Genomic DNA, 57,671 nt, shown 5'->3' with positions numbered 1-57,671 from the left:
GCATATTACAGCATGGGCGTTAGGATTAATTTTATTCTTCGTGGCGTATTCTCTTTATTCGGCAGGAAGAAAAGGTAAAGGTGTACATATGGGGCTTCGCCTAATGTATATTATCATTATCGTGACAGGTTTCATGTTGTATCAAGGTATTATGAAGACAGCAACAGGTAACATGCACATGTGGTATGGCTTAAAAATGTTGGCTGGTATTTTAGTAATCGGTGGAATGGAAATGGTTCTTGTGAAAATGAGCAAAAACAAGAAAACAGGGGCAGTTTGGGGACTATTTATTATCGCGCTTGTAGCGGTATTTTACCTTGGACTGAAATTACCGATTGGCTGGAAAGTATTTTAATAAAAAAAATGAAACCACCTTATACCCTCAAATATTTGAGATTATAAGGTGGTTTTTATTATATTTATATAGATTCTATATGTAATTCCTCGCCATTCGTTTTTATAAATTTAAATATATTTTTATTGCAAGTTGAAAAACGAACGTAATGATGGTGCAACGAGCAAACCATTTCTTCGTTATCAAATAATAGAAGGTTTACACCTTCACAGGGCTGTTCTTTCGGCTGAAATGATAAGAAATTATGACAATAGATACAGTCATATAAAGAGTAATTGAACGACTGCAATGTTTCGGCAAATAATGAAAAAGCTGAATCAGGTAGTTCTTCTAACCACTCATGATAGCTAAGTAGCAATTTTTTGCGGATCCGTATCATTTCGCCATTTTGAAGTGGATGATGTTCATTGGCAATTTGTAACACATTTTGTTCGTAAAATCTTGCTGGTAACCAATTATTGTTATATAAAACTTCAAATCCATCTTCAATAATATCATCAAGTAAAAATGCTTCATCATTTTCATCATCAAAAAATATCCATTCATTGTTTATATATTCCACATTCCCAATTGTATGAGCACGTGGTTGATTATACAAAATATGTTTGCGTTGTTTCATTTGTGATTTCTCCTTTTATCAAAGTACTTATTCTTGTTATGGACAGTTCAGTCGTTCTTTATAACTATGGAACCCATAAAGAAAGTTGGGCATAGAATAAGAACATGCTTCATACAGTGAATTTTTTGATCTGGGCAGAGGAAGACTGTCTAGATTATGAGCCTTCAGCAATTAGGCTTTTATGTATCGTAGTTTTCGTTCAGCCTTTTAGTTCTATTTAGGTTTGGAACGGAGTAAAGTTATACGGATATAGGATAGGAAGGATGATTTACATGTGCGGGATTACAGGATGGATTGATTACAAGCGGTCGTTAGAAGGTGAAAGAGAGACGGTTACGAAGATGGCAGAAACACTTGCGAAGAGGGGACCAGATGATACGAATGTCTGGGTGAGAAGGCATGTTGCTTTTGGGCATAAACGCTTAATTGTAGTTGATCCAGAGGGCGGAAAACAGCCGATGACATGTACATGTATGAAAGAAAAAGAGAATTACACCATTTGTTACAATGGAGAGCTTTATAATACAGAAGATATTCGTAAAGAATTACTGCGCAGAGGCTATACGTTTAAAGGGCATTCTGATACAGAGGTGTTATTAGCATCTTATATAGAGTGGAAAGAAGAATGTGTCGATCATTTAAACGGGATATATGCATTTGCAGTTTGGGATGAGAAAAACGAACGAGTATTTATTGCGCGAGATCGACTAGGTGTAAAACCATTATTTTACAAATATGATAATGGAAGATTATTGTTTGGCTCAGAATTAAAAGCGATTTTAGCTCATCCGAGTGTAAAGGCAGAGGTGACGACAGAAGGACTATCAGAAGTGTTTGGATTAGGACCGTCTCGAACGCCTGGGCATGGCATTTATGCGGGGATGCAAGAACTTCGCCCTGGGCATGCTCTTACATTTTCAAAAGATGGTTTATGTATATGGAGATATTGGAATGTTGAGAGTAAAAAACACGAGCATTCCTTTGAGGAAACTGTGGAACAAGTACAGTTTTTGCTGAAGGACGCCATTACAAGACAATTAGTTTCAGATGTGCCGCTATGTACATTTTTGTCGGGCGGAGTAGATTCAAGTGCTATTACCGCATTTGCAGCAAAAGCATATGAAAGAGAAGGAAAAGGGAAGTTACACACATATTCGATTGATTATGAAGATAATGAGAAATATTTTAAAGCAAATGCATTTCAGCCAAACTCAGATGCGCCCTTTATCGATTTAATGACAGAAACATTTGGTACAATTCATCATCGTTGTGTCATTTCCAATGAACAGTTAGCGGAATATTTAACAGAAGCAGTACTTGTACGTGATTTACCTGGTATGGCAGATATCGATTCTTCATTATTATGGTTTTGCCGAGAAATTAAACAAGATTTCGTCGTTGGTTTGTCGGGCGAATGTGCTGATGAAATCTTTGGTGGTTATCCGTGGTTTTACAGGGAAGATGATTTACAATCAAGCGCATTTCCATGGATGCGCTCAACCGAGGCGCGCGAGCAACTTCTGAAAAAAGAGTGGCGTAATAAATTAAACTTAAGAGAATATGTACAGCAGCGCTACGAAGAGTCGATACAAGAAGTACCGATTTTAGAAGGAGAAAGTGCAATTGAAGCGAAAAGGAGAGAATTATTTTATCTGAACATGGTTTGGTTTATGACAACATTATTAGACAGAAAAGATCGGATGAGTATGGGAGCGAGCTTAGAAGTACGTGTTCCGTTTGCAGATCATCGTCTTGTCGAATATGCGTGGAATATTCCTTGGGAAATGAAAATGTATAAAAATCGCGAAAAAGGTCTATTGCGTAAGGCGCTAGAAGGGGTCTTACCAAACGATATATTGTATAGAAAGAAAAGTCCGTACCCGAAAACACATAATCCGCATTATACAAAAGCGGTCACTGTGTGGTTGGAGGGGTTACTAACGGATAAAAACTCCATTTTGCATGAGTTATTTGATAGAGAGCAACTACAAGGATTAATCCAATCGGGCGGAAGTGCATTCCAAACACCATGGTTCGGTCAATTGATGACAGGGCCACAGCTATTGGCACATTTGGCACAAATTCATGTTTGGTTTAAGGAGTATGGGGTGAACATTAAGGAATAGGGAAAAGCGGCTTACAATTTGTAAGCCGCTTTTTGAGATTGTACAGATTCTTATCTTTGTCATTATTTGTCGGTTGGTCGATATCCTTTGTCGAATCGCCGATATATTTGAAAAAACGCTGATAAAATTTCATTCACCAATTTGCACTACAACTTTAGAAAATCGGCTTACAGAGACTGTAAGCCGATTTTGTTATTTCACTTGAATATAAACATATTTATTATATTTCCCATCTTCTGTTGTTGCAGTTAAAACAGCACGTCCAGCTTTCAATGCTTTTACAGAAGTTGCACCATTTTGATTTTCAAGTGCAACGATGCTAGAGTCGCTACTTTTCCATGTTATTTTTTGATTTGATGCATTTTCAGGAAGAACAGAAGCAGATACAACCTTGGAATCTCCTTGTTTAAGCTGAAAAGAGCGTTCATTTACTGTGATTCCTGTAACCGGCACATGATTTGGCTGAACAGTGACTTTACATGTTGCTACGTATTCACCAGTAGCGGTTGTTACAGTAATGGTTGCTGTACCAGCTTGTTTTGCATTGACAGTTGCTTTCTCATTTGTTGCTGCAATTGTTGCGACAGCTGGATTATCACTCTTCCAAGTTAATGCTTTATTTGATGCGTTTTGATCGATTTCCGTAACGAGTTCAAATGATTCTCCTTCCGTTAAAGAATGTTCGGGTTCACTAAGTTTAATGCTAGTTGAGAATGTTTCTAATAGGTTTTTCGGTGTTTTCGCATCCCATGTTTCCGGTTTATTTGAGCGTAGTGCTTGTGCGACGATCGCTGCTGTATCCATATTTTTCATAGGAGTAGTAATGGTTGATTTAGCAGGAATAGCAGGGCCGCTTGCTGCCCAGAAAATTGTCTTTTCTTCAGGGGACTCTCCGCCGTGACTGTAGCCTTTTCCGCCGTGATCTGTTGTCATAATAATAAGGCTATCTTCTAGTAAACCAGCGTCACGAATTGCATCTAATACAATCCCGACATTTTTATCTGTTTTTTCAATTTGCTTCATATATGCTTGGCTTCCGTATCCTTGAGAATGGCCAGCGCCATCAATGTCATCAAAATGAATGAATGTAACTTCTGTATCTTTTCCGTCAGTTTTAATATAATTTGCGATTTTTGGTGCTAATTGATCATCGCGAACAGACTCTAAGTGAGCGCCTACAGATTGCTCGATAATCCCTATATTAATCGGACTCCATGCAGAGAATGAGGCTGTTTTCGCGTATGGTCGTTCTTGTTTGAGTACTTTCATAAAAGATGGATAAGGTGAGTTTTCAGGGTATGCCTGGGCCCCGGCAGTTGTATTGTCGATCTTTGTTTTGTCAGGTGTTACCCCATGCAAGATTCCGCCCCAGTTTTGAGCGCTAATTGTTGGCGAAAGAGCTTGAGCATTGTACGTACTTACGCCGCCTGCAATAAAGTTTTTAATATTAGGAGCATTTGCATCTTTAACAGCAACGCCAGCTCCATCTAGTCCAATAATAAAGACACGCTTGTACGGATAATTTGTAGATTGTTTTAACCGCTCCTCAAGAGGAAGTGCATCTTTTTCATCAATTTTTCCGTCTTCATTTAAATCCGCATGCTTTACTTCATTCCAGTTTTGACTGTTTTCATTTGATCCGAAGTGTTGTTTTACGAAATGTAAATCATTTTGTTCAAGTAAACCATCACGCGTCACATCTAAAGAATTTGTAACAGTTATTTCTGCGTTCGTGACTTTTTTTCCGTCTTCAGAAATAGCTTGGATTGTTGTTTTCCCTATGCCTTTTCCAATTACTTTTACTTTTCCATCTATCGTTTCAACGTCTGCGATGTCTTTATTACTGCTTGTCCAAGTTACATTTTTATTTGTTGCATCTGCTGGTTTGATGTCGGCTTTTAAATATGTGTAACCAGCAACGTTTAAGTGGACAGTTGGTTGGTCAATTGCAATATCAGTAACAGAGATAGGAGGAGCGGAGTGATACATCTTTTGAACATCTTCAGCTGTTACTGCTTTTTTTAGAATCGACATTTCATCTAATGTTGCATTGAAGTTGTTTCCGAATAAAGTGCCTTTCCCATCTACTCCAATCTTTGTTGTGTAGTTCGTATCGATTGTGCCTTTCATTTTACTAATATCTATTTGTTGTTCTTTCTTTCCATCTTTATAAAGTGTTGCATACCCATTACGGTCATGAGAAATCACGATATGATGCCAAGCGTTATCAGCAACATTTGGAATAGAAGCGTCTAGGCGGGAGCTACCAGATGTTTTGAAATTCCAAAGCAAAGCTTTATCTTTTAAACCAATAAACCATCCTAAGTTTCCGCCGCTTTGCCAATCTTTATTTGAAATAATGGCAGGATCCGCGTTTACACCTGAAGATTTCACCCAAAAGGCTACTGTGAAATTTGTGTTTTCTCCAAATTTTAATTGCGGTGTATCTCCTAAATCGATATAAGAAGCATTTTTCTGTGATGTTGATTTGAACGCGAGAGCTTTATTGATGCGGCCGTCTATAAAGGAAGGGCTTCCGTTTTTATATGAAATAACGTGATTGGAAGCGGAACTATCCTGTAGATTTTCCTCAAATGATAGTTTCATAATTTCTTCAGACAGATTTTGTTGTTGCGTTTGTATTGCTGAATTAGGTGTTTCTGCTAAAACGTTAAATGGAATTGTAGTGGATAGGATTGTGCCCATTGCAAGGGTAGAAATGAGTGTGGCTTTTTTAAAAGAGTGTTTCATTGTAATTCCTCCTCATATACTTGTTAACATTCAACGGTTATCCGTTGGCTTTCCTAAGTTACATAGTAAGATGCAAATTTTGAGGAATTATAACTGGAATATTGAGAATTCTTTAAGATGATGTGAAGTTCCACAGTTATTGAGGGAGCACCATATAGCCATCAATTTAAGAAAGGAAACAAAAATGGATTTTCACCGGAAGCGTTCTTATAAAGGGAGAATCTCATGTCAAATAATTTATACATCACTAAATTGTTTGTGTATATTTTATTATACAGTATGAATAAAGGATTGTTTCCTAATCATAAGATACAGCATTGGCACAGTTTTTGCTTGTATTAAATGTAAGGGAGGGGGAATGGATTTAAGAAATAAGTAGGGTGTATTATTAACAGTAAAAAAGTGACTTGCCATTATCTCACTAATTTTACTAGTATCAATAGGGAAGCTGTTTAATATAGACAGATTGAATGATCCGCCCTAAAAATTCTGAATTTTTAAACTATTAAAAGGGGGCAGTAACATGGTGAAATACTCGAAATTTTATAAACTGATGCTTGGGGTTGGAATTGTTACGATATCATGTAATGGAATGCAAATTCAAGCAGAGACAAAAGAGAAAAATACAAAGAATGTATTACAAATGGAGCCGGTAGGAATACAGAAATCTGTTGATGAGTTGGCGCACTCTTCAAATGTACAAGAAAATGCATCCTTTACAAAACGGTTAAAGTTAGCGGACTTATCGCAGCGTCCGCCAGCGCCAAAAGAGAATGCTAAACAGCTAGTTGAAGAAAAAAAATATTCGATGGCTGAATTGAATCAATTAAGCAACAAACAATTAGCCGATCTTCTTGTGACGATTAAATGGTACCAAATTCCAGAATTATTTCAGTTTAATAATGATAGTTTGAAATTCTATCAAGATGATAGCCGTATGCAAGCGCTCATTGATAAACTAGCAGAACAAGGTCAAACGTATACGAAAGATGATTCAAAAGGAATTGAGACATTAGTAGAGGTTATACGTTCGGGATTTTATTTAGGTTTTTATCATCAAGAATTAAGTAAACTAAATGAGCGCAGCTATCATGATAAATGTTTACCGGCTTTAAAAACAATTGCGAAGAACCCGAATTTTAAACTTGGTACATCAGAACAAAATAAAGTAATTTCATCGTATGGAATGTTAATTGGAGGTGCATCATCTGATGTTGAAATAATCCAATATGCTGCTGAAATTTTCAAACAATATAATGATAATCTTTCTACGTTTATTGAAGATCGAACAAAAGGTGATGCTATATATAATTTGATGAAAGAAATTGATTATGATGTTCAGTCATATATGTATACTACGGGCAAAGAACCAAAAGATACGATGTGGTATCGAAACATTGATAGTTTTATTAATGAAATAAATCGTTTTGCACTCATTGGTACGGTAACAGACAAAAACGGATGGTTAATTAATAATGGAATTTACTATGCTGGTCGGCTCGGAAAGTTTCATAGTACACAGGCAAAAGGGCAGCAAGTTGTCACAGAAGCGATGCGGATTTATCCATATTTAGGGGAGCAATATTTTGTTGCGGCAGAACAAATTGCTACAAATTACGGCGGGGTGGATGCGAACGGAAAAACAGTAAATTTAGATCAAATTCGAGAAGATGGTAAGAAGAAATATTTACCGAAAACGTATACGTTTGATGACGGGACAATTGTCTTTAAAGCGGGAGATAAAGTTAGTGAAGAGAAGATTAAACGTTTATACTGGGCGGCAAAAGAAGTGAGATCTCAATTTTATCGTACAGTTGGTAGTGATAAGCCGCTTGAAAGCGGACATGCTGATGATGTGTTAACAATGGTCATCTACAATAGTCCAGACGAATATCAATTTAACCGTCAACTGTACGGCTATGAAACGAATAATGGCGGAATTTACATTGAAGGAATCGGAACGTTCTTTACATATGAACGTACACCAGAGCAAAGTATTTATAGTTTAGAAGAATTATTCCGTCATGAATTTACACACTATTTACAGGGAAGATACGAAGTTCCTGGATTATGGGGACAAGGAGATATGTATCAAAATGAACGCTTAACTTGGTTTGAAGAAGGAAATGCAGAGTTCTTTGCAGGCTCAACGCGATTAGATAGCGTTGTACCGCGGAAAAGTATAATTGGTGGATTATCCAATGATCCAGCTAAGCGATACACAGCAGAGCAAACATTAAATGCGAAGTATGGAACATGGGATTTTTATAACTATTCGTTTGCATTGCAATCTTATATGTATAATAATCGGCCTGAGATGTTCGATAAAGTGCATGATTTAATTCGTGCAAATGATGTAACAAATTACGATGCGTACCGCTCTGCATTAAGTAAAGATAGTAAATTAAATGAAGACTACCAATCTTATATGCAAATGCTGGTTGATAATCGTGACAAGTATACAATTCCGCAAGTAGCAGATGATTATTTAGCAGAGCATAAACCGAAAGCGCTTTCTGAGGTTACAGCAGATATTACAAGTGAAGCGAAATTGAAAAATGTAAATGTAACTAAGAATAAATCACAATTCTTTAATACATTTACACTACAAGGAACATATACAGGAAGTGCGTCAAAAGGAGAAACAGAGGACTGGAAAACGATGAATCAAGCAACAAATGATATGCTGAAACATCTTTCTGGAAAAGAGTGGAGCGGATACAAAACATTGACTGCGTATTTCGTGAATTACCATGTCAATGCTGCTGGACAATTTGAATATGATGTTGTGTTTAGCGGAGTGAATACAGAAGAAGATACTACTGTAGAAAAAGAACCGAATAATGAATTTAATACAGCGAATCCATTATCTTTGAACACATTATTAAGAGGTAGCCTAAGTGATCAAGATCAAGCGGACCGGTTTGTTATTGATGTAAAGAATCCGAAAGACTTGCAGATTACTGTTACGAATGAACAAAACATTGGGCTAAACTGGGTATTATATTCTGAATCAGATCTTAATAACTATGCCGCTTATCCAACAAAACGTGACGGAAATAAATTGCTCGGGAATTATAATGCGAATCCAGGGAAATATTATTTAAGTGTATATAAATCTGGCGGTGGATCAGGGAATTATACAGTAGAGGTAAAATAATTTAAACAGTAATCCAACAGAAATCCCCTTCCTNNAGGAAGGGGATTTCTGTTGGTGGTGCACAGCATGAAGCTTCTGTTTCTTCTTTAAAATGATGTACTTGTTACGGCAAAACTAGAAAAATAAATTTCTTTACTTAGCAAACACATGATTCCCGATTGCTGCAACAGTTTGGCGCGTTGTAATCCATTTGTCAGTAGAAGTTTTTGGGTTATAGAAATAAAGCCAATCAGAATTACTTCCTTTCGTAGAGATTGCTTCCTCTACTGCCATTCTTGCTTCATGGGTTGCCGGTTGATTAATCCTTCCATCTGTAACTGGAGTAAAGGCATAGCCATATTTAATAGGTTCATAAATTACATCAGTAATTGTATTTGGAAATTCTGTTGAATTAACGCGATTTAATATAACTTTTGCCACTGCAACTTTCCCAGCGTAAGGCTCTCCTCCGGCTTCGGCAGTAACTAAACGAGCCATTAAGTCCATTTCTTGTTCTGAAATGCCTGTCGCAATGATTAAGTGTTGACCTGTATAAATTCGGTCACCGTTTGTATGGTTAGCTTGTTTAATTGCTTGTATGGATACATTGTATCGTTCTGCGATAGCTCCTAATGTATCACCCTGTTGAACTTGATAAACAGTTTGAGCTGAATGATTAGAAGCTGCTATATCTTTTTGCGGTGTAGATTCGTTTGTGGAATATGAGATCGGAATGGTTAACTGTTCTCCAATATAAATTCGATCATTCGTCTTATGATTAGCTTGTTTTATTGCCTGGACTGAAACTCCGTAGAGGGTGCTGAGATCCCAGAGAGTGTCATTCTTGTTAACCGTATGAATCGTTGCGGCATCGGCCACTCCTTGATTAGATACGAGTGTAATTGTTGCAGCGGATATAGGCAGCAAATGTTTCATCTTATGTAACTTCATTTGAAAAAAACCTCCTGAAAATCGTTGAGATATATTCGTTTTGAATATAAATTCATAAATATGTATAATCATTTCCGATTTATGATTAAGTCATTTATATACTAACAAATTGAAAGAGTATCGTCATTAATTGTATATCAATATGTAAACGATATAATTGAAGTCGAATATTGCAATGGAATTATATACCACTAATCATCTTTATACATCTTTTATTCATTTTATTTTGATTTTATAATATTAAACTTAGTAACCCTTATACCATTCGCTTTCTTAGCTAGATTTCATTTCTGCGCTTAAGAGAAGGTGAAATATATGTGGAAACTGAGTGTTTCACTGTATCCCGCTATTTTAGAGCAGTAAGACCCGCTTTAAAATTTAGCAAAAGAAAAGGCCTTCACTTTATGTTAAAATCAAATAGAAATCGTGTGATAAGGAGATCGTGAAGCGCACATCAAAGTATAAATAGCAGACTTGGAAAAGTTGAATAAATCAATTCTTAATAGTTAGTAGGATGTTGAAGGGTAAAAAAATTTTTCGGACGAAAGGAGGCATTTTAACATAGAAATTTCAGAGAAAAATGCAAGAATATGCGATAAAGGGCACAAGTATTACAAAAGTAGTGATTGCCCAACTTGTGAGAAAGAAAACAAACCTGAACATGGATTTCTTTCCTTACTATCAGCACCAGCAAGACGAGCGTTAGAACACAACGAAATTACTTCTTTGCAACAACTATCAACCTATAGTGAAAAAGAGATTTTGAAATTTCACGGTATGGGACCGGCATCTTTACCTAAGCTTAGAACTGCTTTACAAGAAATTGGGCTGTCGTTCAAAAATTAAATATTATCTAAAAAACGTCTGGATTCATTTAACTCCAGGCGTTTTTTTATTTGTTACGGGCAATAAGACCCCGATTGGTGAGGGCTGAGAGTCAGTGGGAGGGAAGAAAAACAAATGATGTAGGTAGATGTAAACCAAAAATATGACAAAAAATATTAAATAAATTGTCAAATGAAATTTATAATTATATGATAAAAAATACTTATTTGTAATTATTATTTTGACGTATTTATTATCGATTGTTATACTGGAAACAAACGTTCTTAAAAAGATTTTCATTTCCAGTGCTGAGGTGAATATAGATGAATAAGAAAGAGCAGATTCATTGATTAGTAGAAATTGTTTCTAAAAAAGCAAATGAAATAATTGACAAAAAAGTAATTTTAAATAATAATTAATTTATAATAATTTTAAAAAAATAATAATTATCATTAAATAACAGGAGGTTCCCCCATGAATCCAAATAATCGCTTAACAACAAACCAAGGTGCTCCAGTAGGAGATAACCAAAATTCTCGTACAGCTGGTCGCCGTGGGCCGGTATTATTAGAGGATTATCATTTAGTAGAAAAGCTAGCTCATTTTGATCGTGAACGTATTCCAGAACGTGTTGTGCATGCGCGTGGCGCAGGTGCCCATGGTGTTTTCGTAACGAAAAATAGTATGAAAGCATATACGAAAGCAGCGTTTTTACAAAACGAGGGGACAGAAACACCTTTATTTGTTCGTTTCTCAACAGTTATTCATGGTCAAGGTTCTCCAGAAACAGCTCGTGACCCACGTGGTTTTGCGGTGAAGTTTTATACAGAAGAAGGAAACTATGATCTTGTGGGTAACCATCTACCTGTATTCTTCATTCGTGATGCGATTAAATTCCCTGATATGGTACATTCTTTGAAACCAGCCCCAGATACAAATGTTCAAACGCCAGATCGTTACTGGGATTTCATGACGCTATCACCAGAATCTACTCATATGTTAACTTGGGTATTCTCTGATTACGGTACGCCTGCAAACTATCGTCAAATGGAAGGTTTCGGTGTACATTCATTTAAATGGATTAATGCAGAAGGTAAAGTTGTCTATGTGAAATACCACTGGAAACCACAGCAAAATGTTCGTAATTTTAATGCAAAAGAAGTAGAACAAGTACAAGGAAAAGACTTTAATCATGCGACTCGTGATTTATTCGATGCGATTAAGCGCGGAGATTATCCAAAATGGGATCTACATGTACAGGTGATGCAACTTGATGAAACGGATTCTTTAGACTTTGATCCATTAGATCCAACCAAAGTATGGCCAGAAGATCGCTTCCCATTAATGGAAGTGGGAACAATGACATTAAACCGTAATCCAGAAAACTTCTTTGCAGAAGTAGAACAAGTAGCATTCTCACCGAGCGCAACTGTATCTGGTATTGAGCCATCTGAAGATAAATTATTACAAGGTCGTTTATTCTCTTACCCAGATACGCAGCGTTACCGCCTTGGTGCGAATTACTTGCAAATCCCGGTAAACTGCCCTTATGCAGCTGTTCATAATCAGCAACGTGATGGTGCAATGCAAGTGAATCAACAACCATCAACAATTAACTATGAGCCAAGTCGTCATGCGGAAAATCCAGTTGAGGACCAAGCGTATCGAGATTCAACGATGAAGCTTGAAGGCTATGTATCTCGTGAAAAAATTGATAAACCGAACGACTTCAAGCAAGCGGGTGAGCGTTACCGTTCATTCTCTAAAGAAGAACAAGACAACTTAATTGCCAACTTAACAAATGACTTAAAAGATGTACATGAACAAACAAAATTACTTGCGATTTGCAACTTCTTCCGTGCGGATCGTGATTACGGTATGCGCTTAGCAAAAGCGTTAAACGTTGATATTTCAGCTTATGTAGGGAATCCTGCGGAGTAATCACACGTGCAAATCTAGACTATTATGTATTTACGAATATATGAAATAAAAAAGACGGCTGTTTTTTATTCAGTCGTCTTTTGTCTTGCAGTCTAAAAAGAACATCGTTTTTTATCCCGCTATTTGCGGGCAGTAATACTCCCACCTTAAAATTCGGCGAGAGCAAAGAAGTTAGGTGGNNAAAAGCCCGATTGGTGAGGGCTTATAATCAGTGGGGGATGAAGAAAACCCCCACTGATTAAAGTTTCACTTTATTGTGTGTGGATGATTTATAGTTAATAATATTTCTTTTTCAAGCATTTATTAGTAAAAAGCTGTGTTATTTCGAGGGGGGATATCATTGAATAAGAAAAAGCAAATTGGTTGCTATGCACCTCTTGAATTATCCTGTCACCCTATATATCCTCCGTGTCCGCCTCAGCCTAATCCAGGGTGTGAACTTGTTTCGAACGAATTTTCCGGGAATTTCCTTGTGAGAGATGGGCAAGTACAAACTTTACAGTTATGGAAATCAGATGGTATAACAAGTATCTCTGGTACAGTATCTGTATACAATAGCTCAAATAGTACAGATCCTGCTACGATTGTTATTAGTGGTATATCTACAACGACATTAATCGTTTTACCTGGCAATACAAGTTCTTTTACAGGAACAGATTTACAATCTGTGGAGATGATAGATATCCCGAATACCTCTCTGTCTTATTTGGAAGGAAAATATTGCTGTCAATTTACGTATTGCCATTCAAAAAGTAATCGCGTTTAATGTTCTTTTTTGAACGGTAACTGTAATTGTGCTAATGCCTATTGTTCTTTGAAAGAAATTCACAACAACCGTATACGTATTCGTTCCAAGTAATGTATTGTCATAAAGAGTTAGAGTTACGTCGGCTCCACCTGCAACTGTAGTGCCAGATTAGGGACTGCAAACCTTATCTTGGACATAATCTTTTCTCTTTTCCTTATCTCCTGTTGAATTCTATATATGTTTATGTCCGAGTGTTTTTTGCTTGTACAAGTACCTGTTTGTGTGTTTATGGTATTTTATATCTTTTAAAAATAAAAAGCAGATGTACTCTGTTTTAGAGGAGAGTACATCTGCTTCTATGAGCTTGTTTTCGCTATTGCTTTTTTGTAAATAATACATCCCAAAAAGCAAGGCTTAAAGAAACACCTAAAGTTGTAGCGAAATCTGAAATTTGAAGATTTGAGGATTGGAAAAAGTAGTTAAAAAGATATTTTATAACGCTAAATCCTAGAAATATAATGACAAACTTCAATAATCTTTTTCGTACTTTAGATCGATCTAATTTCCACATATATTTTGTAATCGTGAAAATAAAATATAAAAAATATCCAAGTAATAAAATTGCATAGCCTATTATAAATGCCGTTGATAAAGGAGTGGCGATATCTTTATATATAATAAATAGCATGCATATTGTACTGAATATGGTTAGTGCAAGGAATGTGTATGATAGATTTGTTAAAATGTATTTTTTCATTGGATCACTCCTCTGTATAAAATATATGTATTGCATTGTAACATATAAATTAATAGAAATATATGTAAATTTATATAGATGTAATGAAGTGAAAAGAGATATACTTTGTTTGGAAAAAGTATATCTCTTTTCATGTGATTTCTATTTTAAGAATAGAAGAACAGTAACAAATCTCAATGGTGCTATATGATACTTCAATATCTTGAATAATCTATATTAGAATTGTTGTTTTTATGAGATTGAAAACTTATAAAATTTTTTTACTCTTGTATTAAAAAACAATATATATTCATTCAATATAATAGGTGCTCACATATTAAAATGAGCGTTATCTGTTTAATTTCTTGAATTATACTTAATATTGACTCTTTTCATGAAACCATAATGTTGCAATCCATTTCTCACCCTCGTGAACGGCACAACCTTCATGTATGGAAAGTGCGTGCCGTTCATTAGAATTCTTTTTACAATTTTCGAAAACTAATAATGTTCCTTCTGATGGAGCTACTTGAATGTTAAGAAGGGGAAAAGAAGTTTCTCCACCTGCACTTACGTTATTTAAATAAAGGAGTGCAGTGATTATCCTTTGCCCATTTTCTGAAAGATACATTTTTCCTAGTTCAGTCGAAGGATTGAAAGTATCGAAATGAGCATTAAATTTCCCGCCAACTTGATATCTCGCTATTTGTAAATGTTCTGCATAATTGAGTGGAAGCTCAACGATAGACGCGATGCGCTTGCATATTTGAAGAGTAAGCTCCGTTAAGTGGTGCTGGAACCCAATTGTGTCGGATGTTCTTACTGCTGAAGTTTTTTGTTCTGAGTTTCCTATAACTTTTGATGGTTGAAGACCGTGTCGAGCCAAATCAATTAATTGATGACATTCTGTTTGAGTTACAACTTTTTCATAGCAACCGATAAAAGGATTGTCATGTAACAAATTTGAAGGCTTCTTCATATCTATTTTTCCCTCGCTATTCATCTGGAATATATAACAACTATATGCTTTTGGGATCCTTTTGCTTGTACCTTTGCCTACGCTTGTTTCATCTGTAGTATACATGTGAATTTTTCATATATAACAACAAATACAAAAAGGTTTATCCCGTCTGAAAAGGAGAGATAAACCTTTTTATTGTACAAGTTATATATTTATAAAATGCATCACTTAGCCTCTTTTTGTATTGCCACCTCACCGAGTGATTTCTCGCTATATTCATAAGCCTTCTCTCCGTGCATCGAAATATCAAGTCCCAATTGCTCTTCGTGTTCATGTACGCGGACAGGGAGGAAGAAGTTAATGGCTTTAATAATGGCGTATGTCATAGCAATTGTAAAAGCGTATGTTGCTCCAATCGCGACTAGTTGTTTCCAAAGAAGTGCAGCGTTTCCGTAAAATAATCCGTCAGCGCCGCCGCTGTTTACAGAAGTCGTTGCAAATAGTCCAGTTGCAATACCACCCCATGTGCCACCGATTCCATGACAACCGAACGCATCAAGTGCATCATCGTATCCAAGTTTATGTTTTAAAAAGAAGACAGCTCCGAAGCAAAGAACGCCGCCGATTGCCCCGATTAACAGAGCGGAGAAAGGAGTAACAAACCCGCAAGCTGGTGTAATTGCAACGAGACCAGATACAGCGCCGCAAGCTGCTCCCATTACAGTTGGTTTTGATTGGAAGAACCACTCTGCCAAAATCCATGTTAAAGCGGAAGCTGCCGCTGCGGTATTTGTATTAATGAACGCAGTCATCGCTACATCGTTTAATGTAAGAGCGCTACCGACGTTAAACCCGAACCACCCGAACCATAATAAGCCTGCGCCTAAAAGTGTAAATGGTAAATGATGAGGGGAAGGGCCGTTTATATCTTTTCGCTTCCCTAGAAAAATGGCTAATACAAGCCCGGCAACTCCTGATGTGATATGGACAACGTTACCTCCAGCAAAATCTAATGCGCCGAGTTCACGAAGCCATCCGCCGACGCCCCACACCCAGTGAGCGACAGGGTTATAAACGATTGTTGTCCATAGCAGAATGAAAATAAGAAAAGCAGAAAAGCGCATTCGTTCAGCAAATGCTCCTGAAATTAATGCTGGAGTTAAGATGGCAAACATGAGTTGAAACATCATAAATAAATTGTGAGGAATAGTAGCGGAGTAGTCTGGATTTGGTGTGAACGTTACGTCTTGTAAACCGAACCAATCGAGTGAACCAATCATGCCGTTCCAATCAGGCCCAAATGATAAAGAATAGCCGATAAAAATCCATTGGATGGAAACGATCGCCATCGCGCTATAGCTATGCATCGTTGTACTGAGAACGTTTTTACTGCGAACCATCCCACCGTAAAAAAGTGCCAAACCTGGCGTCATAATCATAACCATTACCGTCGCTAAAAATAAAAACACAGTATCTCCCATAGTCATTCATTTCCCCTCCTGTAATGTTATAAAATATTACATTTAATGTTATGTTTCATATCATATTCAATAATTAATAAAAAATCAACATATTTTTCTGAAAATTTAAAATTATATGTAAGGAAATCTGACATGTTATTTGTGTAAGTGCGGTTTGTTAGAAAAATTGATATACTATTCTTACAATTAGAAAAAGTTGGAGGGTATTATGTGGAAAAGAGGAGTGTTGATTTGTTTTTGTATCGTATTTGCTTTTTTAACGCCTATGCATACATTGGCGGAAGAGAAAAGGGAATGGAAAGATGAAGTAATTTATTCTATTATGGTGGACCGTTTTAATAATGGAGACGCAAAAAATGATAAACAGCTTGATGTAGGGAATTTAGAAGGATATCAAGGGGGAGATATACAAGGAATTATAAAGCGAATAGATTACATAAAGGATATGGGGTTTTCCACTATTATGCTTTCGCCAATTTTTAAAAGTGAAACGTATGATGGACATGGTGCAGTTGATTTTCAAAAGGTGAATGAGCATTTTGGATCACTGCAAGATGTAAAACAGCTCGTGCAGGAAGCGCATAAACGAGATATGAAAATCGTGTTGCAGTTTGTCAGTGGACAAGAAGAGAAGCTTATTGATTCGATTAAATGGTGGATAAAAGAAACGAATATAGATGGAAGTTATCTTATACATAGTAAAGAAATATCTCCCGCCTTTTTAAATGAAATAAAACAAAGTGTTCAAGAAGTGAAAAAGGATTTCCTCGTAATGACTGATGGGGAAGAGGGGCTACATAATGCGTATTATAAACATATAACAGATGTTTTTACGAAATCGGATATGTCTATTAAACCGCTTTATGATGCAAGTTTGGTTGAAAATGAAAAAGTGGCCAGTACTTTTGTGGATAGTCAAGATACAAAGCGGTTTGTTAGAAGTGCGAAAGAGAACGCATATTATCCACCAGCGCGTTTGAAATTAGCACTTACATATTTATACACATCACCAGGGCTGCCGGTTGTTTACTACGGAACGGAAATTGCGCTAGATGGCGGTGGTGTACCAGACAATCGCCGGTTAATGGATTTTAAAACGGATGAAAAGTTTTTGCAGTATATAACGAGATTAGGAGAACTCCGTCAACAGTTACCTTCTCTCCGCCGCGGGACATTTGAGCTGTTATATGATCAAGCTGGAATGAGCGTGCTCAAAAGAAAGTATAAAGATGAAGAAATACTAATTGCGATTAACAACACAAAAGAGACGCAAAAAGTTTCGTTTTCGGCAAATGAGATAGGGGAAGATAGAGAGTTAAAGGGATTGTTAGAAGATGAAATTATTAGAGAAGAAAACGGGAAATATTATCTTGTACTAAAGCGAGAAGAAGCAAATGTATATCAAGTGAGAGAAAAAACAGGGCTAAACTGGCTTTTTATCTCTTTGTTAGTTGGTGTAAATATCTTATTTATCGCTTTTTTAATCGCAGTAAAGAAACGGAAGAAATCATAAGAGTGGGCATGGGGCAAAGAAGCCCTGACCACGCCTATGTAAGGCCGGACGCTCTTTCCCATCTAAAAAAGAAAGGTTTTTCAACTATCGCTAAAAGAAAAANNTTTTTCTTTTAGCGATAGTTAATGAATTGTACATCGATTGGTAAATCTGCGCTACGAACTGCTGCGATTACTGCTTGTAAGTCATCACGGCTTTTCGCTGTTACACGTACTTGATCATCTTGTACTTGTGTTTTTACTTTTAATTTTAACTCTTTAATAATGTTATTGATTTTTTTCGCGTTATCTTTATCGATACCTTGTTGCAATGTTGCGCGTTGACGTACGGTATTACCAGTAGCGCTCTCTACTTTGCCGTAGTCTAAATTTTTAATTGGTACTTCGCGTTTAACGAGTTTAGAGATAAGAACATCTTTTACTTGCTCTAGTTTAAATTCATCATCAGAAGTTAAAATAAGTACTTCTTTTTCTAATTTAATATCACTTTTGCTTCCTTTAAAGTCATATCGATTTTGAATTTCTTTTAATGCGATGTTAATAGCGTTTGTTACTTCTGGTAATTCTACTTTTGAAACGATGTCAAAAGAACTATCTTTTGCCATAGTAAGCACCTCCAAATTAAATTCTATCTTACAGGGTATGTAATATCCACATTACACAGTATAGCGGAAAATACATGAGTTAGATAGAGTAGTAAAACGTATCTGTTATGACTCATAAGCAGAGGGGAAAGAAATCCCATTTCATTAAAGTCTTACTTTATTATAGTGAATTTTGGTCAGTTGGACAAATAAAGGAAAATTCGTGTTATAATGAAGCTTTCTTTGGAATGATAAACATATAACTTTATATATAGAAGGGAATTAAAATGTATGTATTTACAACCAGGATCGATTGAACAGGTAACTGTTTTACGCGAAACGGAAATTGGATATATGGTCGGATTTGATGATGAAGAGGGTTATGAAGAAGTATTTCTACATAAAAACGAAGTAGCGGGGGAAATCGAAGAAGGCGATGAGATTGATGTGTTTTTATACCTTGATCATAAAGAACGAATCTCTGCCACAATGAAGACGCCGATCACTACAGTACATGACTGGAACTGGGTGAAAGTTGTAGAAGTAAAACCTGACCTAGGTGTATTCGTTGATATTGGTGTTTCTAAAGATATCTTGATCCCAGCTGATGAGTTTCCGATTTATATGCCGGTTTGGCCAGAAGAGGGCGATGAATTATATTGTACGTTAAAATTAACAAATCGCGGCCGTCTAATCGCTCTTCCAGCAAGAGATTCAGATATGCAGGAAATCACTGTAGATGCAACGCCATCTATGCGTAATAAAAATGTGAACGGACGCGTGTATCGCTCACTTCAAGTTGGATCATTTGTATTAACGGATGAGCATTTCCGTGCATTCTTGCACCATACAGAAAGAAAAGAGCAAGTTCGTATTGGTGAGCGCGTAACAGGCCGTATTATTGATGTGAAAGATGACGGTACGATTAACATTTCACTTCTTCCACGTAAAGAAGAGGGAATGGAAGATGATGCAGCGGTAGTTTATGAGTATATGGAGACGCGCGGAGGCGCAATGCCGTTTTGGGATAAGAGTCATCCAGAAGACATTAAAGAACGTTTCAATATGAGTAAAGCAGCGTTTAAACGTGCACTTGGTAAGTTAATGAAAGAAGAAAAAGTGTATCAAGAAGAAGGTTGGACGTACTTTAAGAAATAAAAATAGGAGCCGGCTGGCTCCTATTTTTTTGTCGTTTGATCGATATCCTTTGTCGAATCGCCGATAAAATTTCATTTACCTAGTTCAATACTATTCTCCTGAAAGACGAGAAAATGTATCTTTCAAATCGCTATCTTTTACTTTAATATCAGCTTTTTTGAATTCATCTAATAATATTTTTTGACCGGTCGTTTGATCTGCTAATCGTTTCTCTTCTAAATCTTTACGAATAGAATCCTTTACTTCATCATATGGTTTTAATTCTTTTTTATCAGTAAGTTTAATAATGTGATAGCCGTGTGATGATTTGATTGGTTTGCTAATTTCTCCGACATTTAATTTGTAAGCAGCTTCTTCAAATTCAGACGCCATTTTACCTGGGCCAAAGTATCCGAGGTCTCCACCTTTTTCTTTTGAACCTGGATCCTGGGAGTGTTGTTTTGCTAATTCTTCAAAGGAAGCCCCTTCATCTAGTTGCTTTTTAATATCATTTGCTGTTTTTTCATCATTTACTAAAATGTGACTCGCTTTAATTTCAGGTTTATAGTTTGCTTTTACATCTTTCTCGGTAACGCTTTGCTTAATTGCTTTATCCATTGCTAATTTGAACCTGATTTGATCTTTAAAGTCGTCTTCATCTTTTAAACGATTGCTTTCTAATACTGTTTTAAATTGATCACCAAATTGTTCTTTCGCTTTTTTGAACTCTTTATCAACTTCATCGTCCGATACTTTATATTTTTCTGTCATGATATCTTGTGCCATCATTTCATATAGCATATCTTGTCCGTAGCGTTCTTTAAGTTGTTTGTCAAAATCGTCTTTTTTAATCGTTGAAACTTTTGATGTTGCGACTGTCTCTGAGCTATCTGTTGAGCCGCAAGCAGATAGCGTTAACGTTCCGAGAGCGGCCATGGCCATCCATAATTGTTTTCCTTTCATTTTAACACCTCATCTAATTCTGTTGTGATTATTGTAAAAAAGTGAAGTGAACATGAAGTGAAATTGAGATGTTTTTTGTGAAATGAAAAAGCACATCAACAAGATTGTTCATGTACTTTTTCATTTTGCATGGTTAGATGCTCTTTCCTACCTAAAAAGAGGGTATGCTACTTCTTAGCATACCCTCTTTTTTGCATACAGTTATAACTAGCATACGGCTGTGAAACCAAAAGCAGACTTGCATTCATTGTAAAACCAGATGTTCTTCCCTGCCTAAAAAGGAAGGTTTTCTGTCGGTTTCTTAAGAATTAAAGGTGATCTGTTTTTTTAGAGTAGGCACGTTTTCCTTGCTGGATGTTTTTTTGTTCCTGTTCGTTTTTTTGAGTGCGCTTTGCGTTATTATCGCGTGCTTTTTTGTCATTATCGCTCGTATGTGGCATACATATCAACTCCATTTCTAAACGGTTGTATGTTTATCATTTCCGTTTTCGTAAAGACTATGTATAGCGGTGAACTCATGATCTATAAAGGTGGATGGAATATGGATTTGAAATTAAATTATGCTGAATTAATAAAGAAACTCATTGTTGTTATCATTGCAGGTTTATTAAATGCGATTGGAATGAATTTATTTTTAACGCCGGCAAAAGTATACGCAAGTGGTTTTGCGGGATTATCTCAATTGCTTTCGCAAGTATTAAATGATTTTGCGTCGATTCACATATCGACAGGGGTACTTTTTGCTTTATTTAATATTCCAGTTGTTATTTTGGCATGGAAAAAGGTCGGGAAGGCGTTTACGTTCTTTAGCTTTTTATGTGTTGTATTTATGACGTTGTTTCTAGAAATTGTGCCGGTAAAGGCTGTTTCGGATGATATTATATTAAACGCTATTTTTGGAGGGATTATTTCAGCGATAGGAGTCGGGATCGCTTTGAAATGGGGTGCATCTACAGGCGGTTTAGATATCATTGCAATGATTTTATCAAAAGTGAAAGATAAGCCAGTTGGAACATATTTCTTCTTCTTTAATGCAATTATCATAATTGCGGCTGGTTATATGTACGGTTGGGAAAAAGCGTTATATACACTAGTGACGTTATATATATCGACACGGATTATTGATGCGATTCATACCCGTCATGTGAAAATCACGGCGTTTATCGTTACGAAGAATGGTGTCGATGTAAGGAAAGCGATACAATCCCGTTTAGTAAGAGGGATTACAACTGTGCCGGCAACAGGCGCATATACAAATGAAAATAAAGAAATGTTAATGATGGTGATTACGCGTTATGAGTTATATGAACTAGAGAGAATTATTAAGCAGGTAGACCCTGGTGCTTTTACAAATATAGTTCAAACAGTTGGTGTATTTGGATTGTTTCGGAAAGATTAAAGAGGACCGGAATCGGTCCTCTTGTTTTAATGTGTGTGTGTAATGTTTTGCAATTGCTGCTGCATTTCACGCAGTTGCACCTTTTCAGCAGTTGATGAATTGGCATAAGCGGATTGCAAAGCGTTTTTTGCACGATAAACGAGTTCCTCTTGTTCTGTGCCGCTTGAACAAGAAACGGCATTAGAAACAGCATCTCGCGCTTGTTGAAATAGTAAGTTACCCATTTAAACCCCTCCGAGAGAAGAGTTGCTTCGTTCTTTTTCTGCATCAGCTAATGTACCACGGTACGGGAATCTTGCAGCATGCTGCATAACAGCATCGGCACCTTGTTGGACGAAACGTTTTGATTTATTCTTTTTACCCATTCGGAATTCCCCCTTATTTGGCAGAAAACAACTGACACATCGCTGCGTCAGTTATAGTATGAGCCTTTTTTGCCAAACTATAAGTAGGGAATTTTTAGATTACAATCCAAGAACCTCTTCTAAATAAAGGGCAATTCCGTCTTCTTCATTTGTTAATGTTGTATGATTTGCGAGGGACTTTAATTCAGGAATGGCATTTCCCATTGCAATACCATGTCCTGCATATTCAATCATCTCAAAATCATTATCTTCGTCACCGAAAGCGATAATGCGTTCTTTTGGGATATTATAATGACTGGAAATCTTTTGGAGTCCGACAGCTTTATTTAATCCGCTTTTTACAATTTCAATAATTGGCCAAGGTGCGCCCCATTTCCTATGGTCGATGACTTCAGCATGCATATCTGTTAAATGCTGACGAATGGTAGTGGAGTGTTCATCATGTGCATCAATTAATAAGCAAGTTGGATGATCGTTTAAAATATTTAATAAGTCCCCTGTAAAAATTTTTGGAGAACCGAATTCGAAAATGTGTTTTTTATCTTCATCAATTTCACGAACATACACATCGTCCATCACTTCAGCGTAAATGTTCTTTACGCCAAAATCAAAGCAAGCGCGAACGATTTCTTGTGCGGTAGAAAGTTCAAGAGGAGAATGGTGTGTTCCCCAATTTGCATCAAGAGGGTGATGAACGTAAGCGCCGTTAAAGTTAACAATCGGTGTATTTAAACCAAGTTCTTTATAATAAGCGTGACTCGCACGAAACGGACGTCCTGTTGAAATAACAACAACATGTCCTTGTTCTTTTGCCTTTTCGATTGTTTTTTTAGTTCGTGTAGAAATGATTTTATTGTCTGTAAGTAAAGTGCCATCTAAATCTAATGCGATTAAATGTTGCTTTTTCATGTTTTCACCTCTTATGAAAATTTTTTTGTTTCTATCTGTATTTCCGTTTTGCTATGCAGAAATAAGAGGTTGGAAAGTGTATAGCGAAACGACCATAAATGGAAGTTTCGTTATATATTCATCTTACGCCCGGAAACGTGTTAGTGTCCACTATTTCCTTGAAAAAATCAGAAAAGTCAATGACTTTTTCGAAAGTTCAAATAATCGTTCTTTCATTTTGTACAAATTGTGAAAAGGGTTACATTGCGCGCGCAGCAAGACGTATAATAAAACCGTAATCTTCTCGTATATGTTTGACTCTCCTTTGAAACTGGCCTGGAATAGGTCGGTTTCTTTTTTTCAACGAATGATGTTTTTTCTCCTGCTTTCATATGTAAATTTATACATATGAACAGCAATCAAAAATATGACAGGTTTCCTAAACATAACAGGAAGGCTTTTTCGAAAATGGACATACTAACGGTGTAAAGATGTCATGGAAGGAGAATGAAGATGGGACAAAATCGTAGGTTTCGTTCTGGGCAAAAAGCACCGAATGATGGAATATATGTAGAGATTGGTGAAACAGGCAGTATGGTGAAAGATCCGCAAATGGTAAAATTAACTGCTGGTGACAGGTTTCCAGAGAATTCGAATCAAAATCGTCAGTGGACATATAAAAGAAAACCGTAAAGAGAACCGCAGTGATAAGCTGCGGTTTTTTATGTATATAAATCCAAATTGAAACACTAAAATCAAACCATTCTTTTTAGATGGGAGAGAGCGTCCGGCCATGCATAGAAGCGGTCAGAGCCTATTTTAGCCCCATGCCATGTGAAACCGGAAGGAGCAAATGAGTGAAAGTCTCTGTCTGTTCTACATAGCCGTCATTTATCTGTTAGAAGATTAGTTTGTATTTATATATATTTTTCGGAAAATAATTGTGGAATATTGAATGAAATGGATTGTATAAAAAAGGGAACAGGAGTATAATAAACTCAAAGGTCAAAGAAAGTCAAAAAATCAAAAAAGGTCAAACATCAATGAAGTTGAAATGTTTGGAGGTTTGTGAATATGGACTTAAATCAAATGACGACAAAAACACAAGAAGCGATTATGAGTGCCCAGTCTTTAGCGGTATCTCATCATCATCAAGAAATTGATACTGCTCATCTATTGCTAGCGTTATTACAGCAACAAGATGGATTAGCAGTACGTATTTTTCAAAAAATGAATGTGAATATAGAACAATTAACGAAGGAAGTAGAAAGACTGGTTCAAAAAAAGCCAGCTGTTACTGGAAGTGGTGCAGAAGCTGGCAAAGTGTATGTAACAAATGCTTTGCAGCAATTGCTCGTTAAGGCAGAAGCTGAAGCGAAAAAATTGAAAGATGAATATATTTCAGTAGAACATATACTACTTGCCTTTTGTGAAGAGAATAGCGATATAAAACGTTTATTTACAACGTTCCATATAACAAAGAATGAACTTTTACAATCGTTAATGGAAGTTAGGGGGAACCAAAGAGTGACTAGTCAAAATCCAGAAGTAACATATGAAGCGTTAGAAAAATATGGCCGTGATTTAGTGGCAGAAGTAAAACAAGGGAAAATTGATCCGGTAATTGGGCGTGACAGTGAGATTCGCCGCGTCATCCGTATTCTTTCTCGTAAAACGAAAAATAACCCTGTGTTAATTGGTGAACCTGGGGTTGGGAAAACAGCAATCGTTGAAGGGTTAGCGCAACGAATCGTGCGAAAAGATGTGCCAGAAGGATTGAAAGACCGAACAATCTTTGCATTAGATATGAGTGCGCTTGTAGCAGGGGCAAAGTTCCGTGGTGAGTTTGAAGAACGTTTGCAAGCTGTATTAAATGAAATTAAAAAAAGTGAAGGTCGTATTCTTTTATTTATTGACGAACTTCATACCATTGTTGGAGCAGGTAAAACAGAAGGAGCAATGGATGCAGGCAATATGTTAAAACCGATGCTTGCGCGCGGTGAACTTCACTGCATTGGCGCAACGACTTTAGATGAGTATCGAAAATATATTGAGAAAGACCCAGCGCTAGAACGTCGTTTCCAACAAGTGTTAGCAGAAGAGCCAACAGTTGAAGATACAATTTCTATCTTACGTGGTTTGAAAGAGCGTTTTGAAATTTATCATGGTGTAAATATTCATGACCGTGCGATTGTAGCAGCGTCTGTATTATCTGATCGATATATATCTGATCGTTTCTTACCAGATAAAGCAATTGACCTTGTCGATGAAGCGTGCGCAACGATTCGAACAGAGATTGACTCCATGCCAACAGAATTAGATGAAGTAACGCGCCGCATTATGCAACTTGAAATTGAAGAAGCTGCTTTAGGAAAAGAAACAGATCGCGGTAGCCAAGAACGATTAAAAACATTGCAACGTGAATTATCTGATTTAAAAGAAGTTGCGAGTGGAATGCGAGCACAGTGGCAAAAAGAAAAAGAAGAAATCTATAAAGTTCGTGACTTAAGGGAGCAACTTGAACGTTTACGTCGTGAATTAGAAGAAGCAGAAGGTAATTACGATTTAAATAAAGCAGCAGAGCTTCGTCATGGTAAAATTCCGGCGATGGAAAAAGAATTAAGAGAAGCGGAAGAAACAGGAGCGGGAAGCGGACAAGAGAACCGTTTACTTCGCGAGGAAGTAAGTGAAGAAGAAATTGCTAATATTGTTTCACGCTGGACAGGTATACCAGTTGCGAAACTTGTAGAAGGAGAACGTGAAAAACTACTTCGTTTGGAACAAATTTTATCAGAACGCGTAATTGGGCAAGAAGAAGCGGTAAATCTTGTAGCAGATGCAGTTCTTCGAGCTCGCGCGGGTATTAAAGATCCAAATCGTCCAATTGGTTCGTTCATTTTCTTAGGACCTACAGGCGTCGGGAAAACAGAGCTTGCTAAAACATTAGCACAGTCTTTATTTGATAGTGAAGAGCAAATCATCCGCATTGATATGTCTGAGTATATGGAGAAACATGCCGTTTCTCGTTTAATCGGAGCTCCTCCAGGATATGTAGGATATGAAGAAGGTGGACAATTAACTGAAGCAGTACGTCGTAAACCGTATTCCGTTATTTTATTGGATGAAATTGAAAAAGCACATCCAGAAGTATTTAATATTTTACTGCAAATGTTAGATGATGGGCGCATTACTGATTCACAAGGACGAACAGTAGATTTCAAAAATACAGTCATTATTATGACATCTAATATTGGTTCAGCGCATTTGTTAGAAGGTTTACAAGAAGATGGAACAATTAAAGAAGAATCAAGAGAACTTGTGATGGGGCAATTAAGAGGGCATTTCCGTCCAGAGTTTTTAAACCGTGTGGATGAAATTATTTTATTTAAACCACTTACAACAACTGAAATTAAAGGCATCGTTGATAAAATTGTCAAAGAATTACAAGGTCGTTTAGCGGATCGCCATATATCAGTGGAATTAACAGAATCTGCAAAAGAATTTGTTGTAGAATCTGGATTCGATCCGATGTACGGAGCACGTCCATTAAAACGTTATGTACAGCGCCAAATTGAGACGAAATTAGCGAGAGAGTTAATTGCAGGAACCATTACAGATAATAGTCATGTCGTTGTCGATGTCGATGTAGAAAATCATGAACTAGTTGTTCATGTGAAATAAAAAAGAGTCCGGGATAAAAACCGGACTCTTTTTTAATGCTGTTCTACTGGTTCGTTCGGAATTGCTGCTGCAATAGCCATTACAAGTACAGCAAGAACAACTGAGAAAATAGACGCTTGTTGGAAATCGTATACGCCGCCAGTCATAGAGCTAATTACGTAGCTCATCATATGTACAAGCATAAACGACCAAATAAATGCCCAAATTACACGCATCTTTTCACACCCCTATTCGTACAATCTGTTTATATTGTAACACAATTGAAAACAGAATATAGAAAAATATTTGTGGATTTTTCAAAGCAAATTCAGATTCCGTTCATACATTATAAAAGGAGTAGTTTTAATGTTTAGAAAATAAGGCGGGAGAATAATGAGTGTTACGGAACGTTTTTTTTACTTAGAACAAGAACCATGTGTGATTTATTTACCAGAAAAGCCGAATGGATTCGGTGTCATGCTTCTTGGCGATTACAATTATTTTATTGAGAATGGTACAAGTTTATGGATGCAGCACGCCGGGCGCTCTCATTTCTTAAACGGGCTTATAGAGAGTGGGTATACGGTTTTTTCGTCTAATTTATACGGACGACATTGGGGGAATGATCAAGCTGTTCGATTAGCGAAGCGATTGTATCACGTCGTTATGAAAAAAGAGACGCTAAATGAGCAAATTCATATCGTTGCAGATGGAATGGGAGCGCTTGTGGCTCTTGAAATGATGAATCGGTACCCCGAGTGTATCAGGTCTGTAGTGATGCTAGCCCCATGCCTAGATTTGTCTGCGCATGTAGAATTTGAAAAAGAGCATAAATTTTTCTATAAAAGGTTAGTAAAGGAGTTATCGCTTGCGTATGATGTGAAAGAAGAACAGTTAGACGCGAAAATTGCTAAGAAATCTTTTTCTTACTTACCTTCTTGTGTGCCTGTGAAAATATTCGTATCGACACAAGAAAAAAAAGATCGTAAGCAATTGCTGCGTGAATATGAAAAAAAACGAATCAATGAAAATTGTGAGACGTCACTCATGTTTCATTTGCAGCATGTAAAATACAAAATGGTTCAACATACATGTCATTTCTTTAAAAAGTACGAAGAAGAATTATGAAGCTCCCGTATACATAGATGAGGAGCTATTTGTTTAGAGTGAGAAGGGGCTGATGACATGAAGCGCGTACTGATTATAGGGGCACTTTCATTTGTAGGCTATCACCTTGTAAATAAAATACTGGAAGAAGAAGTGGAAGTATATGGCCTTGATTTTGATGATGTAGAGAGTATGTCAAAAATAAGTGAAGAAAAGTTGTTTTTAATTGGTAGGAATAGTTTATTTGCTTACGCGTCTATAAGAGATGAGGACGGATGGAAGCCGGTAGAAACGGAGCAGTTTGATGTGGCTTACTTTTGTTTATGTGAGCCGAATAGGCAGAGTGGATTCCGAAATGAACGAATCATTTTACAATATTTAAAGCGCGTGATTCATATGTGCGAAAAGAAACAAGTAAAGTTAAATGTACTTTCTTCTATTGAAATGGCGCATGTAGAAGGTCAATCTGAAAATAAACGATTATTCATGAAAGTAGAGGAAGAGGTAGAAAAGGCGGGTATTCGTTATAGTATACTTCGTGTCCCAACTCTATACGGTCCGTGGCAACCTTCCTTTATGACATATCACAGGCTGATCCTTTCTGAAATTATGGAAAAGGAATATCAGCTCGTGCAAAATGACAATAGAGTGGACCTTCTTTATGTAGAAGATGTGTGTGAATATTTATGGGAAAAAGGTGAAAGCGAAGAAAATTTAGGTGTATATAATATGATCAGTGGTAAAAAAGATTTATGGGAAAAAGGAATGATGTTGTTAAATGCTGAGGATAGGATGGAGAAAACAGCTAAAGAAATGAAGAATCAAGAGATAAAAAGTATTTGTATAATGAAAAACACTCCATTAGAATTCGGTTTAAATAAGCAATTAACGCATGTAAAACGATATAAAGAGTTATACGAAGGATTAAACACGTAAATACAAACATGAAAAGTTCCCCATGCATAAAGGCGGTCAGGTCCTTTTTTACCACATGCCAAGTGAAAACAAAAGGAGAAAGCAAGTAACAGTCACCTTTTGTTTTCGTAGCACTGAATTATATGTTGAAAAATCTAAAGGAATTGATATAGTGTAGAAGTAAAGAGAACAGTGCTTCTTTGATAGAAAGGATGAGGGAATATGAACGAAAAAAATATGCAGTTTTTACAAATCGCTATGAAACACCTGCCGGAAGCAAAGGCAATTTTAGATACGAATGGAATTGCGCTTGATATGGAAAAAGCGCAGCCAGTCCTAGAGCTATTAATGAAAGTAATGAATGAAGCATATGAGCTTGGAAAAGCGGGAAAATAAAGTGAAACTTTTATAAGTGGGTGCTCTGTCCCACTTATAATTAGTTGAACCAATCGGGCTTTTACGGGCAGTTATCCCCCATGTTGTTTCTTTATGGGGGGTTACTGCCCGTTAATGCGGGGTAAGGTCGACAATACGTCGGCTTTATTTTTTTGTTTAGAAATATATTCTAGACAAATAAACATTTATGTTTTAGAATTAGTACCAAGTCATAATAATTGATATAAAACGGAGGGCTGCAATGTGAACGTAGGCATTTTAGGGATCGGTAGATATGTGCCAGAAAAAGTAGTCACGAATCAAGATTTAGAGAAAATTATGGATACATCCGATGAATGGATTCGTACGAGAACGGGAATTGCAGAAAGACGCATTGCCGATGATACAATAGATACTTCATATATGGCGGTAGAAGCTGCTAAGAAAGCACTTGAAGATGCAGGGGTTAGTGGAGAAGAAATTGATCTTATTTTAGTTGCGACAGTAACGCCAGATCGACCTTTCCCAGCGGTTTCTTGCGTGATTCAAGAACAAATTGGTGCAAAACATGCAGCGGCGATGGATTTAAGTGCGGCATGTGCTGGGTTTATGTACGGAATGATTACAGCGCAGCAATTTATTCAAACTGGAACTTATAAAAACATATTAGTAGTTGGTTGTGATAAATTATCTAAAATTGTAGACTGGAATGACCGCAATACAGCAGTATTATTTGGAGACGGAGCAGGTGCTGTTGTAATGGGAGCTGTTTCAGAAGGGAAAGGTATTCTTTCATTTGAATTAGGAGCGGATGGAAGTGGTGGCAAGCACCTTTATCAAGATGAATATGTTATGATGAATGGCAGAGAAGTCTTTAAATTTGCTGTGCGCCAACTTGGTGAATCCTGTCTTCGCGTTGTTGAAAAAGCCGGTTTTACGAAAGAAGATGTGGACTTTTTAGTTCCTCATCAAGCGAATATTCGTATTATGGAATCGGCAAGGGAGCGATTAAATTTGCCGCAAGAAAAAATGAGTACAACAATTGAAAAGTTTGGGAATACGTCAGCTTCTTCAATTCCACTTGCTATCGTAGAGGAATTACAAAATGGTCGTATTCAAGATGGCGATTTAATTGTTTTAGTTGGTTTTGGTGGCGGATTAACGTGGGGAGCAGTTGCTCTTCGTTGGGGTAAATAAGGACTGAGAGAAAAAAGGAGTGTATTTTGTATGGGAAAGAAGCGTGTCGTAATTACAGGATTAGGAGCTGTTACACCGATTGGAACGGATGTTGAAACGGCTTGGAATAACATTAAAAATGGTGTATCTGGAATCGGACGTATTACACGCATAGATCCAGAATTATTTCCTGCAAAAGTAGCAGCAGAAATTAACGACTTTGAAGTCGAGAAATATATAGATAAAAAAGAAGCGCGCCGTATGGACCGCTTTACGCAATATGCGGTAGCAGCAGCGAAAATGGCAGTTGAAGATGCAAAATTAGAAATTACAGAAGAGAATGGTCCGCGCATTGGTGTATGGGTAGGATCTGGAATCGGTGGTATGGAAACATACGAGGAACAATTTAAAATCTTTGCAGAAAAAGGGCCACGCCGTGTTAGTCCATTTTTTGTACCAATGATGATTCCTGATATGGCTGCTGGTCAAGTATCGATTGCCACAGGTGCAAAAGGAATTAATACTTGCTCTGTAACAGCTTGTGCATCAGGTGCAAATTCAATTGGTGATGCTTTTAAAGTGATTCAGCGTGGTGATGCAGATGCGATGATTACAGGCGGAGCAGAAGCACCGTTAACAAGTATGGCGTTTGCAGGGTTTAGTTCAGCTAAAGCATTAACGTTTAATGATGACCCAGCAACTGCTTGTCGTCCATTTGATAAAAATCGTAGTGGATTTGTAATGGGAGAGGGCGCAGGTATTCTTATCCTTGAAGAACTAGAACATGCATTAGCACGCGGTGCACGTATTTATGCTGAACTTGTTGGATATGGTGCAACAGGTGATGCGTTCCATATTACAATGCCTGCTCCTGGTGGTGAGGGCGGCGTTCGTGCGATGCGCCAAGCATTAGCAGATGCAGGACTTCAGCCTGAGGATATCGATTACATTAATGCGCATGGTACAAGTACAGATGCGAATGAGAAATATGAAACGATGGCAATTAAAGAAACATTCGGTGACCATGCATATAAAGTAGCGATTAGCTCTACAAAATCAATGACTGGACACTTACTAGGAGCAGCTGGTGCTGTTGAGGCAATCTTCTCTGTTAAATCGATTACAGATGGAGTAATTCCACCAACAATTAACTATGAAACACCAGACCCAGAGTGTGATTTAGATTACGTACCAAATAATGCAAGACATCAAGAAGTAAATACTGTTTTAAGTAACTCATTAGGATTCGGTGGTCATAACGCAGTATTAGTATTTAAAAAATATCAATAATATAGTGTAGTGAGAGAGGGGTTAAAACCCTCTCTTTTTTTTGTTGGAAGAGAGCGTCCGGCTGTGCGTAGGAGCGGTCCGCGCCTTTTTTAACCCCATGTTTTAGCGATGAAGCTAATCCCCCAAAGTATGTATGCAAGTTGCGTTACGATGTACATTGAAAATTCGAAAGGGGAAAGTTTTCTTTTTAGTTTTATTTTCCTTAAATACATGTAAAAACAAAATGATAGCACTAGTAATAATTGAGAAATTTCATTTATATTTTCCAATATATTAATATAAAATCAACTCCTTACATAAAATTGTAGGATACACTCTAAGCATATCATAAAAAAATTCAGTTAACATAAATTTCCATGTTATCACTTAGCTTTCGTTCTTTTTTTGCATATATATAGAAGGTAAGGGAGGAGTGGAGATGGGGGTTATTCAAACCGCAGATTGGTTGCACCTTTATTATGGACGTCCCGAAAAGCTTTGCGAGAAGTTTACAAAATATATTCCGTTGCCAAAAGAAAGGTTGTACCGTTTTTTAATTTCTAAAGGTATGTATCGACCGGTGATGGAAGGACAAAAAGAAATTGAGCAGTTAGAGGAGAAGCAGATTTGGAAAGAACTTGCCGAGGAGTATGAAGGACTAAAGAACTGGCTGCAAGGCCCAGATGTTCCGGTCTTTATTTTATTATCAGATTCATATAACCGTACTGTGCAAGTAGAATATAACGGAAAAGCGGGCTTAACAATGCGCCATGTCATTTTTTTGTTTGTATGTGGACGGAATACAGTAGCGGAATTAAAAGCATTGCTTACGCATGAATATCATCACATATGTCGGTTACATCAAATTGAAAAGAAAGACAAGGATTATACATTGCTTGATACAATTGTAATGGAGGGGCTTGCAGAACAAGCGGTGTATGAAAGACACTCAGAAAAAAGTTATGCACCGTGGACATCGTACTTTACAAAAGAAGAAGCGATTCATTATTGGGAGAAGATTTTAAAAAACAGAAGAGATATTCAGAGAGGAACCAGGGAACACGATTGTTTACTAAATGGAATGCAGCTGTACCCGAAAATGCTTGGATATGGCGTTGGATTTCATATTGTCAAAGATTGTGTGGAATCTGAGAAAGGGAATACAATTTCTTTACTGTCCCTGGATGCGACGCGAATATTAAATAAAGCAAATGCTTTTACTGCTTAATAGGTGTTAGATCAAAAACTTGGCGCTGCCAAGTTTTTTTAGGTTGTATAGAAAGTTTTCATTTGAAAAATCGCTGATAAAATTTCATTTACCTTTTTCTGGAAAGTAAAAATTTTGTGATATTCAACTTTTTCAATAGCTACCAACTTTTTCGCAAGATGAAAATGAAAGTAAGAAGTGGTGAAGAAATAATATATAAAGACATAAACCGCTCGATTAGGCTTAGGAGTAGTCAGGGCATCAAGTAAAAAATAAATATATGTATAGAATATATTTCCTTTCATGGAATAAAAATTACAAAAAATGAACATAATGAGATGTACAAACAGTAGTGAAGTGAGGGGTAGCAAATGTTATATCTACATGATGTATGGGTAAATTGGTTTGAAGGTGAAGAAAATGGGTATAACGTTTGTCATTTTTACGAATGGCGGAAGGATGATACGATCGAATTATTAGATCAAGTGCCATTATTAAAAGTAGATTCTACATTATATCATTACATCGAGAACGAATTATTGGAACTTCCGCAAAAATTATTGGAAGACGTACATCATAAGGCGTATATTCGTAAAAATCACGAGCGTTTGCAACAGGAGTACTGTTTTGTTGTTACAGATGGACAAGGAATTATTGCAGTGGATTCAATTGGCTATAATGTGCCGATTCGAAAAAGTAGGCTTATTCCTCGTCAAGAACAGATGGTATATGAGATGGTAGAAAATGTCCAAGCAGAAAAGTATGAGTTTCAAATGGAAGAATCACAAAAAGAATATCATATTTTATCACCATCGCCATATATTATGAATGGCTTAACGCGTAAAGAACGTCAATTAAAACAGTTGCTTTTTATGGCTCTAGATCAACTACATACAACGAAAAATCCAGCTGCGATTCGCTATTGGTATACAGAGTGGGATCCATCAGCATATGGAACAGTTCAACATATGAAATTTGAAGATGTTTGGGAGCGCCTTTATGAAGAAGCACAATATGGCTGGTCAGAGAAGCACGAACAGCTATGTGAACGCCTTGTAAAAGGGCAACCATTCTTTGAAAAGTTATGGGAAATGGAAAATGAACAAAAGGTAAATTAAAAAAACCGCCAATTTGGCGGTTTTTTTATTGGGTCAGTCAGGGTTGAACAAGTGGTAGTAATCCAGCTACAGCGGCAAGAATGATCGGTGGCTTCGCGCCTTCCTGCGAGGCAAAAAACGCCTCTACGTCAGGAGCTCCATCCCCCTCACATTCTGAACGAGCCGCTTCCGCTTTTTGTATAATCCAGCTCCGGCTCCTAGCCCTTCGCGTCTAAGAACCTTCCCCACGAGAAGGTAAAAAGCACCTTCTGTGGGAAAGAACCTTAGCCAGTCAGAGCTGAACGAGCCACTTCCGCTTTTTATATTACCTACGTTTTCTGCTCAGTCCCATTGCATTTTCAACTTTGCGTAGTTGTTTGAATGCGACGCGGTTTGCTTTTTCTGCACCTTTGTCAAGGATTTCATCTAATTCAGGAGAGTTAATGAGTTCGTTATATTTTTCTTGAATTGGACGAATTGCTTCTACGACTACTTGAGCTAAGTCGCCTTTAAAGTCGCCGTATCCTTTTCCTTCATATGCAGCTACTATTTCTTCAATTGTTTTGCCTGAGAATGAAGAGTAGATTGTTAATAAGTTGGAAATGCCAGGCTTGTTTTCTTTATCGTATTTTACAATGCCATCAGAATCAGTTACGGCACTTTTGATTTTCTTTTCGATTGTTTTTGGATCGTCAAGCATACTAATCATTGATTTTGGATTTGGATCAGATTTACTCATTTTTTTCGTAGGTTCTGTTAATGACATAACGCGTGCGCCTACTTTTGGAATACGAATCTCTGGAATTGTGAAAATTTCACGGAAACGTTTATTGAAACGCTCTGCTAAATCACGAGTTAATTCCATATGTTGTTTTTGATCGTCGCCAACTGGTACAATCTCAGTATTGTAAAGCAGGATGTCAGCTGCCATTAATGGTGGATACGTAAGTAATCCAGCTGGAACAGAATCTCTGCCAGATGATTTATCTTTATACTGCGTCATACGTTCTAATTCTCCAACATATGCGATAGATTGCATAATCCATCCGAGCTGAGCATGCGCGGGCACCTCTGATTGTACAAATAAAGTTGCCTTTTCAGGGTCAATACCGCAAGCTACATACAGTGCAGCTAGGCTACGAATATTTTTACGAAGTTGTACAGGATCTTGAGCTACTGTAATGGCATGTTGGTTTACAATGCAGAAATAACAGTCATGTTCGTTTTGTAATTCTGTAAATTGTTTCATTGCTCCTAAATAGTTTCCAAGCGTAATTGTTCCGCTTGGCTGAATACCAGAAAAAATAACTGACATAGGTAATTCCTCCTTGAAATTTGTATGTATTGTTGAAGAGTGGGAGAAGTAGGTCTAAATGAGCCGCCTGCGCTTTTTGTGTAATCCAGCTCCGGCTCCTAGCCCTTTGCGTCTAAGAACCTTCCCCACGAGAAGGTAAAAAGCGCCTTCTGTGGGAAAGAACCTTAGCCACCCAGGGCTAAGCAGTCGCCTCCGCTTTTTATACAATCCAGCTCCAGCGGCAAGAATGATCGGTGGCTTCGCGCCTTCCTGCGAGGCAAAAAGCGCCTCTACGTCAGGAGCTCCATCCCCCTCACATTCTGAGCGAGCCGCTTGCGCTTTTTAAATACAAAAAAGCCCATTCATCCCCATGGATATAGGGACGAATGGACCGCGGTACCACCCTAATTATTTCACAAATCGTGAAATCTCTTTTCTCCATTATAACGTCTGGATATAACGCCAAAGCCTACTTCTTTCGGTTCGGTTTGGTGCTCAAAAGCCCATTCCATACTGTACAATTACTTGTTCGCACCGACCACAAGCTCTCTGAAATTGTTGCAATATGTACTCTTCTTTTTCATCGCATACATATGAATTTATTGTAAGCTAGTTCATATTTTGAACGAGCCACTTGCGCTTTTTTATGTAATCCAGCTCCGGCTCCTAGCCCTTCGCGTCTAAGAACCTTCCCCACGAGAAGGTAAAAAGCACCTTCTGTGGGAAAGAACCTTAGCCACCCAGGGCTAAGCAGTCGCCTGCGCTTTTTGTATAATCCAGCTCCAGTGGCAAGAATACTCGGTGGCTTCGCGCCTTCCTGCGAGGCAAAAAACGCCTCTACGTCAGGAGCTCCATCCCCCTCGCATTCTAAGCGAGCCACTTGCGCTTTTTTATAATAAAATGTTTTGCAAGTAATTATATCATATGGAAAATCGTTTGCAAACTACATCAAAATAGTAACGCTAATGATTGTAGAGGCGATGCCTAAAAGGATACCTGTCATGCAGATTGGATATGTCCAGGCGAAAGAGTACGTTTTATAGATGCGTTCTTTTTTATCTACTGCTGGTTCTTCTCCTTCAATTAAAGACTCTACTTTTTTATTTGTTCCAAACACTCTTTGGAAAGCGTACATCGTTATGTTGAAAAATCCTCTTTGAAATAGAAATAAAAAACCACCTAAAATAATGAAAACTAATGCAATATAAAACATAATATTGACAAAATTCAACAAATAATGTGTCGAAGCAAGGGATGCTCCGATGATAGAAGTGATTATTGCCAATAATAGTAATATGCCAGTTCGAAAATAAAGTCTATTCAAAATGTTCACCTCCGTCAAAATATTACTAGAATTATTATACTATAAAAGTTATAATGAGTACCAGGGATAATTTTTTGAAAATTATACGCAATTATGTATTTTATTTCAATATGATGGGGGCAATGTTAAGTTATCCATTTACAAAAAATAAAGAAAATAAATATTTTATTAAAAATTTTAACAAAAAAACAAAAAACTATATTCACAATCGTCGTATTATATGTATAATGAAAATTGTAGAAACTTGGAGATTATTCTTTCAATTCTGCTTTTTAACAAGTGAGGGGACAGGAAGTGCAAATAGGGGAGGCAGTACAACATGAAGAAAAAGATACCGCTATTACTTGCATCGACATTGACGGTTAGTATGCTAGGCGCTTGTAGTTATCAGCAAGAGGATACGAAAGCAAGTGCAAAGGGATCCGGTACTTCAGGTAAACAAGTACTAAATTTAACTGAAACTGCTGAGATTCCAACAATGGATACGACATTATCAACAGATGCAGCATCTTCCAACATAATGAATAACACAATGGAAGGATTATATCGCCTTGGGAAAGACGATAAACTCGTTCCAGGAGTGGCAAAGTCTTACGAGAAAACGGAAGATGGTAAGAAATATGTATTCAAATTACGCGATGATGCGAAATGGTCTAATGGGGAACCTGTAACAGCTAAAGATTTCGTCTATTCTTGGAGACGAGCTGTTGATTCAAATACAGGTGCGAAATTTGCTTACATATTATTCGACGTAAAGAATGCCGAAAAAATTAATAAAAAAGAGTTGCCGGTTGAAGAACTTGGCGTAAAAGCGATCGATGATCACACATTAGAAGTGGAGTTAGACAACCCTGTTCCTTACTTTGTTAGCTTAACGGTATATCCAACATTCTATCCATTAAATGAAAAGTTCGTAAAAGAACAAGGGGATAAATTTGGATTAGAATCTAATACGACGCTCTATAACGGTCCATTTGTTTTAAATGAGTGGAAACATGAACAAAATTTCCAGCTTAAGAAAAATGAGACGTACTGGGACAATAAAGTAGTGAAGCTTGAAGAAGTAAACTTCGATATTGTAAAGGATCGTTCAACTGCAATAAATTTATATGAAACAAATGCAATTGATCGTGTCGTATTGACATCAGAATTTGTAGATAAATACAAAAAAGATTCTGATTTCAAGACAATTAAGAAACCTTCCACACAGTTTATTCGTTTAAACGAAAAGAACAAGTTCTTAGCGAATAAGAACATCCGTAAAGCAATATCAATGGCCTTTGAACGTGAAAATATCGGAAAAGTTATTTTAAACGATGGTTCACAGGGGATATACGGTTTTGTTCCAAAAGGTTTAGCGACAGGACCAAGTGGAAAAGACTTTCGTGAAGAAAATGGAAATCTGATCAAAGAAGATGTAAAAGAGGCTCAAAAATATTGGGAAGCTGGTAAAAAAGAACTTGGTGTTGATAAAGTAGATTTAGAGCTATTGAACTTTGATACAGATGATGCTAAGAAAATTGGCGAGTATTTAAAAGGGCAATTTGAAAAGAATTTACCAGGCTTAACAATTTCAATGAAAATGCAGCCATTTGCACAAAAATTAAAACTTGAAGCAAGTGGAGAGTATGCGATGTCATATGCAGGATGGGGACCAGATTATATGGACCCAATGGCATTCTTAGATATGTATACAACAGGGAATCCGCAAAACAAAGTCAACTATGCAAATCCAGCATATGACGAATTAATTAAGAAGGCAAAAGTAGAGACAGATGAACAATCTCGTTGGGATGCACTGTTGAAAGCTGAAAAACAATTGCTAGATGATGCAGCAATTGCTCCAGTATATCAACCAGGAAAAGCATATTTACAACGCAACTCGATTACAGGGTTGTTAGAACATAAATATGGTGGCGAATTTAGCTACAAATGGGTTGAAGTCAAAAAATAAACATGTTTTCCATCATGAATAAGGGTATATGCCTATGATGGGCAGATACTCTTATTTTAAAAAATATAAAAGTTAGAATATTTTAAACTATCTTATTGCTTTTGAGAAAATGGGGAGGTGCTTGACTATGGGACGTTATGCATTAAAACGTTTCGTGTACATGGCTTTAACACTATTTTTAATTACTACTCTGACATTCTTTCTAATGAAATTGTTGCCGGGTTCTCCGCTTAAGAACCAAGAGAAATTATCACCCGCGCAAAAAGAGATTATCTTAGAAAAATACGGTTTAAATGATCCAGTACCTGTGCAATATGCACGTTACTTAGGGAACTTAGTACAAGGTGATTTAGGAGTATCATTCCAGTATGATAACCGTCCAGTATCAGATATGATTATGGATCGTATTGGACCATCAGCACAGCTTGGTATGCAGGCAATTATACTAGGAACATTTATCGGTTTAATCTTAGGTATTATCGCAGCACTTCGCAATAATACATGGGTCGATTACGGAGCAACCGTTATTTCTGTACTCGGGATGTCGGTACCATCATTCGTATTCGCAGCATTATTACAATACTTTGTAGGTGTAAAGCTTGGTTGGTTCCCAGTTGCATTCTGGAAAGGGCCTGAATTTACAGTTATGCCTACCATTGCTTTATCGATGGGAGTTATCGCAACAATCGCACGTTTCTCTCGTGCAGAATTAATTGAAGTTATGCAAGCTGATTACATTTTAACAGCAAAAGCAAAAGGAATTAGTCAAGGTGTCATTATTGTAAAACACGCACTTCGTAACGCATTGATTCCAGTTGTTACAATTTTAGGACCGATGGTTGCAGCTTTAATTACAGGAACACTTGTTATTGAGCAAATTTTTGCTGTACCTGGACTTGGGGAGCAATTCGTTAAATCAATCACGTTGAATGACTATACGATTATTATGGGAACAACAATTTTCTATAGTGCAATCTTTATCTTAGTTATTTTTATCGTAGATATTTTATATGGAATTATTGATCCTCGTATTCGTTTAGCGGGAGGGAAAAAATGATGAAAGATTTACAAAAATTATCTCCAGATTTATTTCAAACAGCAAACCAAAGCAATGTTGATAATGAAGTCATTGCCCGTCCAAGCTTAACGTTTTGGCAAGATGTAAGAAGACGTTTGTTTCAACATAAAGGAGCAATGTTTGGTCTTGTAATACTAGTTCTTATCGCGCTGTTAGCAATTTTTGGACCGATGATGAGCAAGTATTCCTATAAAGATCAAGATTTAGGTCGCGCAAAAATGCCACCTAAAATTCCAGTATTAGAAAATGTTCATTGGCTACCATTTGATGGTAGAGACCAATACGGCGTTGATCAGTATGAAAAACGTGATATTAAAGAGTATTTCTGGTTTGGTACAGATGATCTTGGACGTGACCTTTGGACAAGAACATGGGAAGGAACACGTGTATCATTATATATCGCTCTTTTAGCAGCGGCAATTGACCTAGTAATTGGGGTTGCATACGGAGGTATTTCAGCGTTCTATGGCGGACGAGTAGATAATATTATGCAACGTATTATGGAGATTATTAACGGTATTCCATACTTAATCATCGTTATTTTAATGGTAATTATTATGGGTTCAGGTATTTGGTCAATCACACTCGCGATGGCAATTACAGGTTGGATTGGAATGTCGCGGATTGTACGTGGACAAATATTAAAATTAAAAAACCAAGAATATGTATTAGCATCTCGTACATTAGGTGCAACGAACACACAATTAATTGTGAAGCATTTAATTCCGAACGTAATGGGACCAATTATCGTTATGACAATGTTCACAATTCCTTCAGCGGTGTTTGGTGAAGCATTCTTAAGCTTTATCGGGCTTGGTATTCAGCCGCCTTTAGCATCACTTGGTTCTCTTGTAAATGATGGATATAAGTCAATTCAAACGTATCCACATATGATGTTCATCCCTGCGATTGTCATCAGTATGTTAATTTTAGCATTTAACTTAATGGCAGATGGATTACGCGATGCGTTAGATCCAAAAATGCGTAAGTAAACGAGGAAGGAGAAGTGAAAATGAAAACATTGTTAGAGGTAAAAGATTTACAAGTCTCCTTTGATACACATGCAGGTGAAGTACAAGCTGTTCGCGGAGTTACATTTGATTTGAAAAAGGGAGAAACATTGGCGATTGTAGGAGAATCTGGTTCTGGGAAATCAGTTACTTCGAAAGCGCTAATGGGACTTATCCCAAATCCTCCAGGACGTATTAAAAATGGAGAAATTGTATTTGACGGTCGTGATTTAACAAAATTATCAGAAAAAGAAATGCAGCAAGTGCGTGGGAAAGAAATCGCGATGATTTTCCAAGATCCGATGACATCATTAAATCCAACGATGACAATCGGTAATCAAATTATGGAAGGTCTTATTAAACACCAAGGGATGAGCAAAGCGGATGCTCGTAAAGTTGCTTTAGAGCTGCTTGATCTGGTTGGAATTCCAAATCCAGAAGCACGTTTAAAGCAATACCCGCACCAATTCTCTGGTGGTATGAGACAGCGTGTTGTTATTGCGATGGCACTAGCTTGTAATCCGAAATTATTGATTGCAGATGAGCCGACAACAGCACTTGACGTTACAATTCAAGCACAAATTTTAGAGCTTATGAAGGATATTCAGCAGAAAACAGAAGCAGCGATTATTTTCATTACGCATGATTTAGGCGTAGTGGCAAACGTTGCCGACAGAGTTGCTGTTATGTATGCAGGTAAAGTTGTTGAGATTGGTACGGTTGATGAAATCTTCTACAATCCAAAACACCCATATACATGGGGACTAATCGCATCTATGCCAAGTTTAGATGGTTCAGATGCAGAGTTATATGCAATTCCTGGAACGCCTCCAGATTTATTAAAACCGCCAAAAGGGGATGCATTTGCACCACGTAACCCACAGGCACTGAAAATTGATTTTGAAATGGAACCACCATTCTTTAAAGTAAGTGATACACATTATGCGGCAACATGGTTACTTCACGAACAAGCACCAGAAGTACAACCGCCAGAAGTCGTTCAAAAACGAATTCTTCAAATGAAAGCAGGTGAACAACATGACTAAGCAACGTGAGAAGTTAATTGAAGTAAAAAATGTAAAGCAACACTTTAACGTGAGTGGTGGTGTTGTAAAAGCGGTTAACGATATTTCATTTGATATTTACCGCGGTGAAACATTTGGACTTGTAGGAGAATCTGGTTGCGGAAAATCAACAACTGGAAGAACGATTATCAGATTATATGATGCAACAGCTGGTGAAGTGTTGTTCGATGGTGAAAACGTACATGGTAAAAAATCACGTGGAGAATTAAAGAAATTTAATCGTAAAATGCAAATGATTTTCCAAGATCCATATGCGTCATTAAATCCTCGTATGACAGTTGGAGATATTATTGCAGAAGGCATTGATATTCACGGTTTAGCAAAAAGCAAAAAAGAACGTATGGATCGCGTGCATGAATTATTAAACACAGTTGGTTTAAATAAAGAGCATGCTAATCGTTTCCCGCATGAGTTCTCTGGTGGACAACGTCAACGTATCGGAATTGCTCGCGCACTTGCGGTAGAACCAGAATTTATTATTGCGGATGAACCGATTTCAGCACTTGACGTATCGATTCAGGCGCAAGTTGTAAACTTATTGAAACAGCTGCAAAGAGAAAAAGGTTTAACATACTTATTCATTGCCCATGACTTATCCATGGTAAAATACATCAGTGATCGCATTGGTGTTATGTACCGCGGTCAAATTGTTGAATTAACAAGTAGTGATGAGCTATACGAGAATCCGATTCATCCGTATACAAAATCATTATTATCAGCAATTCCGCTTCCAGATCCAGATTACGAGCGCAATCGTAAACGTATCGTATACGATCCATCTCAGCATCAATATGGAAATGAAGCGCCAGAGATGCGAGAAATCCGTCCAGGACATTTCGTTCTTTGTTCCGAAGCGGAATACAAGAAATATAAAGAAATCTATCAATAGTAGAAAGAAGCGGCCGTCATGGCCGCTTTTTCTATTATTGATACAAACCTCTTTCTTTTTTGGGAGGAAGAGAGGATCCAGCCATGCATAGAAGCGGTCAGTGCCTGTTTTCACCCCATGCCGAGTGAAAACAGAAGGAGAGAGTGAGTGGAGGTCTCCTTTTGTTTTCAAAGCCGTGATTTAGATGTTGGAAAATCAATATACATATAAATTGAAAAACTGATAGAAACCCTTTTCTTTTAGGTGGAAGAGAGGATCTGTCCAGGCATAGAAACGGTCAGAGCCATACCATGTGAAAGCAAAAGGAAGGAAAAGCTAGGGTAGAGTTTTCAGCAATGGAGTGGGAGATAGAAAAATAATATATGAAAATTTATGATATATCGGCATTCCACTTAAGAACGACACAAAAAGAGGTTGGAGAAGACTTTCTCCAACCTCTTTTTTCTGAATATCAACATTCACGCTAAGCTTGAACCGGTGCTGATTCTTCAGAAGTCTCCGGTTTAACAAGTGCATAATTTTCCCAAGCTCTGCTCCTCCAGCGGAAGAACATGATAATGGCACGTGTCCATTCATCGATGGCAATCGCTAACCATATACCTGAAAGTCCCATGTCTAAATGAAAAACAAAAAAGTAACCGAGTGGTAAGCTCATTAAGACCATGGAAAATGCTCCAATTAGAACGGGATATTTTGCATCACCTGCTGCACGCAGTGAATTAATGATGACAATATTCATCGTCCGACCAGTCTCTAACAGAATGCTTAATGAAAGGACAGTTGCTCCTAAAGCGATAACGTGAGGATTATCTGTAAATAACCCCATTAACTGTGTACGGAATGCTATAACGAGGATGACCATACAAAGTGTAACACCGATGGCCCACTGCACACTTTTCCATACACGTACATACGCTTCGTCCTTCTCGTTTCCACCGACTAAACGTCCAACAATAATCGCTGTTCCCATTCCAATAGCGATCGCAAAAAGATAAGTGAACATAGAAATGTTTGTTGCATATTGTCTTGCAGCTAATGATTCTGCTCCTAAGTATGTTGCATAGTATAGGAAGACAATTTGACAGGCTTGGTACATAACTTGTTCAAAAGCTGATGGGATACCAATTTTTAAGATTTTGCTAATATATTCTTTTGATAATGTAATATAGTAGGTCAATTTCACACGATATTCCATGACGCGGTATAGTAGCCAGAAGAAGACAATTAGTGCGATAAGTCGACTGAAAGCAGAAGAAATTGCTGCTCCTTCAACACCTAATTCAGGCATGCCGAACTTACCGAAAATAAGAGCGTAGTTACCAGCAATATGAAGAATATTCATTCCAAGTGAAATGAACATCGCTTGTTTTGTAAATCCGTGAACGCGAATAATAGCAGCGAGTGAATTAATAATAGCTTGAAGAAAAATCGCGCCTCCAACAATGGATAAGTAATTTTGTGCGTAAGTTAATACATCACCTTGTAAATTCATTGCCATCATCATATGTTTTGAAAATAATAGAAAAACAGCGCTTATGATGAGCCCGACCCCTAAATTTAAGGTTACTGCGAGTGCTGATATTTTGGAAGCTTCCATATATCGTTTGGAACCAAGGTATTGAGAAACAACAATTGCAGCACCGTTTCCGATTACTTCTAATACTAATATTGCAATATGAAGGTATTGATTTGCCGCTCCAACACCGGATACTGCATCATCTGACAATGCACTTAGCATAAAAGTATCAGCAATCCCCATTAACATAAAAAGAAAAACTTCTAAAAAGATGGGCCATGTTAAGAAGAATAAATTTAACTTTTCTTTTTGCCCTTTTTCGGATATAACCTCTGCCATACCATCCCCCACTTTACCGATATCCTTTTTGAAACAAAATGTATCTTAACACATTTTAGTGACACTTGCATGTATTTTGTAGCGCGGTTAATCGCTATTTATTTTCAAAGGTAAATAGGAGATATATGACGAAAGATCACGCTTCTTAAGTAAGGAATCACAATCTATGCTGCGTGAAGTCAAAGAGAGAAAAGGAGTGGAGAGTTTCTTTTGTTTTCAAAGATTTGATTTATCCCACATGAATGGGCAGTAAGACCTACATCTTGAGATTTAGAGGGAAACGAGGAAGATAGGTGGAGGGTTAACTGCCCGTAAAAGCCCAATTGATTAAAGTTTCACTTTATACGTTGAAAGGTAAAATGGTGCATATCAGAAGGGAATAATTATACGGAAGATATTATATAATATAAAATTAATTATACTCTGATAATTTAGATAATTATAAAAATAGTTATTTTTGGTATTTTAGTCTCTAAAATATGCAATATAAAACGTTTACAGAAAAAGAATGGTTAACAGAAAATTTTAATAAAATAGAAAAACAAATATACAAATAATATATTTGTATGTATAATATGAATTATTAGAAGATACATATATTTCTTTCTGTTTGAAAATGAAAGGGCTAACATTTTTGGGAGGGGTAGCAGAATGAAGAAAAAAGTACCAGTTTTTGTAGCATCGACATTAGCAATGAGCATGATTTTAGGGGCATGTGGGAGTTATCAAAAGGATGAGCAAGGTGCGAGTGCAAAAGGGGATAGTGGCAAGGCTAACGGGAAACAAGTCATCAATATGACGGAAACACAAGAAATTCCAACGATGGACCCAGCATTATCAGCTGATGCAGTATCATCACGAGTAATGAATAATACGATGGAAGGACTATATCGCCTTGAAAAAGGAGATAAGCTCGTTCCAGGTGTAGCGAAATCCAGTGAAAAATCAGAAGATGGTAAGAAGTATACTTTTAAATTACGTGAAGATGCGAAGTGGTCAAATGGAGATCCTGTAACAGCGAAAGACTTCGTATATGCTTGGCAACGTGCGATTAATCCGGATAAAGGGGCAGTATCAGCATATATCATGTTTGATGTGAAGAATGCACAAAAAATTAATAAAAAAGAAATGGCACCAGATCAATTAGGGGTAAAAGCCGTTGATGATTATACATTAGAAGTAGAATTAGAGCATCCAGTTCCTTACTTTGAAAATTTAATGATTTATCCACTTTTCTATCCAGTAAATGAAAAATATGCTACAGAGAAAGGCGATAAGTTTGGCTTAGAAGCGAACACAACATTATATAATGGGCCATTTGTATTAAGTGAATGGAAGCATGAAACAAGTTTCCAAATCCAAAAAAATCCAACGTACTGGGATAATAAAGTAGTGAAGCTAGACGAAGTGAACTTTAATATTGTAAAAGACTTAGCAACATCAGTTAATCTATACGATACAAAAGCAATAGATCGTGTTACGTTGAGATCTGAGTTTGTTGATAAATATAAAGAAGATCCAAATTTCAAAACGGCAAATGAAGCTTCCGTATTCTTCCTTCGTTTCAATCAGAAAAATGAAGCTTTAGCAAATAAAAATATTCGAAAAGCAATTTCACTTGCCTTTGACCGTGAACCGTTTGTTGATACAATTTTAAACAATGGTTCTACTGCGGCGACAGGATTGATTCCAAGTAAATTTGTTGAAGGGCCAAACAAAAAAGACTTCCGAGCTGAAAATGGAGATTTAGTAAAAGCAAATGTGAAAGAAGCGCAGAAATATTGGGAAGCTGGTAAAAAAGAATTAGGAAAAGATAAGATTGAGCTTGAGCTATTAAATGAAGATGTAGATTTATCTAAGAGAACAGGGGAGTACTTAAAAGGAGAGTTAGAAAAGAACTTACCTGGTTTTACATTAAAAATTAAGCAGCAGCCATTTGCACAAAAGTTGAAACTTGAAGAAAGTGGAGACTATGATATGACATTTGCTGGATGGAGTCCGGATTTCCCAGATCCAGTAACGTACCTTGATATGTTTGTAACAGATGGTGCACAAAATAAGATGAAATATTCTAATCCGAAATATGATGAAATTATTATGAAAGCAAAGACTGACGGTAGCGATGTACAAGCACGTTGGAATAGTTTATTGGAAGCTGAAAAAATGTTGCTAGAGGATGCAGCAATTGCTCCTGTATATCAGCGTAGTGCGGCTTATTTACAAAGAGAAACGGTTAAAGATATTTATAAGCATAATTATGGCGGGGATTTAAGCTTTAAATGGGCAACTGCAGGAAAATAATATAAAAAGAAGCAGGGGATTCCCTGCTTCTTTTTAGTACGTTCGCTTTTTATAAATTCCTTTTCCCCCAACTTGCTTCCAGCCGGACTGTACTTCTGCGCTTTTATCAACAAATTTCATCTTTTCCTTGCCACCAAATAGTTTTTCACCAATACCATTTGTAATGACGCCAATCAATGCTGTGATTCCAATGACGAGGGCAGCGACAATGGCAAAATCAATAAAAAAAGCAACCATATGGAATCCCCCTTTGCCTGTCTGTATTTTTATTGTATGAGAAAAAAAGATAAAAAGAAAGAAAAGTCGGAAAATAAATATTTTACTTGAAAATAGTATAGACAGTAACTGGGAGATTTGTTAGAATAGATATAGAACAAATGTTCCTTCGGCGTGTCTTACATTTCATTGCTGTTTTATGGTGGGAAGGGTAAGAAAACGCTATCGTTAGCAATGGATCTATTGGATAGATAACTCCTGTAAACATGTGAAGAAGTAGCACAAAAAGTACATATATTAATAAAATAGAAGGATTTGTTCCATGAAAAATATATGATAATTTTAGCTTCATGAAAGGTGAGTTTTTCCCATTAGAAAGGAAATTTACTGTATATTTCTTTCTGAAACTATTGTATAATGATTATAGAAGTTACTTATTTAAAGTAATTGTTGTTTAAAAAAGTTACTTGCTTAAAAGTTGTTGTTTACATGTAAGGCGATTTTTTTATTTTCTTGTAAGACAAGTTATAGTAAAAAATTGCTGAAAAATAGAAATTTAAACTGTAATTAGTACAGAATTTGTACTCTTTAAGGAGAGTGAGTCTTGTATGGTAACGCTATATAGTTCTCCAAGTTGCACGTCTTGTAGAAAGGCGAAATTATGGCTAGAGGAAAATCATATTCCTTATACAGAACGTAATATTTTCTCAGATCCATTAACGATTGAGGAAATTAAAGAAATTTTACGCATGACAGAAAGTGGAACGGATGAGATTATTTCAACTCGTTCGAAAGTTTTCCAAGAGTTAAACGTTAACTTAGAATCTTTACCACTTCAAGATTTATATAAGATGATTCGTGACTACCCAGGCATTTTACGCCGTCCAATTATGATTGACGAAAAACGCCTTCAAGTAGGTTACAACGAAGATGAAATTCGTCGCTTCTTACCACGTACAGTAAGAACTTTTCAATTACGTGAAGCACAGCGTCTAGTAAATTAATAATACAAGTTATGTATATGAAAACCTTCTACCTTGCAGTAGAAGGTTTTTGCATACATATATCCATTGCTTAGTATGATTTATATATAACCTCATTTTGATTTCCTGACATATAAATTAAAGTTATGGAAATAAAAGGAGTTTCCACTCATTTTCCCCTTCTGTTTTAACGTGTCATGGGGCGGAAAAAAGCCCTGACCGCATGCTCTTTCCTACCCAAAAAGAAAGGGTTTATGTCAGTTTGTTTATGCGTAGTACATCGATGTGTTAGCAAACAAATTAAGGCTATGAAAATAAAAGGAGCTTTCCACTCATTTTCTCCTTCTGTTTTAACGTGGCGTGGGGCGAAAAAAAGGCCCTGACCGATACTATGCATGGCTGGACGCTCTCTTCCACTAAAAAAAGATGTTTTTCTGCATTTGGTTACTTTACATTCCCTAATTTGATGTGCTGAACAATAAAACCAATCGTTAACACTGTAAAAATAAAGAGGAAGGGTATGCTTGTTGTAAAGGCCGGGTTATGCTGGAAAAAGTTCGCAAGTCTTACTTCATGGGTAATCATTCTTCCAGCCGTGTAAGCAAGAACTGCTCCCCCGCAATAAATGAGAAGAGGAAACCGCTCCATAAATAGTAAGATGAGTTTACTCCCCCAAATAATAATAGGGATGGAAATTAATAATCCGATAATTACGAGTGTAAAATTCCCGTGAGCCGCTCCAGCGATTGCAAGAACATTATCAAAACCCATAACGAGATCAGCAAATACAATTGTACGAATGGCTTGAAATAATGTCGTTTTTCCTTGTATAGAAGAAAGGTCGTTATTATTGTCGGTTAGTAAATTTACGGCAATGAGTGTAAGTAAGATGCCACCAATAAGTTGTAAGAAAGGAATATCAAGTAAGTATACGGCAAGTATTGTAAGGAGAATTCGTAGCACAATTGCAAGGATCGTCCCAATAAAAATAGCTTTATTTCGTTGAGATTCAGGTAAGTTTCGGCTTGCAAGTGCGATTACAATTGCGTTATCACCGCCTAGTACAACATCGATACCGACAATCATTAGTATAGATGTCAAAAAATCTAACTCCATCATTTTGCCTCCATTTATTCTGTTTTCATCAGTAATATAGGTGCAGTTGTATGTATGAAATGAAAAAGCTTGACCAACTCTATTACAATTGTACGGTGCTAGGTGGAATTGTATGTCCAATTTTTTATATCGTAAGTGTGTATAATGGAATATATAAGAAGAAGGAAGTATGATGGGGTAGTGTAGAATAATATAGGCGAATGACTGTTTTTCTAAAATGAAACGATTTTATTTCCATTCTGGAGAATCTTATCATAAAATGAAAGTACAAGAATCTATTGATTTGTCATATGAGTGGGGAATCCCTTCATAACAATTCCAAATAGGAAGGGAGAGTTGGATTTTGGACATTGAAAGAATTAACGATCATACGATGAAATTTTTTATTACGTACGTTGATATAGAAGATAGAGGATTCAACCGAGAAGAAATTTGGTACAATCGTGAACGAAGCGAACAATTATTTTGGGAAATGATGGACGAAGCTCGCGATCATGATGATTTCTTTATTGATGGACCACTATGGATCCAAGTACAGGCGATGGATAAAGGTATCGAAGTACTTGTAACGAAAGCACAGCTTTCAAAAGATGGACAAAAATTAGAGTTACCAATAGGTCTAGATAAAATCATTGATATTCCGCTAGATGAACGGATTGAATCACTATTTCAACAAGAGTTAGAGGAAGAGATAGAGGCGGTAACCAACTTTAACGAAGATGGAACATTTGGCTTTTTAATTAAATTTGACGATTTTGAAGATGTTATTTCGTTAAGTCATCGTCTTATATTTGAAGATATAAAAGATGAACTATATTCGTTTGAAGACCGCTATTATGTATATGTTGAATTTGATGAAGTGCTACACGATGAAGAAGAAATTGACCGTATTTTAAGTATTATTTTAGAATATGGAGAAGAGTCTACTTTAACGGTTCACCGTGTTAATGAGTACGGTAAACAAGTTGTTAAAGAAAACGCACTTGAGACGATTCGCAGTCACTTTCTTCCTAAAACGTAGGCCGATTTCAATATTATGAAATCGGCTTTTTATATGATGGGTATGATAAGAGTAGAAACGCTATGTAAGTAAGGGGGGTAGGGATGAAGAATACATTAAAGTTACTTTTCTTTTTTCTAGGTTTATTCGCAGCGTTTGTTTCGTTACGAATGTTTATTGATGTAGCATTTTATTCGGATGTTATAGGCATAAAAGATATTTCGTTTTTAGGAATTATAAGTATTGTATTTACGGTGTCTGCATTTTTAATTGGCTTTGTGATTTTCTTGGAAAACAGGCATCCATCTAAAACATTGACCTGGTTAATTGTACTTGGGATTTTTCCTGTATTCGGTTTCTTTGCGTATTTATTATTTGGACAGAACTTCCGCAGAAAACGAATGTTTCAAAAGAAGGCTCTTTTGGATGAACAAGCTTTCCTGCAGTACAAAGGACATGAAGATTATCAAGAACGCATTTTACAGAATCATAAACATCAGGAACTGTTATTTCGTCTCGCAGACCGGCTAGGTGCCTTAAATATTTCATTTCAAACAGAAACAAAAGTGTTAACGAATGGTGATGAAACGTTTCAAGCAATTTTAGCAGGATTGAAAAAAGCGAAGCATCATATTCATATGGAATATTATATTGTACGTGATGACAAGCTCGGTACACAAATTAAAGACATTTTAATTCAAAAAGCGCAGGAAGGTGTTACCGTCCGTTTTCTATATGATGCGGTTGGCAGTTTTAAATTGTCAAATGCTTATATTGATGAATTAAACGATGCAGGTGTCGAGATGATTCCTTTCTTTCCAGTGCGTTTTCCGATTTTGAACGATAAAATTAATTATCGAAATCACCGGAAAATCGTTGTTATTGATGGAAATGAAGGTTTTGTGGGCGGACTGAATATTGGTGATGAATATTTAGGGAAAAATAAATATTTTGGGTTTTGGCGTGATACGCATTTATATTTACGAGGTGAGGCTGTTCAAAGTTTGCAGCTTATATTCGTACAAGATTGGTTTTATATGACAGGAGAAGCGGTATTAGCACCTGAGTATTTACAAGCAGAAGCAGTGGATGGAGATCATTGGGGTGGTGTCCAACTTGTCGCAGGTGGGCCAGATAATAAGTGGGAGACAATTAAGCATCTTTATTTTACGATGATTGCTTCGGCAAGGAAGTCTATATGGATTGCGACACCGTATTTTATTCCAGATGATGATATTTTATCTGCATTAAAAGTGGCAGCTCTTGCGGGCATTGATGTCCGTTTATTAATGCCGAGTAAGCCGGATAAACGAACGGTATTTTATGCATCAAGATCTTATTTCCCGGAGTTATTAGATGCAGGGGCAAAAGTATACGAATATGAAAAAGGTTTCCTGCACAGTAAAATTGTTATTGTTGATTCTGATTTAGCATCCATTGGGACAGCGAATATGGATATGAGAAGCTTTCATTTAAACTTTGAGGTGAATGCCTTTTTATATGATACAGAGAGTATTCAAAAGCTTGTTAAGGATTTTGAAGAGGATTTACAAGAATCCAGTGAAATTCATGCAGATCGCTTTCATAAACGCCGCCTTCATAGGCGGATTGTGGAATCGGCATATCGATTGTTATCACCTTTATTATGAGGAGGATGTTCTGAACAGAACGTCCTCTTTTGTTTTATCCCGCTATTTGCGGGCTAATAATCAGTGGGGGATGAAGAACCCTCTCACTGATTAAAGTTTCACTTTATCATTTTAACCGAGAAGGCCCTTCCTCTAAATGGAGTGAAGGTGGGATAGTTTAATGAGGAAGGAATTTGTAATACGTTGTAGAATACAAAGTAATTATAGAAAGGATGTGGTATCATGTTTGTCGCCACAAGAGAGAATGGCGAAAAGATTCATCTTCTCCATAATCAAGATGAAACAGAACTACAAATGATGCGAAAGCAGACACGCTTTTTTTGCCCGATTTGCAGGCGAGAGGTGCAGCTCAAATTAGGTAAACAAAAGAGATGGCATTTTGCTCATAAAAACGTAAATCAGTGCCTCGTTTCATCTGAGCCTGAATCTGCGTATCATATGCGCGGGAAGGAACAGTTATATAGATGGCTCAAGTCGCAAGGATTTCATGTGAAAATCGAACATTACCTCCCAGAGATTCGCCAAAGGCCCGATTTGTTTATTGAAAGAAAAGGAAGACAAATGGCAATTGAATATCAATGCGCCTCTTTATCCGCAGAGCAGTTATTAAAACGAACCTCTTCATATTGGAAGGAAGGGATACAAGTCATCTGGATATTAGGTGGAAATCAACTGAAAAGGCACTCTGCGCATTGGATTTCATTATCCTCGTTTCATTTTCTCTGCATACAATCTTATCCTCAGCCTTTACTTCTCTTTTTTTGCCCAAATGAAAAGTCATTTATAAAATGTGAACTTCTGACTCCGTTCTCTACAAATGTTTATTTTTCTCATAGCACGTATCTCCCGCTGCGTACTGTTACTTTTGAGGAACTCTTTTGCCACACACCAATTACGAAAGAACGGTTAGAGCGGGAATGGCAAAATAAAAAGACCTACTTTCGAACGAATGTCCTTCCAATCTGGAATTATGGTCATAAATCACTTTTACACCTCTTATACCGATATCACCTTTCTCCCTCTTGTTTTCCATCTGAAATTGGTGTTCCTCTCCCAACTGCATTTGCATTTCAAACACACCCTTTTATATGGCAAGCTCTTCTTTGTATAGATTTCATTGGGAAATTTAAAACTGGAGATTATTTCTCATTACATGCTGTTTTTTCATATGTAAATAACAGGCGGAGTATTCAGCGGCGTACGTTACCGTATTTTCCGCAATATGTATGGCAATTTGCAATTGTAGAATATGTAACATTTTTATGTAAAGTAGGGATGATTGAAAGAGTAGACATGTATAAGTACCGAAAAACGAGGCAATTTACGATGCAAAAAACAGAAGGAGAAGTAAAAGAATATGATGCGATTTGTTTGTCGCATGCGCTATCTTTGTTTGAAACAAAGTACAACATGGGAAAAGAAAAAGAGGATATATTGAACTACCCCCACTTACCGTCTAACGACGTTTGAAGTGGGGGATTCTTATGGCTTTCGACCAATTTCGGAAACCTAAGAACCCCATACGTTCAACGATATGAGTTAGCTATACAAGAATAGGGAAGCGTTCTTACTGAACTTCTCTGAATAGGCGCAAACTACACACCTACTGAGAGAAAAACCTCTTTCTTTCGTATAGAATAGAGCCTGACAGACACGTTGTAATGCATCTATTCCTTAGACATGAAGGCTGTTGCTCAATAGCCCGCCATCTGCTCTGGTGACGTGAATAAGGAGATAGTACAAGTGTCTGCGATCGTATTATGATAGTTTCATGATGATTTTTGCTTCAAAATCTGTCATTTCATGACTATGGATCTGTTTTCCGGTAAACAACTTGTAAAACAGATGCGTGCGAACTTTCAATCTCTTGTTTAATGCATTCCATTGACTCCAATGGTGTGCGTTTTGATTTTTTATATAGGTTTGAAGTGCGGTCGGCAATTTTTCTTTATATCCTAAACCGCGACGGCCAATGGTATATGCAGCGGACTGGTGAATGGATATGCCTAATTTCCTCATATATTTCATCTTTCCAGAGATAGACGTATAAGCTGGATTTACTTGAAAGACAGCTACGCCCATTTTATCCGCACGGTTAACAATGGCACTTGTCATTTTTCGATATGCAAACATACTCTTCATACGGTTTGCTTTCTTACTTCCATAACGATCACCCGTCTTCGACTGGGTTGTATCGAGTTTTTCCATCACAATTGGTTTGTTATATTGCTTCGCTAAGTCTACTAAGCGAATAGCTTCCGCTTCGATGATTTTCGTCACTTGCCCTGTTGATTTTCCCATAACCGAAAATTTGAGAGACCCACTTCCTTTGTAGTTCCCGTCTTTTGTAACATTCGCCCATGCAAAATGGTCTAGGTTACAATCCATACCAATGACACCATCAGACTTACTATAATTCATGTGAGGGTTGTCTGGTACATCCACTAAACACTTCACAATATAGTAATCCCCATGGTTTTCCACAGACCAAGCGATTGGTTTCCCATGCGCTTTTTTATCTTTACACTCCAATTGATTCGTAATGACCGTTTCAATCGTTTCTTGCCCGTATGGGAATGTAACACCAGAAAATTTTACGACCTTTCCTTCACTTGTTGTCATCCATAACTCATGATTCTCCAAAACATATTGAAATACAAAATTTCCATGCTTCGCATCCTTACGACCAGATACAATCAATTGTTTGTTTCGCGCACGGAAAAACAATGTTTTCCATTTGTCATGGTTTTGAATCATCTCATCTTTTGTGAATTGAGAACGAAACAGCTTTTTGCTTCCAAACACTGCGCTTGGAATATGCACTTCATACGATGCAAGCTTTTGTTCTAAGCGATATTGTCGATGAGTCAAACGCCCAATTTTCGCCTTCGTCCATTTGATTTGCACATCGAGATACTGGTGCTCAAATAGGTATTGGCTAAACCAAATCAACGTATCTTTTTTACGAGATACCGCAATGATCTTGTTTTTCTTCGAAAAGTGAGAGTTTTTCGGGAAACTGATTTTACCTTTGACACAACTTTGTTTGATTTTGCGGAGTTGTGTCAGTTTTGTGCGTTCTGTTTTCATCTTTTTTTTGAGCTTCTTCAACTTCTCTTGTGTTTGTTTCTTATACATCGTTTGTAACTCTGTTAAACCTGAAAACAAAGCTTTTGCCTCTTGTGCCGCGCTATTTGCATAGTAATCGTTTAATTGAAATTTCCGCTTGAGAACAAGATGAAGACTATCTGTATGCATCTTACGGTCCCAACGTTTTTCTCTTACGATTGTTTGAAACACAAATCGTTTCGCAGTATTAAATGTTTCCAATGTTCGAGTTAACGTATCCACCGTTTCATGCGATAAATCCGTTTTATAGATTCGTTTTGAAAAATACGCTTTCTTCATCTGTTCTCACCTCGATTTGTTTGATAAGGTGATTATATAACAAATCAAAACATACGTTCCACCTAAAAGGTTGGTTTTACTTAAAAAAGAAAAAAACGATTCATCTCCCACATTCACTTCGTTTAGAGGAGGGAGTTTTCTCGGTTAAACAATAAAAGAGTACATGGAAGGATTTACATAAAAAGAATCGAATTGTACTATAGGTAGAGAATTAAAAGGAGGTATATTTTATGTCTGAACAAACAACAGCAAAAACATTGCCAAACCGCAGTGAGATTGAAGAAATGAACACATGGAGATTAGAAGACATTTTCCAAACAGATGAAGAATGGGAAAAAGAATTTCAAGCGGTGAAAGAGCTACTACCGAAGTTAGCTGAATTTAAAGGGAAACTTGGTGATTCTGCTGATTCATTATTAGAAGCTTTACAATATGAAGATGAAGTCTCAATGAGATTAGGAAAATTATATACATATGCTCATATGCGTTACGATCAAGATACAACAAATTCTGTTTATCAAGCGCTAAATGATCGAGCAACAAACTTATATTCGCAAGCATCTAGCGGCATGGCGTATATCGTTCCTGAAATTTTAACAATTTCAGAAGAAACATTGCAATCTTTCTTACAAGAAAATAAAGAGTTAAGTATATATGAACATGCGTTAGAAGAAATTACACGTCAGCGTCCACACGTACTATCAGAAGCTGAAGAAGCATTGTTAGCTGAAGCGTCTGAAGTCTTGAGTGCATCAAGTAATACATTTGGTATGCTGAATAATGCGGACTTAAAATTCCCAACGATTAAAGATGAAAATGGGGAAGAAGTAGAAGTCACACATGGCCGTTATATTCAATTTTTAGAAAGCGATGATCGCCGTGTGCGCGAGGATGCATTCCATGCGGTTTATGAAACGTATGGGAAATATAAAAATACATTTGCAAGCACACTTAGTGGTGCGGTGAAACGTAATAATTTTAATGCTCGTGTTCGTAAATATGATTCTGCACGTCAAGCTGCGTTAAGCAATAACAACATTCCTGAAACAGTATATGATCAACTTGTTGAGACAGTAAATGCTAATTTACATTTATTGCATCGTTACATTGATATCCGTAAGCGTGCATTAGGACTTGATGAACTGCATATGTACGATTTATATACACCGCTTGTACCAGAAGTGAAAATGAATGTGAAATATGAAGAAGCACAAGAAATGTTATTAAAATCATTAAACGTTCTTGGTGATGAGTATGTTGAAATTTTGAAAGAAGCATATGAAAATCGCTGGGTAGACGTATATGAAAACAAAGGGAAACGAAGCGGTGCTTATTCATCTGGTGCATATGGAACAAATCCGTATATTTTAATGAACTGGCATGATAATGTAAACAATTTATTTACACTTGCGCATGAGTTTGGTCATTCTGTGCATAGTTACTATACAAGAAAAACACAACCACATGTATACGGTGATTATTCAATCTTCGTTGCAGAAGTGGCATCAACTTGTAACGAAGCAATTTTAAATGACTATTTATTAAAAACGACAGAAGACAAGAAAGAGCGCTTATACTTATTAAATCATTATTTAGAAGGATTCCGCGGTACTGTATTCCGTCAAACGATGTTTGCTGAATTTGAACATATCATTCATAAAAAAGTACAAGAAGGCCATGCTGTTACGCCAGATATGTTAACTGAACTTTACTATGATTTAAATAAAAAATACTTTGGTGATGCGTTAGTCATCGATAAAGAAATTGGTATAGAATGGTCTCGTATTCCGCACTTCTATTACAACTATTATGTATATCAATATGCAACAGGATTTAGTGCGGCAACAGCGTTATCAAAACAGATTTTAGAAGAAGGACAACCAGCGGTAGAGCGTTATATTAACGAGTTCTTAAAAGCTGGAAGCTCTGATTATCCAATTGAAGTGCTGAAAAAAGCAGGTGTAGATATGGCATCTCCAGAGCCTGTTAAAGAAGCGCTACAAGTATTTGAAGAGAAGTTAAATGAATTAGAAGCGCTATTATTTGAAGGTAAATAATAGTAAAACAGGAGCTGGCAGGCTCCTGTTTTTTGTTGTTATTTGTCGTGAAATCGATATCTCGGTTCCGTCAAGAAGTTTGTGTAAATCAATGAGACTGAAGTACATCGGTTTATCCAGTATATAATTTGTGATTGTTTGGTGTGGGAACAGTGAAGCTAGCTT

At 36.9% G+C, this 57,671-nt stretch carries 50 protein-coding genes and 1 other annotated feature (1 of these 51 running past the window's edge); of the genes, 30 read left to right on the top strand and 20 right to left on the bottom strand.

Going from position 1 to position 57,671, the window contains the following annotated elements; all coding sequences use genetic code 11:
• A protein-coding gene (locus CN373_RS02270) for a YisL family protein (RefSeq protein WP_000233502.1) crosses the window boundary here: on the top strand, positions 1 to 355 show its 3' portion. The gene continues 11 nt to the left of window position 1, outside the view; the window shows 355 of its 366 coding nt (coding positions 12-366); its start codon lies off the left edge, out of view; its stop codon occupies positions 353 to 355.
• A 64-nt stretch (positions 356 to 419) separates the two neighbouring features.
• Here the strand turns inward: CN373_RS02270 and CN373_RS02265 are convergent, their stop codons facing one another.
• Entirely contained in the window at positions 420 to 974 is a 555-nt protein-coding gene (locus CN373_RS02265; protein WP_098358741.1) for a DUF2777 domain-containing protein, read from the bottom strand.
• Between the two features lie 272 nt (positions 975 to 1,246).
• Between CN373_RS02265 and asnB the strand changes: the two genes are divergently transcribed.
• Complete coding sequence (gene asnB / locus CN373_RS02260; RefSeq protein ID WP_098358740.1) at positions 1,247 to 3,100, top strand: asparagine synthase (glutamine-hydrolyzing); 1,854 nt, start codon at positions 1,247 to 1,249, stop codon at positions 3,098 to 3,100.
• A 192-nt stretch (positions 3,101 to 3,292) separates the two neighbouring features.
• Here the strand turns inward: asnB and CN373_RS02255 are convergent, their stop codons facing one another.
• Positions 3,293 to 5,851 (bottom strand): Ig-like domain-containing protein, encoded by a 2,559-nt coding sequence (locus CN373_RS02255; protein WP_098358739.1) that lies wholly within the window; start codon positions 5,849 to 5,851, stop codon positions 3,293 to 3,295.
• A gap of 523 nt (positions 5,852 to 6,374) precedes the next feature.
• On the opposite strand from CN373_RS02255, the gene colA reads away from it, so the two are divergent.
• Positions 6,375 to 9,011, top strand: a complete 2,637-nt coding sequence (colA, locus tag CN373_RS02250) for a collagenase ColA (RefSeq protein ID WP_000241864.1) — start codon at positions 6,375 to 6,377, stop codon at positions 9,009 to 9,011.
• A gap of 132 nt (positions 9,012 to 9,143) precedes the next feature.
• Here colA and CN373_RS02245 read toward each other — a convergent pair whose 3' ends face one another.
• Positions 9,144 to 9,941 (bottom strand): LysM peptidoglycan-binding domain-containing protein, encoded by a 798-nt coding sequence (locus CN373_RS02245; RefSeq protein ID WP_098358738.1) that lies wholly within the window; start codon positions 9,939 to 9,941, stop codon positions 9,144 to 9,146.
• Positions 9,942 to 10,502: 561 nt separating this feature from the next.
• Here CN373_RS02245 and CN373_RS02240 point away from each other — a divergent pair.
• The 3 genes from CN373_RS02240 to CN373_RS02230 all read left to right on the top strand — a co-directional run bounded on the left by CN373_RS02240 (position 10,503) and on the right by CN373_RS02230 (position 13,473).
• Entirely contained in the window at positions 10,503 to 10,787 is a 285-nt protein-coding gene (locus CN373_RS02240; protein WP_033664021.1) for an RNA polymerase alpha subunit C-terminal domain-containing protein, read from the top strand.
• A 453-nt stretch (positions 10,788 to 11,240) separates the two neighbouring features.
• A complete protein-coding gene (locus CN373_RS02235) occupies positions 11,241 to 12,707 on the top strand; it encodes a catalase (protein WP_001069151.1) in 1,467 nt (488 codons plus the stop codon).
• Between the two features lie 340 nt (positions 12,708 to 13,047).
• Positions 13,048 to 13,473 carry an S-Ena type endospore appendage gene (locus CN373_RS02230; protein WP_111901850.1) on the top strand — a complete coding sequence of 142 codons (426 nt, stop codon included), beginning with the start codon at positions 13,048 to 13,050 and terminating at the stop codon, positions 13,471 to 13,473.
• 355 nt (positions 13,474 to 13,828) lie between these two features.
• Here the strand turns inward: CN373_RS02230 and CN373_RS02225 are convergent, their stop codons facing one another.
• The 3 genes from CN373_RS02225 to CN373_RS02215 all read right to left on the bottom strand — a co-directional run bounded on the left by CN373_RS02225 (position 13,829) and on the right by CN373_RS02215 (position 16,639).
• Entirely contained in the window at positions 13,829 to 14,212 is a 384-nt protein-coding gene (locus tag CN373_RS02225) for a hypothetical protein (RefSeq protein WP_098358737.1), read from the bottom strand.
• 355 nt (positions 14,213 to 14,567) lie between these two features.
• Positions 14,568 to 15,170 carry a prolyl hydroxylase family protein gene (locus CN373_RS02220; protein WP_033664636.1) on the bottom strand — a complete coding sequence of 201 codons (603 nt, stop codon included), beginning with the start codon at positions 15,168 to 15,170 and terminating at the stop codon, positions 14,568 to 14,570.
• 206 nt (positions 15,171 to 15,376) lie between these two features.
• Positions 15,377 to 16,639: an ammonium transporter gene (locus CN373_RS02215; RefSeq protein ID WP_000177777.1), complete on the bottom strand. Its 1,263-nt coding sequence runs from the start codon at positions 16,637 to 16,639 to the stop codon at positions 15,377 to 15,379.
• Positions 16,640 to 16,841: 202 nt separating this feature from the next.
• Here CN373_RS02215 and CN373_RS02210 point away from each other — a divergent pair, with 202 nt between their 5' ends.
• Positions 16,842 to 18,146 carry an alpha-amylase family glycosyl hydrolase gene (locus CN373_RS02210; protein ID WP_000265910.1) on the top strand — a complete coding sequence of 435 codons (1,305 nt, stop codon included), beginning with the start codon at positions 16,842 to 16,844 and terminating at the stop codon, positions 18,144 to 18,146.
• A 112-nt stretch (positions 18,147 to 18,258) separates the two neighbouring features.
• On the opposite strand, the gene CN373_RS02205 is transcribed toward CN373_RS02210, so the two are convergent.
• Complete coding sequence (locus CN373_RS02205) at positions 18,259 to 18,750, bottom strand: YajQ family cyclic di-GMP-binding protein (RefSeq protein ID WP_001040142.1); 492 nt, start codon at positions 18,748 to 18,750, stop codon at positions 18,259 to 18,261.
• A 270-nt stretch (positions 18,751 to 19,020) separates the two neighbouring features.
• Between CN373_RS02205 and CN373_RS02200 the strand changes: the two genes are divergently transcribed.
• On the top strand, positions 19,021 to 19,887 hold the full coding sequence (locus tag CN373_RS02200) for a CvfB family protein (protein ID WP_000281284.1): 867 nt from the start codon (positions 19,021 to 19,023) through the stop codon (positions 19,885 to 19,887).
• 90 nt (positions 19,888 to 19,977) lie between these two features.
• On the opposite strand, the gene prsA is transcribed toward CN373_RS02200, so the two are convergent.
• Positions 19,978 to 20,829 (bottom strand): peptidylprolyl isomerase PrsA, encoded by an 852-nt coding sequence (prsA, locus tag CN373_RS02195; RefSeq protein ID WP_098358736.1) that lies wholly within the window; start codon positions 20,827 to 20,829, stop codon positions 19,978 to 19,980.
• Between the two features lie 308 nt (positions 20,830 to 21,137).
• On the bottom strand, positions 21,138 to 21,269 hold the full coding sequence (locus CN373_RS02190; protein WP_001120851.1) for a DUF3941 domain-containing protein: 132 nt from the start codon (positions 21,267 to 21,269) through the stop codon (positions 21,138 to 21,140).
• 101 nt (positions 21,270 to 21,370) lie between these two features.
• Here CN373_RS02190 and CN373_RS02185 point away from each other — a divergent pair, with 101 nt between their 5' ends.
• The gene (locus CN373_RS02185; RefSeq protein WP_000364428.1) at positions 21,371 to 22,228 is read left to right on the top strand and encodes a YitT family protein; all 858 of its coding nucleotides are present in this window, start codon (positions 21,371 to 21,373) and stop codon (positions 22,226 to 22,228) included.
• A gap of 26 nt (positions 22,229 to 22,254) precedes the next feature.
• On the opposite strand, the gene CN373_RS02180 is transcribed toward CN373_RS02185, so the two are convergent.
• The 3 genes from CN373_RS02180 to CN373_RS02170 all read right to left on the bottom strand — a co-directional run bounded on the left by CN373_RS02180 (position 22,255) and on the right by CN373_RS02170 (position 23,502).
• Positions 22,255 to 22,452, bottom strand: a complete 198-nt coding sequence (locus CN373_RS02180) for a DUF3813 domain-containing protein (RefSeq protein ID WP_000527411.1) — start codon at positions 22,450 to 22,452, stop codon at positions 22,255 to 22,257.
• On the bottom strand, positions 22,453 to 22,593 hold the full coding sequence (locus CN373_RS02175) for a hypothetical protein (RefSeq protein WP_000516819.1): 141 nt from the start codon (positions 22,591 to 22,593) through the stop codon (positions 22,453 to 22,455).
• 99 nt (positions 22,594 to 22,692) lie between these two features.
• The gene (locus CN373_RS02170) at positions 22,693 to 23,502 is read right to left on the bottom strand and encodes a Cof-type HAD-IIB family hydrolase (protein ID WP_000743931.1); all 810 of its coding nucleotides are present in this window, start codon (positions 23,500 to 23,502) and stop codon (positions 22,693 to 22,695) included.
• Positions 23,503 to 23,994: 492 nt separating this feature from the next.
• On the opposite strand from CN373_RS02170, the gene CN373_RS02160 reads away from it, so the two are divergent.
• Both CN373_RS02160 and clpB read left to right on the top strand, forming a co-directional pair.
• Positions 23,995 to 24,174: a YjzC family protein gene (locus CN373_RS02160; RefSeq protein WP_000531419.1), complete on the top strand. Its 180-nt coding sequence runs from the start codon at positions 23,995 to 23,997 to the stop codon at positions 24,172 to 24,174.
• A 381-nt stretch (positions 24,175 to 24,555) separates the two neighbouring features.
• Positions 24,556 to 27,162: an ATP-dependent chaperone ClpB gene (gene clpB, locus CN373_RS02155; protein WP_098358735.1), complete on the top strand. Its 2,607-nt coding sequence runs from the start codon at positions 24,556 to 24,558 to the stop codon at positions 27,160 to 27,162.
• Between the two features lie 32 nt (positions 27,163 to 27,194).
• Here clpB and CN373_RS02150 read toward each other — a convergent pair whose 3' ends face one another.
• On the bottom strand, positions 27,195 to 27,377 hold the full coding sequence (locus CN373_RS02150; protein WP_001263983.1) for a YjzD family protein: 183 nt from the start codon (positions 27,375 to 27,377) through the stop codon (positions 27,195 to 27,197).
• Positions 27,378 to 27,534: 157 nt separating this feature from the next.
• Here CN373_RS02150 and CN373_RS02145 point away from each other — a divergent pair, with 157 nt between their 5' ends.
• The 5 genes from CN373_RS02145 to fabF all read left to right on the top strand — a co-directional run bounded on the left by CN373_RS02145 (position 27,535) and on the right by fabF (position 32,004).
• Positions 27,535 to 28,269, top strand: coding sequence for a hypothetical protein (locus CN373_RS02145; protein WP_000117152.1), 735 nt, complete (start codon positions 27,535 to 27,537; stop codon positions 28,267 to 28,269).
• Positions 28,270 to 28,326: 57 nt separating this feature from the next.
• The gene (locus CN373_RS02140) at positions 28,327 to 29,184 is read left to right on the top strand and encodes an NAD-dependent epimerase/dehydratase family protein (protein WP_000832390.1); all 858 of its coding nucleotides are present in this window, start codon (positions 28,327 to 28,329) and stop codon (positions 29,182 to 29,184) included.
• Between the two features lie 201 nt (positions 29,185 to 29,385).
• Positions 29,386 to 29,559, top strand: coding sequence for a ComZ family protein (locus tag CN373_RS02135; RefSeq protein ID WP_001003265.1), 174 nt, complete (start codon positions 29,386 to 29,388; stop codon positions 29,557 to 29,559).
• Between the two features lie 243 nt (positions 29,560 to 29,802).
• Entirely contained in the window at positions 29,803 to 30,735 is a 933-nt protein-coding gene (locus tag CN373_RS02130) for a beta-ketoacyl-ACP synthase III (protein ID WP_001100554.1), read from the top strand.
• A gap of 30 nt (positions 30,736 to 30,765) precedes the next feature.
• On the top strand, positions 30,766 to 32,004 hold the full coding sequence (gene fabF, locus CN373_RS02125) for a beta-ketoacyl-ACP synthase II (protein ID WP_000516869.1): 1,239 nt from the start codon (positions 30,766 to 30,768) through the stop codon (positions 32,002 to 32,004).
• A gap of 89 nt (positions 32,005 to 32,093) precedes the next feature.
• Here the strand turns inward: fabF and CN373_RS25770 are convergent, their stop codons facing one another.
• Positions 32,094 to 32,282 carry a hypothetical protein gene (locus CN373_RS25770; protein WP_098358734.1) on the bottom strand — a complete coding sequence of 63 codons (189 nt, stop codon included), beginning with the start codon at positions 32,280 to 32,282 and terminating at the stop codon, positions 32,094 to 32,096.
• A gap of 140 nt (positions 32,283 to 32,422) precedes the next feature.
• Between CN373_RS25770 and CN373_RS02115 the strand changes: the two genes are divergently transcribed.
• Both CN373_RS02115 and CN373_RS02110 read left to right on the top strand, forming a co-directional pair.
• Positions 32,423 to 33,211 carry a DUF2268 domain-containing protein gene (locus CN373_RS02115; RefSeq protein WP_000538227.1) on the top strand — a complete coding sequence of 263 codons (789 nt, stop codon included), beginning with the start codon at positions 32,423 to 32,425 and terminating at the stop codon, positions 33,209 to 33,211.
• A gap of 350 nt (positions 33,212 to 33,561) precedes the next feature.
• Positions 33,562 to 34,308, top strand: coding sequence for a YjbA family protein (locus tag CN373_RS02110; protein ID WP_000966136.1), 747 nt, complete (start codon positions 33,562 to 33,564; stop codon positions 34,306 to 34,308).
• Between the two features lie 304 nt (positions 34,309 to 34,612).
• On the opposite strand, the gene trpS is transcribed toward CN373_RS02110, so the two are convergent.
• Both trpS and CN373_RS02080 read right to left on the bottom strand, forming a co-directional pair.
• Positions 34,613 to 35,602 carry a tryptophan--tRNA ligase gene (gene trpS, locus CN373_RS02100; RefSeq protein WP_098358733.1) on the bottom strand — a complete coding sequence of 330 codons (990 nt, stop codon included), beginning with the start codon at positions 35,600 to 35,602 and terminating at the stop codon, positions 34,613 to 34,615.
• A gap of 354 nt (positions 35,603 to 35,956) precedes the next feature.
• Positions 35,957 to 36,174 (bottom strand) — a binding site (T-box leader).
• A gap of 350 nt (positions 36,175 to 36,524) precedes the next feature.
• A complete protein-coding gene (locus CN373_RS02080; protein WP_430794156.1) occupies positions 36,525 to 36,860 on the bottom strand; it encodes a DUF3899 domain-containing protein in 336 nt (111 codons plus the stop codon).
• A 155-nt stretch (positions 36,861 to 37,015) separates the two neighbouring features.
• On the opposite strand from CN373_RS02080, the gene CN373_RS26140 reads away from it, so the two are divergent.
• The 6 genes from CN373_RS26140 (at position 37,016) to CN373_RS02050 (ending at position 42,921) form a co-directional block, all read left to right on the top strand.
• Positions 37,016 to 37,228: a hypothetical protein gene (locus CN373_RS26140; RefSeq protein ID WP_002055994.1), complete on the top strand. Its 213-nt coding sequence runs from the start codon at positions 37,016 to 37,018 to the stop codon at positions 37,226 to 37,228.
• Positions 37,225 to 38,859, top strand: a complete 1,635-nt coding sequence (locus tag CN373_RS02070) for a peptide ABC transporter substrate-binding protein (protein ID WP_098358731.1) — start codon at positions 37,225 to 37,227, stop codon at positions 38,857 to 38,859. Before CN373_RS26140 ends, CN373_RS02070 begins: the two co-directional genes overlap by 4 nt.
• A gap of 127 nt (positions 38,860 to 38,986) precedes the next feature.
• Positions 38,987 to 39,916, top strand: a complete 930-nt coding sequence (gene opp3b / locus CN373_RS02065) for an oligopeptide ABC transporter permease (RefSeq protein WP_000534137.1) — start codon at positions 38,987 to 38,989, stop codon at positions 39,914 to 39,916.
• Positions 39,913 to 40,929, top strand: coding sequence for an oligopeptide ABC transporter permease (gene opp3C, locus CN373_RS02060; protein WP_000974051.1), 1,017 nt, complete (start codon positions 39,913 to 39,915; stop codon positions 40,927 to 40,929). Before opp3b ends, opp3C begins: the two co-directional genes overlap by 4 nt.
• A gap of 20 nt (positions 40,930 to 40,949) precedes the next feature.
• The gene (locus CN373_RS02055) at positions 40,950 to 41,993 is read left to right on the top strand and encodes an ABC transporter ATP-binding protein (RefSeq protein WP_000854339.1); all 1,044 of its coding nucleotides are present in this window, start codon (positions 40,950 to 40,952) and stop codon (positions 41,991 to 41,993) included.
• Positions 41,986 to 42,921, top strand: a complete 936-nt coding sequence (locus CN373_RS02050; protein WP_000166355.1) for an ABC transporter ATP-binding protein — start codon at positions 41,986 to 41,988, stop codon at positions 42,919 to 42,921. The genes CN373_RS02055 and CN373_RS02050 overlap by 8 nt, the downstream gene beginning before the upstream one ends.
• 463 nt (positions 42,922 to 43,384) lie before the next feature.
• On the opposite strand, the gene CN373_RS02045 is transcribed toward CN373_RS02050, so the two are convergent.
• The gene (locus tag CN373_RS02045; RefSeq protein ID WP_098358730.1) at positions 43,385 to 44,776 is read right to left on the bottom strand and encodes an MATE family efflux transporter; all 1,392 of its coding nucleotides are present in this window, start codon (positions 44,774 to 44,776) and stop codon (positions 43,385 to 43,387) included.
• A gap of 651 nt (positions 44,777 to 45,427) precedes the next feature.
• On the opposite strand from CN373_RS02045, the gene CN373_RS02040 reads away from it, so the two are divergent.
• Positions 45,428 to 47,077, top strand: coding sequence for a peptide ABC transporter substrate-binding protein (locus CN373_RS02040; RefSeq protein ID WP_000731046.1), 1,650 nt, complete (start codon positions 45,428 to 45,430; stop codon positions 47,075 to 47,077).
• A gap of 33 nt (positions 47,078 to 47,110) precedes the next feature.
• Here CN373_RS02040 and CN373_RS02035 read toward each other — a convergent pair whose 3' ends face one another.
• Positions 47,111 to 47,314 (bottom strand): hypothetical protein, encoded by a 204-nt coding sequence (locus CN373_RS02035; RefSeq protein ID WP_000225326.1) that lies wholly within the window; start codon positions 47,312 to 47,314, stop codon positions 47,111 to 47,113.
• A gap of 587 nt (positions 47,315 to 47,901) precedes the next feature.
• Here CN373_RS02035 and spx point away from each other — a divergent pair.
• Positions 47,902 to 48,297 carry a transcriptional regulator Spx gene (gene spx / locus CN373_RS02025; protein WP_000258267.1) on the top strand — a complete coding sequence of 132 codons (396 nt, stop codon included), beginning with the start codon at positions 47,902 to 47,904 and terminating at the stop codon, positions 48,295 to 48,297.
• A 423-nt stretch (positions 48,298 to 48,720) separates the two neighbouring features.
• Here the strand turns inward: spx and CN373_RS02015 are convergent, their stop codons facing one another.
• Positions 48,721 to 49,392: a TerC family protein gene (locus CN373_RS02015; RefSeq protein WP_000417873.1), complete on the bottom strand. Its 672-nt coding sequence runs from the start codon at positions 49,390 to 49,392 to the stop codon at positions 48,721 to 48,723.
• A 343-nt stretch (positions 49,393 to 49,735) separates the two neighbouring features.
• On the opposite strand from CN373_RS02015, the gene mecA reads away from it, so the two are divergent.
• The 3 genes from mecA to CN373_RS02000 all read left to right on the top strand — a co-directional run bounded on the left by mecA (position 49,736) and on the right by CN373_RS02000 (position 53,511).
• Positions 49,736 to 50,413 (top strand): adaptor protein MecA, encoded by a 678-nt coding sequence (mecA, locus tag CN373_RS02010; RefSeq protein ID WP_000350723.1) that lies wholly within the window; start codon positions 49,736 to 49,738, stop codon positions 50,411 to 50,413.
• A gap of 83 nt (positions 50,414 to 50,496) precedes the next feature.
• Positions 50,497 to 52,041, top strand: coding sequence for a cardiolipin synthase (gene cls / locus CN373_RS02005; RefSeq protein WP_000799214.1), 1,545 nt, complete (start codon positions 50,497 to 50,499; stop codon positions 52,039 to 52,041).
• Positions 52,042 to 52,263: 222 nt separating this feature from the next.
• Complete coding sequence (locus CN373_RS02000; protein WP_098358727.1) at positions 52,264 to 53,511, top strand: competence protein CoiA; 1,248 nt, start codon at positions 52,264 to 52,266, stop codon at positions 53,509 to 53,511.
• Between the two features lie 288 nt (positions 53,512 to 53,799).
• On the opposite strand, the gene CN373_RS25765 is transcribed toward CN373_RS02000, so the two are convergent.
• Complete coding sequence (locus CN373_RS25765; RefSeq protein ID WP_000710464.1) at positions 53,800 to 55,449, bottom strand: IS200/IS605 family accessory protein TnpB-related protein; 1,650 nt, start codon at positions 55,447 to 55,449, stop codon at positions 53,800 to 53,802.
• 230 nt (positions 55,450 to 55,679) lie between these two features.
• Here CN373_RS25765 and pepF point away from each other — a divergent pair, with 230 nt between their 5' ends.
• Entirely contained in the window at positions 55,680 to 57,506 is a 1,827-nt protein-coding gene (pepF, locus tag CN373_RS01990) for an oligoendopeptidase F (RefSeq protein WP_098358726.1), read from the top strand.
• The last annotated feature ends 165 nt before the right edge of the window (positions 57,507 to 57,671 follow it).

The organism is Bacillus cereus (assembly GCF_002561295.1).
GTDB classification, from domain to species: Bacteria; Bacillota; Bacilli; order Bacillales; family Bacillaceae_G; genus Bacillus_A; species Bacillus_A cereus_S.
This window is presented reverse-complemented; position numbering and strand designations above follow the sequence as displayed.

Excerpts from the sequence above, each read along its gene's own strand:
- CN373_RS02265 (WP_098358741.1), bottom strand. The coding sequence starts at position 974 with ATGAAACAACGCAAACATATTTTGTATAATCAACCACGTGCTCATACA.
- asnB (WP_098358740.1), top strand. The coding sequence starts at position 1,247 with ATGTGCGGGATTACAGGATGGATTGATTACAAGCGGTCGTTAGAAGGT.
- CN373_RS02255 (WP_098358739.1), bottom strand. The coding sequence starts at position 5,851 with ATGAAACACTCTTTTAAAAAAGCCACACTCATTTCTACCCTTGCAATG.
- colA (WP_000241864.1), top strand. The coding sequence starts at position 6,375 with ATGGTGAAATACTCGAAATTTTATAAACTGATGCTTGGGGTTGGAATT.
- CN373_RS02245 (WP_098358738.1), bottom strand. The coding sequence starts at position 9,941 with ATGAAGTTACATAAGATGAAACATTTGCTGCCTATATCCGCTGCAACA.
- CN373_RS02235 (WP_001069151.1), top strand. The coding sequence starts at position 11,241 with ATGAATCCAAATAATCGCTTAACAACAAACCAAGGTGCTCCAGTAGGA.
- CN373_RS02225 (WP_098358737.1), bottom strand. The coding sequence starts at position 14,212 with ATGAAAAAATACATTTTAACAAATCTATCATACACATTCCTTGCACTA.
- CN373_RS02220 (WP_033664636.1), bottom strand. The coding sequence starts at position 15,170 with ATGAAGAAGCCTTCAAATTTGTTACATGACAATCCTTTTATCGGTTGC.
- CN373_RS02215 (WP_000177777.1), bottom strand. The coding sequence starts at position 16,639 with ATGACTATGGGAGATACTGTGTTTTTATTTTTAGCGACGGTAATGGTT.
- CN373_RS02210 (WP_000265910.1), top strand. The coding sequence starts at position 16,842 with ATGTGGAAAAGAGGAGTGTTGATTTGTTTTTGTATCGTATTTGCTTTT.
- CN373_RS02205 (WP_001040142.1), bottom strand. The coding sequence starts at position 18,750 with ATGGCAAAAGATAGTTCTTTTGACATCGTTTCAAAAGTAGAATTACCA.
- CN373_RS02200 (WP_000281284.1), top strand. The coding sequence starts at position 19,021 with ATGTATTTACAACCAGGATCGATTGAACAGGTAACTGTTTTACGCGAA.
- prsA (WP_098358736.1), bottom strand. The coding sequence starts at position 20,829 with ATGAAAGGAAAACAATTATGGATGGCCATGGCCGCTCTCGGAACGTTA.
- CN373_RS02190 (WP_001120851.1), bottom strand. The coding sequence starts at position 21,269 with ATGCCACATACGAGCGATAATGACAAAAAAGCACGCGATAATAACGCA.
- CN373_RS02185 (WP_000364428.1), top strand. The coding sequence starts at position 21,371 with ATGGATTTGAAATTAAATTATGCTGAATTAATAAAGAAACTCATTGTT.
- CN373_RS02180 (WP_000527411.1), bottom strand. The coding sequence starts at position 22,452 with ATGGGTAACTTACTATTTCAACAAGCGCGAGATGCTGTTTCTAATGCC.
- CN373_RS02175 (WP_000516819.1), bottom strand. The coding sequence starts at position 22,593 with ATGGGTAAAAAGAATAAATCAAAACGTTTCGTCCAACAAGGTGCCGAT.
- CN373_RS02170 (WP_000743931.1), bottom strand. The coding sequence starts at position 23,502 with ATGAAAAAGCAACATTTAATCGCATTAGATTTAGATGGCACTTTACTT.
- CN373_RS02160 (WP_000531419.1), top strand. The coding sequence starts at position 23,995 with ATGGGACAAAATCGTAGGTTTCGTTCTGGGCAAAAAGCACCGAATGAT.
- clpB (WP_098358735.1), top strand. The coding sequence starts at position 24,556 with ATGGACTTAAATCAAATGACGACAAAAACACAAGAAGCGATTATGAGT.
- CN373_RS02150 (WP_001263983.1), bottom strand. The coding sequence starts at position 27,377 with ATGCGTGTAATTTGGGCATTTATTTGGTCGTTTATGCTTGTACATATG.
- CN373_RS02145 (WP_000117152.1), top strand. The coding sequence starts at position 27,535 with ATGAGTGTTACGGAACGTTTTTTTTACTTAGAACAAGAACCATGTGTG.
- CN373_RS02140 (WP_000832390.1), top strand. The coding sequence starts at position 28,327 with ATGAAGCGCGTACTGATTATAGGGGCACTTTCATTTGTAGGCTATCAC.
- CN373_RS02135 (WP_001003265.1), top strand. The coding sequence starts at position 29,386 with ATGAACGAAAAAAATATGCAGTTTTTACAAATCGCTATGAAACACCTG.
- fabF (WP_000516869.1), top strand. The coding sequence starts at position 30,766 with ATGGGAAAGAAGCGTGTCGTAATTACAGGATTAGGAGCTGTTACACCG.
- CN373_RS02115 (WP_000538227.1), top strand. The coding sequence starts at position 32,423 with ATGGGGGTTATTCAAACCGCAGATTGGTTGCACCTTTATTATGGACGT.
- CN373_RS02110 (WP_000966136.1), top strand. The coding sequence starts at position 33,562 with ATGTTATATCTACATGATGTATGGGTAAATTGGTTTGAAGGTGAAGAA.
- trpS (WP_098358733.1), bottom strand. The coding sequence starts at position 35,602 with ATGTCAGTTATTTTTTCTGGTATTCAGCCAAGCGGAACAATTACGCTT.
- CN373_RS26140 (WP_002055994.1), top strand. The coding sequence starts at position 37,016 with ATGATGGGGGCAATGTTAAGTTATCCATTTACAAAAAATAAAGAAAAT.
- CN373_RS02070 (WP_098358731.1), top strand. The coding sequence starts at position 37,225 with ATGAAGAAAAAGATACCGCTATTACTTGCATCGACATTGACGGTTAGT.
- opp3b (WP_000534137.1), top strand. The coding sequence starts at position 38,987 with ATGGGACGTTATGCATTAAAACGTTTCGTGTACATGGCTTTAACACTA.
- opp3C (WP_000974051.1), top strand. The coding sequence starts at position 39,913 with ATGATGAAAGATTTACAAAAATTATCTCCAGATTTATTTCAAACAGCA.
- CN373_RS02055 (WP_000854339.1), top strand. The coding sequence starts at position 40,950 with ATGAAAACATTGTTAGAGGTAAAAGATTTACAAGTCTCCTTTGATACA.
- CN373_RS02050 (WP_000166355.1), top strand. The coding sequence starts at position 41,986 with ATGACTAAGCAACGTGAGAAGTTAATTGAAGTAAAAAATGTAAAGCAA.
- CN373_RS02045 (WP_098358730.1), bottom strand. The coding sequence starts at position 44,776 with ATGGCAGAGGTTATATCCGAAAAAGGGCAAAAAGAAAAGTTAAATTTA.
- CN373_RS02040 (WP_000731046.1), top strand. The coding sequence starts at position 45,428 with ATGAAGAAAAAAGTACCAGTTTTTGTAGCATCGACATTAGCAATGAGC.
- CN373_RS02035 (WP_000225326.1), bottom strand. The coding sequence starts at position 47,314 with ATGGTTGCTTTTTTTATTGATTTTGCCATTGTCGCTGCCCTCGTCATT.
- spx (WP_000258267.1), top strand. The coding sequence starts at position 47,902 with ATGGTAACGCTATATAGTTCTCCAAGTTGCACGTCTTGTAGAAAGGCG.
- CN373_RS02015 (WP_000417873.1), bottom strand. The coding sequence starts at position 49,392 with ATGGAGTTAGATTTTTTGACATCTATACTAATGATTGTCGGTATCGAT.
- cls (WP_000799214.1), top strand. The coding sequence starts at position 50,497 with ATGAAGAATACATTAAAGTTACTTTTCTTTTTTCTAGGTTTATTCGCA.
- CN373_RS02000 (WP_098358727.1), top strand. The coding sequence starts at position 52,264 with ATGTTTGTCGCCACAAGAGAGAATGGCGAAAAGATTCATCTTCTCCAT.
- CN373_RS25765 (WP_000710464.1), bottom strand. The coding sequence starts at position 55,449 with ATGAAGAAAGCGTATTTTTCAAAACGAATCTATAAAACGGATTTATCG.
- pepF (WP_098358726.1), top strand. The coding sequence starts at position 55,680 with ATGTCTGAACAAACAACAGCAAAAACATTGCCAAACCGCAGTGAGATT.